General features: G+C 68.7%; 43 protein-coding genes and 2 tRNA genes. 24 read left to right on the top strand and 21 right to left on the bottom strand.

From position 1 onward, the window contains the following. The 3 genes from ACXJLU_RS19975 to ACXJLU_RS19965 all read right to left on the bottom strand — a co-directional run. The coding region (locus ACXJLU_RS19975) for an efflux RND transporter permease subunit (RefSeq protein ID WP_457333943.1) at positions 1-750 on the bottom strand (750 nt) is incomplete at its 3' end. Beyond that, positions 747-1,934, bottom strand: coding sequence for an efflux RND transporter periplasmic adaptor subunit (locus ACXJLU_RS19970; protein ID WP_457333941.1), 1,188 nt, complete (start codon positions 1,932-1,934; stop codon positions 747-749). The genes ACXJLU_RS19975 and ACXJLU_RS19970, both read right to left, overlap by 4 nt. Further along, complete coding sequence (locus ACXJLU_RS19965; protein ID WP_457333939.1) at positions 1,931-3,388, bottom strand: efflux transporter outer membrane subunit; 1,458 nt, start codon at positions 3,386-3,388, stop codon at positions 1,931-1,933. Before ACXJLU_RS19965 ends, ACXJLU_RS19970 begins: the two co-directional genes overlap by 4 nt. Before the next feature lie 213 nt (positions 3,389-3,601). On the opposite strand from ACXJLU_RS19965, the gene ACXJLU_RS19960 reads away from it, so the two are divergent. Genes ACXJLU_RS19960 through ACXJLU_RS19950 form a run of 3 tightly spaced genes read left to right on the top strand, consistent with a single transcriptional unit; the run spans position 3,602 to position 6,532 of the window. Next, positions 3,602-4,459 (top strand): MipA/OmpV family protein, encoded by an 858-nt coding sequence (locus ACXJLU_RS19960; RefSeq protein ID WP_457333937.1) that lies wholly within the window; start codon positions 3,602-3,604, stop codon positions 4,457-4,459. Continuing rightward, a complete protein-coding gene (locus ACXJLU_RS19955; RefSeq protein WP_457333935.1) occupies positions 4,459-5,145 on the top strand; it encodes a response regulator transcription factor in 687 nt (228 codons plus the stop codon). The genes ACXJLU_RS19960 and ACXJLU_RS19955 overlap by 1 nt, the downstream gene beginning before the upstream one ends. Continuing rightward, positions 5,114-6,532 (top strand): sensor histidine kinase, encoded by a 1,419-nt coding sequence (locus ACXJLU_RS19950; protein ID WP_457333933.1) that lies wholly within the window; start codon positions 5,114-5,116, stop codon positions 6,530-6,532. Before ACXJLU_RS19955 ends, ACXJLU_RS19950 begins: the two co-directional genes overlap by 32 nt. Before the next feature lie 20 nt (positions 6,533-6,552). Here ACXJLU_RS19950 and ACXJLU_RS19945 read toward each other — a convergent pair whose 3' ends face one another. Further along, complete coding sequence (locus tag ACXJLU_RS19945) at positions 6,553-7,416, bottom strand: class I SAM-dependent methyltransferase (protein ID WP_457333931.1); 864 nt, start codon at positions 7,414-7,416, stop codon at positions 6,553-6,555. Between the two features lie 75 nt (positions 7,417-7,491). Between ACXJLU_RS19945 and ACXJLU_RS19940 the strand changes: the two genes are divergently transcribed. From ACXJLU_RS19940 to ACXJLU_RS19920, 5 genes are all read left to right on the top strand, one after another. Further along, on the top strand, positions 7,492-8,406 hold the full coding sequence (locus tag ACXJLU_RS19940; protein WP_457333929.1) for a hypothetical protein: 915 nt from the start codon (positions 7,492-7,494) through the stop codon (positions 8,404-8,406). 119 nt (positions 8,407-8,525) lie between these two features. Next, a complete protein-coding gene (locus ACXJLU_RS19935; RefSeq protein WP_457333927.1) occupies positions 8,526-8,870 on the top strand; it encodes an ArnT family glycosyltransferase in 345 nt (114 codons plus the stop codon). Continuing rightward, complete coding sequence (locus ACXJLU_RS19930; RefSeq protein WP_457333925.1) at positions 8,870-9,925, top strand: phospholipid carrier-dependent glycosyltransferase; 1,056 nt, start codon at positions 8,870-8,872, stop codon at positions 9,923-9,925. Before ACXJLU_RS19935 ends, ACXJLU_RS19930 begins: the two co-directional genes overlap by 1 nt. A 19-nt stretch (positions 9,926-9,944) precedes the next feature. Beyond that, positions 9,945-10,220: a PepSY domain-containing protein gene (locus ACXJLU_RS19925; protein ID WP_073465283.1), complete on the top strand. Its 276-nt coding sequence runs from the start codon at positions 9,945-9,947 to the stop codon at positions 10,218-10,220. A 4-nt stretch (positions 10,221-10,224) separates the two neighbouring features. Continuing rightward, positions 10,225-10,806: a cytochrome b/b6 domain-containing protein gene (locus ACXJLU_RS19920; RefSeq protein ID WP_457333922.1), complete on the top strand. Its 582-nt coding sequence runs from the start codon at positions 10,225-10,227 to the stop codon at positions 10,804-10,806. Between the two features lie 22 nt (positions 10,807-10,828). Here ACXJLU_RS19920 and ACXJLU_RS19915 read toward each other — a convergent pair whose 3' ends face one another. Then, on the bottom strand, positions 10,829-11,248 hold the full coding sequence (locus ACXJLU_RS19915) for a VOC family protein (protein WP_457333920.1): 420 nt from the start codon (positions 11,246-11,248) through the stop codon (positions 10,829-10,831). A 339-nt stretch (positions 11,249-11,587) separates the two neighbouring features. On the opposite strand from ACXJLU_RS19915, the gene ACXJLU_RS19910 reads away from it, so the two are divergent. The 3 genes from ACXJLU_RS19910 (at position 11,588) to ACXJLU_RS19900 (ending at position 15,061) form a co-directional block, all read left to right on the top strand. Beyond that, positions 11,588-13,156, top strand: coding sequence for a BamA/TamA family outer membrane protein (locus tag ACXJLU_RS19910; RefSeq protein ID WP_457333918.1), 1,569 nt, complete (start codon positions 11,588-11,590; stop codon positions 13,154-13,156). 113 nt (positions 13,157-13,269) lie between these two features. Continuing rightward, entirely contained in the window at positions 13,270-14,625 is a 1,356-nt protein-coding gene (locus ACXJLU_RS19905; RefSeq protein WP_457333916.1) for a sensor histidine kinase, read from the top strand. A 1-nt stretch (position 14,626) separates the two neighbouring features. Further along, positions 14,627-15,061: an EamA family transporter gene (locus tag ACXJLU_RS19900; protein WP_457333914.1), complete on the top strand. Its 435-nt coding sequence runs from the start codon at positions 14,627-14,629 to the stop codon at positions 15,059-15,061. Between the two features lie 49 nt (positions 15,062-15,110). Here ACXJLU_RS19900 and ACXJLU_RS19895 read toward each other — a convergent pair whose 3' ends face one another. Beyond that, entirely contained in the window at positions 15,111-16,454 is a 1,344-nt protein-coding gene (locus ACXJLU_RS19895; RefSeq protein WP_457333912.1) for a TolB family protein, read from the bottom strand. Further along, positions 16,451-17,368: a LysR family transcriptional regulator gene (locus tag ACXJLU_RS19890; protein ID WP_457333910.1), complete on the bottom strand. Its 918-nt coding sequence runs from the start codon at positions 17,366-17,368 to the stop codon at positions 16,451-16,453. The genes ACXJLU_RS19895 and ACXJLU_RS19890 overlap by 4 nt, the downstream gene beginning before the upstream one ends. Before the next feature lie 100 nt (positions 17,369-17,468). Here ACXJLU_RS19890 and ACXJLU_RS19885 point away from each other — a divergent pair, with 100 nt between their 5' ends. Further along, on the top strand, positions 17,469-18,632 hold the full coding sequence (locus tag ACXJLU_RS19885) for an epoxide hydrolase family protein (RefSeq protein ID WP_457333909.1): 1,164 nt from the start codon (positions 17,469-17,471) through the stop codon (positions 18,630-18,632). A gap of 42 nt (positions 18,633-18,674) precedes the next feature. On the opposite strand, the gene ACXJLU_RS19880 is transcribed toward ACXJLU_RS19885, so the two are convergent. After that, positions 18,675-19,691, bottom strand: coding sequence for a phage tail tip lysozyme (locus ACXJLU_RS19880; protein ID WP_457333907.1), 1,017 nt, complete (start codon positions 19,689-19,691; stop codon positions 18,675-18,677). Between the two features lie 131 nt (positions 19,692-19,822). Further along, positions 19,823-20,479, bottom strand: coding sequence for a TetR/AcrR family transcriptional regulator (locus tag ACXJLU_RS19875; RefSeq protein ID WP_073465276.1), 657 nt, complete (start codon positions 20,477-20,479; stop codon positions 19,823-19,825). A gap of 77 nt (positions 20,480-20,556) precedes the next feature. Here ACXJLU_RS19875 and ACXJLU_RS19870 point away from each other — a divergent pair, with 77 nt between their 5' ends. The 7 genes from ACXJLU_RS19870 to ACXJLU_RS19840 all read left to right on the top strand — a co-directional run bounded on the left by ACXJLU_RS19870 (position 20,557) and on the right by ACXJLU_RS19840 (position 30,794). Beyond that, positions 20,557-22,038, top strand: a complete 1,482-nt coding sequence (locus ACXJLU_RS19870; RefSeq protein WP_457333905.1) for an efflux transporter outer membrane subunit — start codon at positions 20,557-20,559, stop codon at positions 22,036-22,038. Beyond that, positions 22,035-23,192, top strand: coding sequence for an efflux RND transporter periplasmic adaptor subunit (locus tag ACXJLU_RS19865; RefSeq protein ID WP_457333903.1), 1,158 nt, complete (start codon positions 22,035-22,037; stop codon positions 23,190-23,192). Before ACXJLU_RS19870 ends, ACXJLU_RS19865 begins: the two co-directional genes overlap by 4 nt. Further along, entirely contained in the window at positions 23,189-26,275 is a 3,087-nt protein-coding gene (locus ACXJLU_RS19860; protein WP_457333901.1) for an efflux RND transporter permease subunit, read from the top strand. The genes ACXJLU_RS19865 and ACXJLU_RS19860 overlap by 4 nt, the downstream gene beginning before the upstream one ends. Continuing rightward, positions 26,276-27,103, top strand: coding sequence for an oxidoreductase (locus tag ACXJLU_RS19855; protein WP_457333899.1), 828 nt, complete (start codon positions 26,276-26,278; stop codon positions 27,101-27,103). A gap of 78 nt (positions 27,104-27,181) precedes the next feature. Beyond that, positions 27,182-28,507: an outer membrane protein transport protein gene (locus tag ACXJLU_RS19850; RefSeq protein WP_457333897.1), complete on the top strand. Its 1,326-nt coding sequence runs from the start codon at positions 27,182-27,184 to the stop codon at positions 28,505-28,507. Between the two features lie 619 nt (positions 28,508-29,126). Beyond that, on the top strand, positions 29,127-29,828 hold the full coding sequence (locus ACXJLU_RS19845; protein WP_457333895.1) for a DUF1579 family protein: 702 nt from the start codon (positions 29,127-29,129) through the stop codon (positions 29,826-29,828). A gap of 21 nt (positions 29,829-29,849) precedes the next feature. Next, positions 29,850-30,794: an AraC family transcriptional regulator gene (locus tag ACXJLU_RS19840; RefSeq protein WP_457333893.1), complete on the top strand. Its 945-nt coding sequence runs from the start codon at positions 29,850-29,852 to the stop codon at positions 30,792-30,794. A gap of 477 nt (positions 30,795-31,271) precedes the next feature. Here ACXJLU_RS19840 and ACXJLU_RS19835 read toward each other — a convergent pair whose 3' ends face one another. The 8 genes from ACXJLU_RS19835 to ACXJLU_RS19800 all read right to left on the bottom strand — a co-directional run bounded on the left by ACXJLU_RS19835 (position 31,272) and on the right by ACXJLU_RS19800 (position 38,861). After that, positions 31,272-32,816, bottom strand: coding sequence for a sensor histidine kinase (locus ACXJLU_RS19835; RefSeq protein WP_457333891.1), 1,545 nt, complete (start codon positions 32,814-32,816; stop codon positions 31,272-31,274). A 482-nt stretch (positions 32,817-33,298) separates the two neighbouring features. Then, entirely contained in the window at positions 33,299-33,790 is a 492-nt protein-coding gene (locus tag ACXJLU_RS19830) for a 2'-5' RNA ligase family protein (RefSeq protein ID WP_457333889.1), read from the bottom strand. A gap of 213 nt (positions 33,791-34,003) precedes the next feature. Beyond that, a tRNA-His gene (locus ACXJLU_RS19825) sits at positions 34,004-34,079 on the bottom strand. Between the two features lie 54 nt (positions 34,080-34,133). Then, positions 34,134-36,071 carry a peptidylprolyl isomerase gene (locus tag ACXJLU_RS19820; protein WP_457333887.1) on the bottom strand — a complete coding sequence of 646 codons (1,938 nt, stop codon included), beginning with the start codon at positions 36,069-36,071 and terminating at the stop codon, positions 34,134-34,136. Positions 36,072-36,242: 171 nt separating this feature from the next. After that, positions 36,243-36,318 (bottom strand) — tRNA-Val (locus ACXJLU_RS19815). 10 nt (positions 36,319-36,328) lie between these two features. Next, positions 36,329-36,601, bottom strand: coding sequence for an HU family DNA-binding protein (locus tag ACXJLU_RS19810; protein ID WP_047485758.1), 273 nt, complete (start codon positions 36,599-36,601; stop codon positions 36,329-36,331). A 267-nt stretch (positions 36,602-36,868) separates the two neighbouring features. After that, a complete protein-coding gene (locus ACXJLU_RS19805) occupies positions 36,869-37,969 on the bottom strand; it encodes a tartrate dehydrogenase (protein WP_457333885.1) in 1,101 nt (366 codons plus the stop codon). A gap of 4 nt (positions 37,970-37,973) precedes the next feature. Further along, entirely contained in the window at positions 37,974-38,861 is an 888-nt protein-coding gene (locus tag ACXJLU_RS19800) for an alpha/beta fold hydrolase (RefSeq protein WP_457333883.1), read from the bottom strand. Between the two features lie 75 nt (positions 38,862-38,936). Here ACXJLU_RS19800 and ACXJLU_RS19795 point away from each other — a divergent pair, with 75 nt between their 5' ends. Beyond that, positions 38,937-39,908 (top strand): LysR family transcriptional regulator, encoded by a 972-nt coding sequence (locus ACXJLU_RS19795; RefSeq protein WP_457333881.1) that lies wholly within the window; start codon positions 38,937-38,939, stop codon positions 39,906-39,908. Here the strand turns inward: ACXJLU_RS19795 and ACXJLU_RS19790 are convergent. Genes ACXJLU_RS19790 through uvrC form a run of 4 tightly spaced genes read right to left on the bottom strand, consistent with a single transcriptional unit; the run spans position 39,820 to position 43,859 of the window. Next, on the bottom strand, positions 39,820-40,761 hold the full coding sequence (locus ACXJLU_RS19790; protein WP_457333879.1) for a DMT family transporter: 942 nt from the start codon (positions 40,759-40,761) through the stop codon (positions 39,820-39,822). The two genes, ACXJLU_RS19795 and ACXJLU_RS19790, sit on opposite strands and share 89 nt — an antisense overlap. Further along, on the bottom strand, positions 40,758-41,324 hold the full coding sequence (gene pgsA / locus ACXJLU_RS19785; RefSeq protein WP_457333877.1) for a CDP-diacylglycerol--glycerol-3-phosphate 3-phosphatidyltransferase: 567 nt from the start codon (positions 41,322-41,324) through the stop codon (positions 40,758-40,760). Before pgsA ends, ACXJLU_RS19790 begins: the two co-directional genes overlap by 4 nt. Before the next feature lie 23 nt (positions 41,325-41,347). Further along, on the bottom strand, positions 41,348-41,884 hold the full coding sequence (locus ACXJLU_RS19780) for a hypothetical protein (protein ID WP_457333875.1): 537 nt from the start codon (positions 41,882-41,884) through the stop codon (positions 41,348-41,350). Then, positions 41,871-43,859 (bottom strand): excinuclease ABC subunit UvrC, encoded by a 1,989-nt coding sequence (gene uvrC / locus ACXJLU_RS19775; RefSeq protein ID WP_457333873.1) that lies wholly within the window; start codon positions 43,857-43,859, stop codon positions 41,871-41,873. The genes ACXJLU_RS19780 and uvrC overlap by 14 nt, the downstream gene beginning before the upstream one ends. A gap of 47 nt (positions 43,860-43,906) precedes the next feature. Between uvrC and earP the strand changes: the two genes are divergently transcribed. The 4 genes from earP to mnmC2 all read left to right on the top strand — a co-directional run. Next, positions 43,907-44,935 carry an elongation factor P maturation arginine rhamnosyltransferase EarP gene (gene earP, locus ACXJLU_RS19770; protein WP_457333871.1) on the top strand — a complete coding sequence of 343 codons (1,029 nt, stop codon included), beginning with the start codon at positions 43,907-43,909 and terminating at the stop codon, positions 44,933-44,935. 107 nt (positions 44,936-45,042) lie between these two features. Beyond that, positions 45,043-45,597, top strand: a complete 555-nt coding sequence (gene efp, locus ACXJLU_RS19765; RefSeq protein WP_073465257.1) for an elongation factor P — start codon at positions 45,043-45,045, stop codon at positions 45,595-45,597. Positions 45,598-45,661: 64 nt separating this feature from the next. Further along, positions 45,662-46,606 (top strand): heme-dependent oxidative N-demethylase subunit alpha family protein, encoded by a 945-nt coding sequence (locus tag ACXJLU_RS19760; protein WP_457333869.1) that lies wholly within the window; start codon positions 45,662-45,664, stop codon positions 46,604-46,606. After that, positions 46,603-47,244: tRNA (5-methylaminomethyl-2-thiouridine)(34)-methyltransferase MnmC2 (mnmC2, locus tag ACXJLU_RS19755; protein ID WP_457333867.1), on the top strand; the 642-nt coding region annotated here is incomplete at its 3' end. The genes ACXJLU_RS19760 and mnmC2, both read left to right, overlap by 4 nt.

Genomic DNA, 47,244 nt, shown 5'->3' with positions numbered 1-47,244 from the left:
GATCAACACGAGTTCGACGGCGGCCAGTTCCTCGGCCGACTGCACCGTGGCCACGGTGCGCACCTGCTGCTGCGAGCCGCCCAGGTCGGCGCGGCCGGCCGCAGCGTCCTGCTGGACCTGCCGCAGCTGCCGCGAGATGTCCACCGCCGAGGCGTTCAGTGCCAGCAGCCGTGCCGGGTCGAGTTCCACCCGGACTTCGCGCGTGACGCCGCCGACGCGGCGGACCGCCCCGACGCCCGGCACGGCCAGCAGCGTCTTGCCGACCTGGTGGTCCACGAACCACGACAGCGCCTCTTCATCCATGCGCGCCGAGGCCACCGTGTAGGTGAGGATGGGCGAGCCGGCGGTCGTGGTCTTCTGGATCACCGGGTCGCGCAGGTCGGCCGGCAGGTCGCCCCGAACGCGCGCCACCGCGTCGCGGACATCGTCCACCGCCTCCTGCGACGGCGTCTCGAGCTGGAAGTCGACCGCGATGATCACCGTGCCGTCGGTCAGCGTGGTGTTGATGTGCTTGACGCCTTGCACGGTGGCCAGCGAGTCCTCGATCCGGCGCGCGACATCGGTCTCGAGTTGCGATGGCGATGCGCCCGGCAACGAGGCGGTGACCGTCACCGTGGACAAGTCGATGTCCGGGAAGTTCTGGACACGCATCGCCGCGAAGCCCATCAGGCCGGCGAACGTCAGGAGCACGAACAGCAGGATGCCGGGGGTCGGGTTGCGGATCGACCAGGATGAAACATTGAGGCTCATGGCCTGCCCTCCGCCGCCCGCCGGGGAACGGCCGGGCTCTCGACCACCTTGACCAGGTCCCCGTCTCCCAGGAAGACCCCTCCCGCGGCGACGACCCGACTCCCAGCATCGATGCCGCCGAGGATTTCCACCCGATCACCCGCGCGCCGGCCGAGCTTCACCCGGGTGTGCAGCACCCTGGAATCCGGCCCGACGCGCAGCACATGGTCGAAGCCATCCCTTTGCAGCACCGCCGATTGCGGCAGCGTCAGTTCCTGCCGGCCCGGGCCGACCTCGATCTCGCCGCGTGCAAACATGCCGGCGCGCGCCGTGCTGCCCGAGGGCAGGTCCACGTAGACAAGACCGTTGCGCGTCTGCGTGTCGACGACCGGCGCCACCCTGCGCACGGTGCCGCGAATGGCTTCGCCGCCCACCGGCGTGACGGTCGCGGCCTGGCCCGGATCGAGCTGCGCGAGCCGGGGCGCAGCCACCTCGGCACGCCACTCGAGCCGGCCGCGCCGGATGAGCCGGAACAGCTCCTGCCCCGTGGGCAGCACCGCGCCGACCGTGGCGTTGCGCGCGGAGATCACGCCCTCGTCGGGCGCCAGCACCTCGGTCTGCGCGAGGCGCAGCTCCTGCGTCCGGGCAAGGGCCGTGGCGGCGTCACGGCGGGCCTGGGCGATGCGTTCGGCCGTCAGGTACTGGTTGATCTGCTGCGCGGACAGCGCCCCGCTGGCCTGCAGGTCGCGCGTGCGCTGTGCATTGGCGGCGGCCTCTGCCAGGGCCGCTTCGGATTCGGCCAGCGTGGCCCGGCTGTGCGCGAGCTCGGTGGCGACCGCGCTGGGTTCGAACCGCGCAAGCACCTGCCCGCGCCGCACCCGGTCGCCGACATTGACCATGACCTCGGTCAGGCGCAAGCCGTCGGCCTGCGTCCCGACACTGGCTTCCTGCCAGGCCGCGATGCTCCCGTTGGCAGGGATGCGGACGGGCAGCGTCGCCAGCTGGGCCTGGACGACCGTCACCGCCAGCACGGGCTTGGCCGCCGGCTCGGGGGTCGTCGCCCACGCGCCGGCCACCTGCACCGCGGTGCCGGCGACCGCAACAGCGACCGCGAGGAGAGTCGGCGCAAAGCGCCAGGGCGTGCGAGGCCGGTTGGTCATGTCGTGGTGGATGTCAAAAGGATTCGGTGAGCGCGGCGTCTTCATTGCGGCTCGTCGGCAGTCGTCTGCGATGCGGTCCAGCCTCCGCCGATGGCGCGGTAGGTGTCGACCCAGGCCAGCACGGACTCGCGTTGCTGCTCCACGAGTGCGCTGCGCGCGGCGATCGCGCTGCGGCGGGCGTCCTCGAGCTCGAACAGGCTGGCGAGCCCGCCTCGGTAGCGGGCCTCGGTGGCCTGGTACGAACGATCGAAACCGGCAACGGCCGTGCGCACGTCCTCGCCGCGCGCGGCCGCGCTGTGCAACGTGACCAGTGCGGTCTCCACCTCCCGCACGGCGGCGCGCAGGCTCGCGGCGTACACCACGCGCGCCGATTCGTAGCGCACCCGGGCAGCGTCGGCATTGGTGCGGCGCACGCCGGCGTCGAAGAGCGGCAGCGTCACGGCAACCGGGCCGATGCTCCACACGGTGCCATCGGTGCTGACGCCGCCGCTGCGGCTGCGGGTTGAGCCGATGCTGCCGGCCAGCGAGATGCGTGGCCAGCGCAGGGCCTTCGCCCGATCGGCATCGGCACTGGCGGCGACGAGCTCCCGCGCGGCCGCGGCGATGTCGGGCCGCTGGGCCAGCGCCGCGGCCGGCACCGAAAGGACGTGCAGCGCGGCGGGCCGCGGAAGCCGTGCCGTGGACGCGGCGAGGTCACGGCGCAGTGCCGGTTCGTCGATGGCCGTCAGCGCGACCAGGGCCTTGACGGCCAGCGCGCACTCGGCCCGCTGCTGCGTGAGTACGGCGTTGCCCTGTGCAGCGCTGGCGCGTGCCAGGTCGGCTGCGGCGGGTGCCTGCAAGCCGGCGCTCGCGGCCAGCGCGGCCAGGCGCGACGTCTCGGTGCGCGAGCGCACGTCGACTTCGGTTTGTGCAGACCGAGCCTCGCAGGCGCGCAGATCCACGTAGGCATGGGCCACCTCGGCGGCGAGCGAGACGCGTGCGTCGTGCCAGGCGGCGCGGCTGGACGCCAGGCGCGCCTGGGCGGCCGTGGCGCCGGCACGATGGGCGCCGAAGAAGTCCAGCTCCCAGCCGGCCTGCAGTCCCGACGATGCGGTGGTGCCGATGGGTTCGCCCGGACTCTGGATGCCCCGATCGGCGCTTGCGACGAGGTCCACCCTGGGCAGCAGTGCGGCATCGCCCGCGGTGCGGGCCGCGCGGGCGTCGGCGATGCGCGCGCCGGCCTGCGCCAGCGTGGCGCTCACCTGCTGGGCGGCCTCGATCAGGCGCAGCAGCAGGGGATCATCGAACTGGGCCCACCAGCGGCTCAGGTCGGCCAGGTCACCACCCTGTGCGCCGCTCGGCGGCAACGGCGCATGCCACTGCATGGGCAGCGCTGGCGACGTGTCATCCGCCGGCGCGTCCTGTGGTGGCGTCGCACAGCCGGCCGTCAACACCGCGGCGGCGAAGCACACGGCCAGGCGCGAGCGGCCGCCGATGATCGCGGATTGCTGGCTGCTCATCGAGAGGGTCATCTGTCGTGACAAGCCGTTTCCATTCCTGGATCGCTTGCGGTTGCCTGGCCACGCACGGCCACCGCCATCGTTGCGCCACTTGTCTTTCCAACTCCTTTCCTGCTTCCTTGCTGACCGCTGCCGCAGCGGGGCGTTTGGAAAGTGCGCCGTAAGAGTCCGCCGGAAATGATCCGGGCCACTCAACGACCTTCCAAGGCGACCATGTCATTTCCTCACCGGCCGGGCTGCGGCTCTTCAACTCCGATGGCGCGCACGGCGGGCCTCGGTGCACTGGCCATCGTTCTGTGCGGCATCGTTTCGAACGCCACGGCCCAGCAGGCGGGCGCTGGTGGACCGGACGGCCCCGGGCCCGGCACCGGAGGTCCGCAGGGCAGCAAGTGGGGCCTGGGCATCGCCGCAGTCAACTCGCAGAAGCCGTACAAGGGCATCGACCGCGAGACCAAGGCGCTGCCGATGATCCGTTTCGAGAACGAGTACGTGAAAGTGGGCGGCCTGGGCCTGGAGGTGAAGCTTCCGAGTCTCGAACTCGCAGAGTCGAGCCGCATCAAGTTCGGCATCGTCGGCAAGATGGAACTCGGCGGCTACGAGGCCGACGACGCACCGATCCTGGCCGGCATGGCCGAGCGCAAAGCCGGGTTCTGGGCCGGCGCCAAGGTCGAATGGGAGAATGACCTGGCCGATGTCAGCGCGCAGTGGCTCGCCGACACCGCCGGATACAGCAACGGCCAACGCTTCAGCCTGGGCCTTGAAAAGAACTGGCGGCTGGGCAGGCAGGTGATGGTTGCACCGCACATCACCGCCCATTGGCTCGATAGGAAATACATCGGCTACTACTACGGTGTCCGGCCCGACGAAGCGACGGCCGGGCGTGCGGCCCATGCCGGCACGGCGGGCGTGAACATGGAGATCGGCGTGCGCACCATGTACCTGATCGACGGCAACCACTCGGTGATGCTGGATGTCTCGGTGACCAGCCTCGCGAAGAGCATCAAGAGCAGTCCGATCGTGGACCGCTCCAGCACCAACCGCGTGATCGTGGGCTACCTGTACAGCTTCTGATGAGCAGGATCCTGCTGGTCGAGGACCACGAGCGGCTTGCGCAACTGGTGAGCAACGGCCTGGGCGCGGCCGGCATCGCCGTCGACACCGTGCAGCGCATCGATGCCGCCTGGTCTGCGCTGCGGCAGATGACCTACGGCGCCCTGGTCCTCGACCGGGGCCTGCCCGACGGCGATGGCCTGGCCTTGCTGAAGCGACTGCGCGACTCCGAGCTGGGCATCCCCTGCCTGGTGCTGACGGCGCGCGATTCGCTGAGCGATCGCGTCGAGGGCCTGGATGCAGGTGCCGACGACTATCTTCCCAAGCCCTTCGCCATGGACGAACTGGTCGCTCGCGTTCGCGCGCTGCTGCGCCGTCCGGTCGAGTGCCTGCCGGCCGAGCCGGGACACGGCGACCTGCAACTGCGACCCGCCGACGGCATGCTCCACTGCGGTGAAGAGTGCGTGTCGCTGGCCACGTCGGAAATGCAGATCATGCTGCTGCTGGCACGCAGGGCCGGAGACACGGTGCGGCGGTCGGCGCTGGAAGCCGTGGCGTGGGGCTTGAGCGAGCCCGTCACGCCCAATGCGCTGGACGTGGCCCTGCACCGGATCCGCCGCAAGCTGCGCGCCATCGGTTCGCGCCAGAAGATCGTCAACGTGAGAAGCCTTGGCTATGCACTTCGTGAAAATGACCTGGCTGAGTAGCCTCAGCGTCAAGATCCTGCTCGCCTATGTCATCGGTGCGGTGCTGAGCGTGCTGCTGATCGTGGTGACCGCCGGCGCGATCGTGCGATCGCAAGGCGACGCGCTGTCCGGATTCGATGTGGCCGACACCACCAGGGACCTGGCCGAGGAACTGAGGTTCGACAGCGAGGGCATCCCGGTCGGCATCGGCGACGGGCGGTTCGACCGGCATGGCGGCTTCGACCTCGACGACGACTTCAAGCTCGAATGGATCTTCGAAAGCCTGAAACACGAGGCTGCCTACCGCGTGCTGGATGCATCGGGCCATGTCGTGCTGTTCTCCGCGGCCGGCCAGGCGTTCTGGCCCGAGGCCGGGGCCGTCCGACGGCTGGAGCGGGGCCGCTTCGAATTCGAGCGCGAGGGGGTTGCCATGCGTGGTGCCACCGAGTCGGTGGAGCGCAACGGAAAGGTCTGGTACGTGCAGTTCGCGGTCAGCAGGCGATTCCTGCACCTCATCTACCAGGCATTCGCCCTGCCATTCACGGGCGCCGGCATCACCTTGTTCAGCCTCGTGCTGCTCTTCGTCTTCGGCCCCTGCGTCTACATCACGCTGCGCTACGCTCTGAAGCCGGTGCGGCGCATTTCGGATTCCGCCGCCGAGATCTCCCCACGCTCGATTCACGCGCGGCTGGGGGGGACCGGTGCGGTGCCCAGCGAGATCGCCCCCCTGGTGGACAGCTTCAATCGGGTTCTCGAGCGCCTGGAGCAGGGGTACCGCATACAGCAGGAGTTCCTGGCGACCGCGGCCCATGAACTCAAGACACCGCTGGCCCTGGTGCGTGCACAGGTCGAACTCGGTGCACCTTCGGCCGAACGCAGCATGCTGCTTGGCGACGTCGAGCACATGAGCAGGCAGGTTCAGCAGCTGCTTCACCTGGCTGAAGCGAGCGAACCGCAGAACTATCGCCCCGTCGTGGTCGACATGCACGTGGTGGTGCAAGAAGTGGCCAGCTACCTGCAGCGCATGGCGGACGCCGGCGGCGTGCGCCTGGAACTCCCGAAACAGTCGAGCGGCGTCTGCTGGACCGCCGACCGCGGGGCGCTGTTCACGCTGTTGAAGAACCTGCTGGAGAACGCCATCCAGCACACCCCTGCGGGAACGCTCGTGAGCGTGGAAGTCGACGACACGACGCTGTCGGTACGCGATTGGGGACCGGGTGTCCCGCAGGATCAACTGCCGAAGATCTTCACCCGCTTCTGGCGTGGCCATCATCGCCGTGATCAGGGTGCCGGTCTCGGCATGGCCATCTGCCAGGAGATCGCGGTGGCGCACGGATGGTCGCTCTGCGCGTACAGAGCGGATCCGGGACTTCGTGCCGTGGTGTCGAGGCTGCAACCCGCCGCATGAGCGCCGAGCGCGCCGGGGCCTCAAGGGCGCCGCGCCGCCGTGATCAGCAGTTCGTTCGGGCCGCCCCAGCCGGTCGGCGTGGTGAAGGCCTGCAGTTGCGCCCGGATGTCGTCCCACGCGGCCTTGGCGGCCGCCTCGCCGAGGCCTGCGAGGATCTGGAGAATCGGGCTCGCCGAGCTGCGCACGAAGGCGATGTAGTGCTCGACGGACGGCATGCGGAAAACGGCCTCCACGGCCGTCGTCGCGACATCGCGGAAGCCTGCCGTGCGGAAGAGGTCGTCGATGTGGCCGGGGCGCCCGAGGCTGAACAAGCTGCCGGGTGCAAAGGGGTCGCGCGCCGGCAGCCCTGCGTGCCTGAGCGCCGTGGCCGTGAGGATCGAGATGCAGGGGTTCTTCTGCGGCACCGAGAACACCACGGTGCAGACACCGCCGCCCGGCCGCAGCGCGCGATGCATTTCGCGCAGGCCCTGCAGAGGATTCGGGAACAGCATCAGACCGAGCCGGCAGACCGCGGCATCGAACGAGGCCTCGTCGACGCGCAGATCCTCGCCGTCGGCCACCCGGCATTGGACCTGCGGGAACCCGGCCCGCGCGGCGCGGTCCTGGACGATCGCGACGAACGCCGGCGCCAGATCGGTCGCCACGACAGCGCCGGATCGGCCGACCTGCTCGGCGAGGTCGAGCGTCTGATCGCCTGCGCCGGCCGCGACATCGAGCACTCGCGAGCCGGGCACGACACCAGCCCTGGCGATCATCGCGTCGGTCGCGCCGCGCAACCAGGCGCGGATGTCGGGCGAATGCGCGTCCCAGCTGCCGGCCGCGGCGTCCCAGTGGGCCTGCACGGCTGCCTTGAAGGTGTCGCTGTCTGCTGCGGGTGTGGTCATGCCTTCAGCTTTCGTGAAGAGGTGAAGGATAGTCTCGCAACTCGGGAGCACTTGTTCGGCGGCAATAATCGCTGCATGACATTCCCCAGATTCATCAGCGCCGCCTGCCTGGCGCTGGCAGCTGCCGTGCACGCCGAACCGGTTGAAATGTCCGCAAGAGGCGGCCACTTCAAGCTCTGCGACATCAAGACGGAGGACGACAAGACCTTCCTGCTCGGATCGATGCAGATGCTCAAGGCCACTCCGGAGGGCCAGTGGACCGCGATGATCGCGATCACGCTGCGCGATGCGAACGATGAGCCCATCTACCGGGCCTCGTTGCTGGGCGATCGCGATCCGGACCGTCTCGACCTCGCCCAGACCTTCTTGTTCGGTCGCAGCAACAGTGCAACCGAGCTCCTCCAGACGCTGCGCATGGGCGACGCGGTGAAACTCTCCCTGGGCTGGGACAAGGACGGGCTGCTTTCGTTGGACGCAGGCCCCGCAGGCCGGCGCGAGACTCGCTTGCAGCGCAAACCCATCCACGCCACGGTGGCCGTTTCAGGTGCGACCGCGCGCGTGGACTTCGGCAGCTCGGTCGCCGTGGACTGCAGCGACGACGTGATGAGGCGCGACGATGCTTCATACAGGCGCAAGCTGATGGGCACCTGGGCCGGGCTCGACGAGGCAGGCAAGCTGCTCTCCGTTCGCCTGCTCGAGGATGGCCATGCATTCCTGGAGTTCAAGGGGCAGACGATCGGCGGCGGTGACGACGTGTCCGGACGCTCGCTGCGGTACGAGCTCGACACCAATGTCTGGCCGATGGGCCTGGATTTCGTGGTCCGCGACGCGGCCGGCCAGGAGCTGGCCCGCTTCAAGATGACAGCCGAAACGGCTGACGATGGGTCGTTGCTGGTGACCGTGCCGGAGAAGACGCCGGGCCCGTCGGACGCGCAAGGCCCGACCGCTGCATCGAGGACCCTGCGGCTGACGAAGCTGCTCAGCGGTTGAGCCTCACTCGCCATCGTAGCCGCTCACGGCGTTCCTTCGTGTGCGTCGGCAGCGCTGCCTAAGGCTCACCTAAGCAGCCGCTAAGACCTGGCTAAGGCGCATCGAACCCAATCGGTTCGATGAACGCGTCGCTGAACCCCGAGTTGCCGAGTGCCTCGACAGGCCACTCGCTAGCGCCTGCGTCGGAACTCGGTCGCAGCACCATCGCGCGGGCGACCGCGGCCCTGGTGCTGCTGATCGCTGCGATGGTGCTGCTGCGCCTGTGCGGCATGGCGTGGCTGCCGTTGATGGACACGACCGAGGCGCGCTATGCCGAGGTCGGGCGCAAGATGCTCGAGCTCGGCGACTGGATCACGCCATGGCACGACTACGGCGTGCCGTTCTGGGCCAAGCCGCCGCTGTCGTTCTGGCTGACGGCCCTCAGCATGAAGTGCTTCGGCGTCAACGAGTGGGCGGCGCGGTGATGACGGACGAGGCCCTCACCGTCGGCACCACGCTGGCGATGGCGGGCCTGTGGCTTGCACTGCACGGACCGAGGCGTCGCCTGGGCAGCGCGCTGCTGTTCGCCGGGTTGTCGATCGGCCTGCTGGCCAAGGGGCCACTGGTGCTGGTGCTCGTGGCGCTGCCGGCGGCGGCCTGGGCGCTGGCCACGCGGCAGCTCGGCCGTTTGTGGCGCGAACTGCCCTGGGCCGTGGGCCTGGCCTTCACCACCGTGGCCGCAGGCTGGTGGTACGTGGCCGCGGAGGTGAAGACGCCGGGCTTCATCGACTACTTCATCGTCGGCGAACACTGGCACCGCTTCGTCACGCCCGGCTGGTCGGGCGACCGCTACGGCTTCGCGCATGCCTTTCCGCCCGGCACGATCTGGCTCTTCGCGCTGGCGTCCACACTGCCCTGGCCGCTGGTGCTGCTGGCCGCCGCCCTCAGGCACCGCCAGGCAGCGCCCGACGGGCTCAAGGGCCGAGCCGGACCCACCGACCAGCGCTCGTGGCGCCTGTACCTCGTGTGCTGGTCGCTCGCGCCGCTGGTGTTCTTCACCGCGGCGCGCAACATCATCCTGCCGTATGCGCTGCCTGCCCTGCCGGCGATGGCGCTGCTGGCCAGCCACTGGTTGCAACGGCGCGTCGGCGCGCGGCGCGTGAATGCATGGATCGCCTCCGGCCTCGCGCTGTCGATGGCCGGCGCACTGGCATTCGCCATGCTCGCCGGGCACGGCGGCACGTTCGCGGACAACTCCACCAAGGAGGTGGTCGGCGCCTGGGAAGCCCGGCGCCACCGCGGCGGCGAATCGCTGGTGTTCGTGACCGAGCGGCTGCACTCGGCCTCGTTCTACAGCGCCGGCCGGGCCGGGTTCGCCGACACCCCCGCCGAGGCGCTGGACCACCTCGGCCCGCGCGGCGGCTTCATCGCGCTGCGCCGCGACGACACCGCCGGCCTCGCGCACTTCCGCAGCGTCACCGAGCGCACCCTGGTCGGCGGCTTCGTGCTGCTGCACGTGCATACTTCGAGCCCATCCTGATTTCGTCGAAAGGCCCACCATGAAGCCACTCGCCCTCGCCGCCCTGATCGGCATCGCCGCGGCCGCGCCGCTCAGCGCCTTCGCCAAGGCCGACTGCAAGGCCTACCCGAAGGCCGAATGGATGAAGGAGGCCGATGCCAAGGCCAAGCTCGAAGGCCAGGGCTACGCGATCAAGAAGTTCAAGGTCGACGGCAACTGCTACGAGATCTACGGCAAGAACAAGGAAGGCAAGAAGGTCGAGATCTACTTCGATGCCAAGACGCTGGAACCGGTGAAGTCCGAGATCGAGAAGTAGGCCGATGCCGGCCTCGGGACCCGAGGCGCCGTCGCCCGCAGCCGATGACCGGGCCCGCGTCTGGGACCTGGTCGTCCGCCTGTGCCACTGGGGCCTCGCGGCGCTGGTGGTGCTGAACCTGGTGCGCGACGACGGCGACCGGTGGCACCGGCTCGCCGGCTACGTGGCGGTCGGCGTGGTCGCGCTGCGCTGCCTGTGGGCGGCACGGCACCACGGCCCCGGCGGCTGGCGCGCACTGAAGCCCTCGCTGCGCGACACCCTCGGCTACCTGCGCGGCGGCGCGCCGCGCACGCTGGAACACAACCCGCTGGGCCTGTGGATGGTCTGGCTGCTGTGGCTGCTGGTGCTGCTGCTCGGGCTGACCGGCTGGATGAGCCGGCTCGATGCCTTCTGGGGCGATGAACGGGTGCAGGACCTGCACGTCTGGCTCGCGAACATCCTGATGGTCTCCGTCGCGATGCACCTGGCCGGCGTGGCCGTGATGAGCTGGCGCTGGCGCGAGAACCTGCCCGCGGCGATGCTCAGCGGGCGCAAGCGCCCTCGTGCCGCAGCGCGACCCGCGAGACGCCGAGACGGTGACGCCTGATCCATCGAATGATCCATCGAAGCTAGGCAGCCTGATGGTCCGAAGCCATCGCCGCCGGGTCCATCCAGATCGCTCCCCACATGTGCTCATCGGGATCGGCCAAGTCCCGGCCGTACATGAAGCCGAGGTCTTGCACGGGGTTCGCATCGGCCTGGCCACCGTGCTCGGCAGCGGCCTTGTTCATCCGATCGACGGCCTCGCGGCTGTCCACGGTGAGGCCCAGCATGACCTTGCTGGTGCCGGCGGGCGACATCGGCCGCTCGGTGAAGGTGCGCCACTTGGCGTGGGTGAGCAGCATCGCGTGGATCGTCTCGCTCCAGACCATGCAGGCCGCGGTGTCGTCGCTGAATTGCGGGTTCTGCTCGAATCCCAGCGCCTTGTAGAAAGCGATCGAGGCGGCGAGGTCGGTCACGGGAAGGCTCACGAAGATCATCTTGGTCACGGGGGGCTCCTGGTGATGTGGAAAGGGCGGAAGCGTCCTGCTTCGCAGGCTCCACCCGTACGACGTTCGACCTCCGCGCGAATCGACAAGTTCGTGATCGCGGCCACATCAGCCCCGCGCCACTTGGTTGCGACTTGGCGCGGGCCGCATTCCGTGCGATCCCCCACGACCCGGGGGACTGGCCGCTGCGTCTTAAGGATCGACTAACCCTCGGCTTTGCACAGTGCATGCATGCCGAGCCAGACACACCGCCTTTCGACCCTTCCCGCCAGCCTTCTCGCCGGGCTGATCGCCTGCGGCGCACTGTGCCCGTCGACCTCACGCGCCGATGACGAGCCCGTGGCGCCCGCCACCGCCGAGCTGCCTTCCGACGAAAGCCTGGAGCAATCCGGCGCGGTCATCGGCGAGATCCGCATCGACAACCTCGACATCTTCGACACCCGGCTCGACGAAGAAGACAACGCCGTGTTCCGCCTCGCGAACTGGCTGCACATCCAGACGCGGCGCGAGACCATCGAGCAGCAGCTGCTGTTCAAGCCCGGCGAGCGCTACAGCCCACGGCTGCTGCGCGAATCGGAACGCACGCTGCGCGCCAACGGCTACCTGCGCGACGCGGCGATCCGCGTCGAAGCGGTGCATGACGGCGTGGTCGACATCGTGGTGGCCACGCAGGACGTGTGGACGCTGAAGCCCGGCGTGTCGTTCGGCCGCAAGGGCGGGCGCAACAGCAGCAGTGTCGGCATCCAGGAGACCAACCTGCTGGGCCGCGGCAAGCAGCTCGGGCTGGACATCCACTCCGGCGTCGACCGCAGGTCGAAAGCGCTGACCTACCAGGACAACCAGTTGCTCGGCAGCCGCTGGACGCTGACGGGCRAATACGACGACAACAGCGACGGGCGAGCGCAGAAGCTGGCGCTGGAGAAACCGTTCTATGCGCTGGACACACGCAGCGCCGGCGGACTGTCGCTCAGCAACGAGCGCCGCATCGACTCGGTGTATTCGCAAGGCCAGGTCGTCAACCAGTACGACGTGTCCGCCCGTCACGCGACGGCCTACACCGGCTGGTCCGACGGACTGCACGACGGTGCCGCACTGCGCTGGACCGCCGGCCTGAGCTTCGACGAGCAGCGCTACGCCGCGCTGCCGGCGCTGGGCAGCGCGAGCGTCGCGCCGGACGGGCGGCGCCTGCTGTACCCGTGGATCGGCTTCGGCTGGATCGAGGACCAGTTCATCGCCACGCACAACCAGGACCAGATCGGCAAGACCGAGGACATCGCATTGGGCTGGAACGTGCGCGGCCGGCTCGGCGCGGCCTCCAGCCGGCTCGGCTCCGACCGCACGGCCGGTGTGTTCGACACGGGCTTCTCGAAGGGCTGGATGCCGAGCCCGTCGCAGACCTGGCTGCTGGCCGGCACGGCCGAAGGCCGCGTCGAGCGCGAGGGCCTGAGCGGCAGCCTGTTCAAGCTGTCGGGCCGCTGGTACCTGCGGCAGTCGGCGCAGCGCTCGCTGTTCGCCGGMATCGGCATCGACCGCGGCGTGCGGCTCGACCCCGACCAGCAGATCACGCTCGGCGGCGACACCGGGCTGCGCGGCTACCCGCTGCGCTACCAGAGCGGCAGCGGCCGCTGGCTGGCGACCATCGAGCAGCGGGCCTACTCCGACTGGTTCCCGTTCCGGCTGTTCCACGTCGGCGGCGCGGTGTTCTACGACATGGGCCGCACCTGGGACGGTGTGCGGCCGGGCGATTCGGCCCAGGGGCTGCTGCGCGACGCGGGCTTCGGGCTGCGCCTGGGCAACAGCCGCTCGGGCCTGGGCACCGTGGTGCACGTGGACGCGGCCTTCGCGATGGACGGCGACAAGTCGATCAAGAAGGTGCAGTTCATCGTCGAGGCCAAGCGCAGCTTCTGAAGTCCGCAGCTTCTGACGCCGCACGCATCCGTGCCGCTTAAGTCACCACTAAGGCCGGCAAGCGCAGCATGGCGGCCCTCCATGGACAACTCCCACCTCTTGACGGAAGGCTGATGCGCTCGATCGAACGCACCCTGCTGGCCTGGCTGATGGGCGCGCTCGCGCTCGGCGGCCTGCTGGTCGCCGTCGTCACCTACGTGGTCACGCTGGACGAGATGAACGAGGTGTTCGACGCCGACCTGAAGAACGTCGCGCAGTCGGTGGCGCGCTACCACCGCGCCGCCTACGACGCGCGCCGCCACGACGCGCTGCAGCTGCCCGAGCGCGACGACACGCCCGAGGACGTCGAGATCGTCACGCTGACCTGGACCGCCGCCGGCGAGCGCGTCTACGCCTCGGACCCGCGCGTGAAGCTGCCGTTCTCGCGCACCGAGGGCCTCGCGCGGCTCGATGTCGATGGCGAGGCCTGGATCGTCTACTCGAGCGTGGGCGCCGACGGTGTCGCGCAGGCAGCGCAGCGCGTCTCGCAGCGGCATCAGATGGCGGCCGAGTCGGGGGCCAAGGTGCTCCCGCCGATGCTGGTGCTGGTCGTCGTGGTCGGCGGGCTGTTGCTGTTCGGCCTGCGGCGCGGGCTGCAGCCGCTCAGCGATACGGCGCGCGACGTGGCGGCGCGCAGCGCGCGCTCGATGCTGCCGATCGCCACCGACGGCGTGCCGCGCGAGATCAAGCCGCTGGTGCTGTCGATCAACGACCTGCTCGGGCGGCTGTCGGAAGCGTTCGCGGCGCAGCGGCGCTTCCTGGCCGATGCGGCCCACGAGTTGCGCACGCCGGTGACGGCGCTGCGCTTGCAGGTGCACCTGCTGCGACGCTCGGACAGCCCGGCCGCGCGCGAGGACGCGCTCGATGAACTCGAGCAGGGCGTGATCCGCTCGGAGCGGATGGTGCAGCAGCTGCTGGCGGTGGCGCGCTCGGAGCCTGATGGCGAGACGATGCGCGTCGAACGGGTCAGCCTGGACGACCTGGTGCGCTCGGTGGTGTCGGATTTCGCGCTGAAGGCCGAGCACCGCCGCATCGACCTCGGCGCGCGCGTCGGTGCCGGCATCGAGGTACAGGCCGATGCCCATCAGCTGCGCGTGCTGCTGGACAACCTGGTCGAGAACGCGCTGCGCTACACGCCGGCCGGCGGCGTGGTCGACGTCGAGGCGGACCTGCAGGACGGGCGGCCGCGCCTGCGCGTGGTCGACAACGGCCCCGGCATCCCGGTGGCTGAACGCGAGCGCGTGTTCGACCGCTTCTACCGCGGCGAGGACGCGCAGTCGCTGGCCCCGGAGAGCGGCGGCAGCGGCCTGGGCCTGGCGATCGTGCGCGCGATCGCCGAGCGCCATCACGCGAGCGTCAGCCTGCACACGCCGCAGGCGCATGGCGGGCTGGAGGTGCGGGTGGTGTTCTCTCAACTGCAAGGAGCCTGACATGGGCATGCCCACCAGCTGGTTTCAATGGGCCCTGCTGTCGGCCGCGTTCGCCGCGCTGACGGCGATCTTCGCGAAGATCGGCATCCGGGGCGTCGACTCCGACCTCGCGACGCTGGTGCGCACCAGCGTGATCCTGGTCGTGCTGGCGGCCTTCGTCGTCGGGACCGGCAAGTGGTCGAACCCGCTCGACCTGCCGGGCAGGACCTGGCTGTTCCTGGTGCTCTCGGGCCTCGCCACGGGAGCGTCGTGGGTCTGCTACTTCCGGGCGCTGCAGATCGGCGATGCGTCGCAGGTGGCGCCGGTCGACAAGCTGAGCCTGGTGCTGGTCGCGGTGTTCGCCTTTGCCTTCCTTGGCGAACGGCCGAGCCTGCGCGAATGGGCCGGCATCGCGATGGTGGCGGGCGGGGTGCTGGTGCTGTCGAAAACGAGGTAGCGCCGGCAACCTATGCTTTCTCGACTGCGCCTCTGGCGCAGCGCTGAGTTCAGCCCAGGCAGTCGCCGCTGCGCCGCGTGCGCGGTGCGGGCGCCTGCCCCGGCAGCTCCAGCGCGTAGTGCAGGGACAGCAGCTGCCAGCCCTGCGAGCCCAGCTGCCACTGGCTGCTGTTGACGCCGGTGAAAGCGGCGGGCCCTTCGGCGCTGTCGTAACGGGTCTCGACCACGCTGTACACCTGAGCGTGGGCGCCATGGCGACGCAGCTCGCGATGGACCTCGCATTCGAACACCGCCTTGGGCGTCGGCTCTTTCAGCGTGGCCAGGAACTCGGTGCCCGACCAACTGGCCACGTCGAGGCTGGCATCGCGCAGGCGCTGGCCCCAGATCCGCGCTTGCGGATGCAGCAGCGGGCGCAGCAGCTCGGCGTCGGGCGCGCCGCCGGCCTTGCTGTTGAAGCTGCGCCACAGATCGCCGAGGCGCTGCTCCAGCTGGGCCTGGCTTTGGGCCTCGGCCCGCGAGCCCAGCTCGGCCAGCAGCGCCGGCCAGCTGACGCGATAGAGCTGCGACAGACCCGCGGCATGCTGGCCCGGGCGGGTGGAGGCGAATATCAGCCACTGACCATCGCTGCTGACCGAAGGCGTGAACTCGAAGCTCGGGCTGTTGACCGGTGCTGGCAGGCGTATCGCCGGGCCGAACCCGGCGCCGACCCGCTCCGCCAGGAACAGGTCGCCGTCCTGTTTGGCCTGGGTCTCGCTGCGGTCGCTCCACCACAGCGCGTAGCGGCCATCCGGCGAGAGCGTGAAGTCGCTGTTGGACAGTCCCACATTGATCGGTGCCTGAAGCGCGACCGGCGCGCTGTGCGTGCCATCGGCCAGGCGCTCGCTCTGGTAGACAGCCAGCTGGCCCGGCCCGCCGGGACGGTCGGAGCCGAAGTAGAGGCGGTCGCCGTAGCGCTCCGGCCCGAGCTCGTAGCCGGGGCTCTGCACGGCCTCGGCCAGGCGCTGCGGTGCACTCCATTGGCCGTTCGTCCAGCGGGACTCATGGATGTCCAGCTGTCCCAGCGCCTTCTCGCCCTCGCGGGGGCGGTCGGAGACGAAGGTCAGCGTCTTGCCATCGCCGCTCAGGTGCGGGTCGGAGTCTCGCCAGCGCGGGTCGCTGAAAGGCATCGCCTGCGGGGCCAACCACTCGCCGTTGACGCGGCGCTGCCAGACGATCTGCGAACGCTTGAACCCGGCGGCAGAGCGTGCGAACACGCGCAGCTCGCGCTGCTCCTGCAGGTTGTAGCTTTGCAGGCTTGGATCGGCGGGGCCTGCCTGGACAGGCTCGACGAGAAGGTCGGCGGCGTGGGCCGATGCGCTCAGCGCGAGCAGCAGGAAACGAACGACATGTCTCATTGGCTTGCGCAGGGTGCCTGTTTCCACGTTCGCTGCAGTTCGGACAGGTGACCAGCAACGGCATCGATGAAGACCTGCGCCTTCGTCGAAAGCGTCTTCCGGTTCGTGTAGACGGCGTGCAATTCGACGACTTCCGACGCGTGGTCTGGCAGCAATCGCGACAGTGAGCCGTCCCGGATGGCTGGCGCCGCGAGGAAGTCTGGCAGTCGGCCGATGCCACAGCCGCCGACGAGGATCGGCAACAGCGCGGCGACATCGGGGATGACGGTGCGGGGAGGCACGCTTACTTCGATGTGCTCGCCCTTTGCCGAGGTATAGCGCCAGCGCGCGGGCTGGTTGATGCGTGACAGCAGGCGATGGGCACTCAGCTGCGACGGTTCGTGGGGCGTTCCGTGCGCCACCAGATAAGCAGGACTGGCGCACGTCCACAGCGCCATCTCCGTGAGGTGGCGTGCGACGAGCTCCGAGCTGGGCAGCGGGCCGATACGCAAGGCGACGTCAACCTCTTCGGCGGCGAGATCGACCTTGCGGTTATCGACTTCCAGCACCAGGTCGAGGTCTGGATACCGCTTCAGGAAGTCCGCGAGCATGGGCGAAAGCAAGATGGCGGCGAGTGCAAACGGGGCATTCACCTTGAGCGTGCCGCGCAACAGCCCGGCGGTGCTGTCGATGGACGCCTGAGCCTCTTCGGCAGCGCTCAGCAGAGACACTGCGTGCGGCTGCAACGCGCTACCTGCGTCAGTGACCTTCACGCGCCGTCCCGAGCGGTCGAGCAGAGCCGCGCCCACGTCGGTCTCCAGGCGATTCAGCGCGCGGCTGATCGACGATTTGGGTAGGCCGGTGGCACGCGCCGCCCCTGAAAGCGAGCCGCTGTCGAGCACGCGAAGAAAGATCCTCAGATCGGAGAGTTGCATGCCCCAATCGTTCCATATCTGGAACAACACGTCCACACCTTGTGGCTATGACGGCACGACTCGGCTTCTTAGGATGCATGAACCGGAAAAGAAGCCACCCATGAACACAGCCCTCATCTCCCCCTTCCAGTTGAAAGTACCTGAAGCGCAACTCCTCGATCTGCGCGAACGACTGGCGCGCACCCGATTCCCCGACAAGGAGACCGTCGAAGACACGACGCAGGGTGTCCGTCTCGGAACCATGCGCGCCTTGTGCGAGCACTGGCGCACCGCCTACGACTGGCGCCAGACGGAAGATTTGCTGAATCGGGTTGGACAATACACCACCGAGATCGACGGCCTCACGGTGCACTTCCTCCATGCGCGGTCGCCGCATCCGGATGCGCTCCCTCTCGTCCTGTGCCATGGCTGGCCGGGCTCGGTGCTGGAGTTCAAGAAAGTGATCGAGCCGCTGACCCATCCGCCGTCGCGCGACGGAGCACGGCCGCAGGCCTTCCATGTCATTGCCCCGTCGATGCCGGGCTTCGGATTTTCGGGCAAGCCCACTGCCACCGGCTGGGGCTTGCCGCGCATTGCCGACGCCTGGATTGAGCTCGTTCGGCGTCTTGGCCATGAGGATCGCTGGGCGCTCCAGGGGGGCGACTTGGGCGCCGGGGTGTGCGACGCAATCGCCCGAAAGCGACCCAAGGGTCTGGTGGGCATGCACCTGAACTTCGCAATGTTCATGACCACGCCTGCCGAAGCCGCCGAAGCGACGCCTGCCGAAAAGGAGATGCTGAAGGACGCCGGCCAGTTCTGGGATCAACTCTCAGGCTACGCCAAGGTGCAATCGACACGACCACAGACCCTCGGCTACTCGTTGGCGGACTCGCCCGCGGGACTGGCCGCGTGGATTTACGCGATGTTCCAGGACACAGGAGGCACGCCTGGCAATGCGGAGGAGACGTTCACCAAGGACGAGATACTCGACCACGTCATGATGTACTGGCTGAACGATTCCGGGGCTTCCGCGGCCCGGCTCTACTGGGAGCTGGCCAAGGCGGGTGGCCCTGCGGGAGGGCAGCCGCCCGGCCCGATCACGGTTCCCACGGGCTTCACGATGCTGCCGAAGGAGCATGTGCGCAAGTCACGTCGTTGGCTCGAGCGGCGATACCGCCAGGTGGTGTATTTCAATGAGGGCGCGGCCGGCGGGCACTTCGCGGCCATGGAGCAACCGGATGTTCTCGTGAACGACATTCGAAAGACGTTCGAGCAAATGCATTGACCTGGGGAGAGGCAGGCGCCATCGAACTGGACTGATGCCCGCTCAGCCCAGCTTCATTGCGTACTCCACCCGCGATGCCATCTGCGGATCGCTCGGCTTCTCGAAGCTGTTGCAGAAGGCCGCGGTGGCGCCGGCCACGTCGTTCGTGCCCTTCACCGCGTCGATCGCGCCCTTGTACTCGCCCTGCAGCTCCTGYTTCAGGTAGCCGTAGTTGGCCGCCTGGCTCGACGGGTCGACGTTGTTGGCCTTGGCGAAGTCGATCAGGCCCTGCTTGCGCACCCCGCCCCAYTGGGCGATGCCATAGCCGTTGCCGTTGTCGTCGGCCATGTTGCCGTTCGGCCCGCCGATGCCGCCGCCCTGCGTGATGCCGGAATTCATGCCGCCGCTCTCGTGCCACAGGTTGCCGACGATGCCGGCGGCCTGCGCGTCGTTGAGGCCGAAGTCCTTCTTCAGGTTGTCCTTCCACTGTTGCGCGACCTGCAGGCTTTCGCCCGGCTGCAACGCCTGGGTCTGGGCCGCGCCGCTCAGCGGACCGGCATCGCCGCCGGTGGCCGGCTGGGCCGGCGCCTCGGTCACCACCGCGGTGCCTTGCTCGGGCTGCGGCATCGCCGGCGCGCCGGGATTCGCACCTTCTACCGGTGCGGCGGCCAGGGCCTCGCCGCCGCCCCACCCCCCGCCACCGCCTCCGCCGCCACCACCCACGCCGCCAAGGCCCGAGAGACCGCCGCCACTCCCTGCTCCACCGCCTCCGTCCGACGAGGGATTCTGCTGGAAGGCAGCCATGAACTGCATCATCATGTACGCCAGCATCTCCAGCAGCTGCGGGTTCATCGTGGTGGCGTTCGGGTCCATCTCGCCGTCCTGGCCTTCGGCGCCGCAGGCGCCTTCGACCGAGGCATCCTCGCTCGGCAGCTCGGTGCTCAATTGCGCCTCGGCCGACTCGTCGACCGGGTGGCAGCCACCGGCATGCGTGGCGTCCTGGGATCCCATGTGGCCCATCGAGCCGTAGTGACCCATGGGTCCGAAGTGGGACATCGGCGACATGACGCCTACGCTCATGGGGTTCTCCTTCAGGCTGGCCAGCGGTGTTGTGGTGTCCGCCATGCTCGGCCCGTCACGTCCCTCGCGAGGGTGGCCGGCGCGAAACGCCGTGCGGCAGTGCGAAGCCCATTGCGCGGGTTGCTGCCGCGTCATCCACCTTCCGCGTAGGCCGCCATGAACACCCTGACCGCCTCGCGCAACAGGGCCCGGTTCTCCCGGGCATCCGGCATGTCGAGCATGAGCAGCCCCCGGATGTGGCCATCGCCCAGGAACATCGACAGGAACAGGTCCGCCGCCTGCCGCGGGTGCCGCACCTTCAGCGCGCCGGCCGCGTCGGCGCGGCGCAGGTACGCGGCCAGGTCGCCGATCAAGCGGTCGGCTCCCTGCCGGTAGAAAGCCCGGCAGGCCTCGGGTTGTACCCCCGCGGCGCCGTAGAGCGAGCGGAACTGCGACAGCGCCTCGTCCTCGCGCGCCAGCGTCAGGAACTGTTCGCCGATGGCCAGCAGCGCCTTCTGCGGCTGCTTCGCGTCCAGTGCTTCGGCGCCCGCGAGGCCGCCCACCACGCGCTCCGTGCGGTCGCGCACCTCCGCCTCGAACAGCCCCTCCTTGGACCCGAAGTGGCTGTAGATGGTCATCTTCGAGACGCCGGCGTCGGCGGCGATCGCGTCCACGCTGGATCGCGCCAGGCCGTGCGCATAGAAGTGCCTGCGCGCCGCATCCAGGATGCGGCGGTCTCGCTCGGGGTCCCGCGGCCTGCCGCGGCGCGGCGTCGGCGCGGCATCGTTCTCGGTTTCGTTCCTGGGCATCTATTTAATGTACTTGAAAGTCCATTATTGGTCGAGTACATTTAATGGACTCAATCGTCCAGTATATGAATCACTTCATGACGCCCCCTCTGCATCGCAGCCTCGCCCCCGGCGCCCGGGCGATCCGCCCCGTGGCGTTGGCCACGCTGGTGTTCTTGTCGGCCTGCTCGGTGGCGCCCGTGCAGCCCCCGTCGCCGTCGGTGCCACTGACCGCCGCCTTTGCGCACGGCACGCCGGCGCCCGTGGCCGGCCAAGCTTTCGACGGCGCCTGGTGGGCCGGCTACGGCGACCCGGCGCTGACGGCGCTGGTCGACGAAGCCCTGGCCGCCAACCAGGATGTGGCCATCGCCCTGCAACGCGTCGCCCAGGCCCGTGCGGGCCGCGATGCCCAGGGCTCGCGCCTGTGGCCCACGGTGGGCCTGCAGGCGTCGGCCTCGCGCAGCGAAAGCGGCCTGCCCGATCCGGTCAAGCAGGGGCAGCCCGACACGCGCGCGTTTCGCGCCGGCGTCGACGTGGCGTGGGAGATCGACCTGGCCGGCGGCGTGCGCGCTGCGCGCGATGCGGCGCAAGCCGACGCCGCGGCCGCCACCGCGGGCGTCGACGGCGCGCGCTTGCTGGTGGCCAGCGAGGTGGCGCGGCAGTACTTCGTGCTGCGCAGCGCTGAAGAGCAGCTGCGCATCGTGCAGGCACTGGCCGCGGCCCAGCGCGAGACGGCCACCCGCGTGGCGAGCCGCCAGCGCGAAGGCGAGGCCAGCGCCTTCGATCTCGACCGCGCAGGCGCCGAAGCCGAGGCGCTCGACGCACAGGTGCCTCCGCTGCGGGTGCTGGCCGGCGTCTCGCAGACCCGGCTGGCCGTGCTGCTGGGCCGCAACCCATCGGCACGCGTCGTCGACGACGGCGCAGCGTTCGCGTGGCCCGCGGTGCGCGACATCGGGACCGGCCAGCCCAGCGAACTGCTGAGGCGTCGCCCCGACCTGATCGCCGCCGAGGCGCGCGTCGCGGCCGAGACGCTGCGCGGCGCCGAGGCACGCGCGCAGTGGTGGCCCAAGCTGTTCCTGAGCGCCCTGTTCGGCCGCGAGGACCTGCGGCTGAACGCACTGGATCTCGCGCCGGTGCATTTTTCGAACGTCGCGCTGGCGTTTGCCGCGCCGATCTTCAATGGCGGGCGCATCGACGCCGGCATCCGCATGCAGTCGGCGCGGGCCGACGAGGCGCTGCTGGCCTGGCAGAAGGCGGTGCTGGTGGCCGTGCAGGAAGTCGAGGACAGCCTGCTGGTGCGCACCGAAGAAGCCGAGCGCGCCGCCGCGCTGAGCCGCACCGTCGACCACCGCCGCCGCTCGCTGCAGCGCGCCCAGTCGCTGCAGCGCGAAGGCCAGATCGACCTGCTGGTGCTGCTGGACGTCCAGCGCTCCGTGCTGGCCAGCGAACTCGCCCTGTCGGGCAGCCGCCTTCAGCAGGTGCTGGCCGACGTTCAACTCTACAAGGCACTGGGCGGGGGCTTCGCGCCACCTCGGGCCGCTGTCGTCACGACTTCTCTTGCCGCAAGGACACCCCGATGAACAGGATCTCCCCCGCGATGACCCTCACGGTCATGGCCGCTGCCAGCGCGCTGCTGGCCGCCTGCAGCGAGCCCGGCGCGCCTGCCGCCATGGTCAAGCCGGTCTTCGTGACCACGGTGACCCAGACGGCATCCGCGCAGACGCGCGCCTTCACCTCCGTGGTTCGAGCCCGTGTCGAGACGGACCTGGGTTTTCGCGCCGGCGGCAAAGTGGTCGAGCGGCTGGTCGAGGTCGGGGATGTCGTGAAGGCCGGTCAGGCACTCGCCCGCCTCGACCCAGCCGACTATCAGCTGGGCGCGAGGGCCGCTGCCGACCAGGTGCAGGCGGCTTCCGTGGATGCCCAACAGGCCGCGGCTGACGAGGCGCGCATGCGCCGCCTGCTCGCCGACGGTTCGGTGGGCGCCGCCGACCATGAGCGCCAGAAGGCGCGTGCCGACGCGGCTGCGGCCCGCCTGGACCAGGCCCGCCGCCAGCTCGACCTGGCGCGCAACCGCGAAGGCTATGCGACGCTGGTGGCGCCCTATGCCGGCGTGGTGACGGCGCTGCGCTTCGAGCGCGGCCAGGTGGTCGCCGAGGGCCAAGCCGTGCTGTCGCTGGCCCGTGACGGGGAGCGCGAGATCGTCGCCGACCTGCCGGAGGAATGGGTGGGCCGGGCGCGCACCCTCGCCGCCGTGGCCACGCCCTGGCAGGGCGCGGCGCAAGACGCCAAAGCGCCGCTGCGGCTGGTGTTGCGCGAACTCTCGCCACTGGCCAACGCGCAGGGCCGGACCTTCCGCGTGCGCTATGCCGCGACCCCCGAATCGCGCGCGCAGGTGGCGGCGCTGCCGCTGGGCAGCACCATGCAGCTGAACCTGTCCGACCCGACCGTGGGTGCAGCGACGGCCGCCCTGCCGGTCACTGCGCTGGTGAAGGCCAGCGGCTCTGCGGGCGTCTGGGTGCTGGATGCCCAGGGCTCGGGCCTGACGTTCCAGCCCGTGCAGGTGGTCGGCATGGACGACGCGTCGGTGCGCGTCACCGGCCTGGCCACCGGCAGCCGGGTGGTCAGCGTCGGTGCCCAGAAGCTCGATGCCGGCATCAAGGTGCGGGCCGTCGAACGTTCGCCCGAAGCCGGGCCCGCCCCCGTCGCCAAGAGCGGCTCGCAAGGGCAGTCATGAAGCGCTTCAATCTCTCGGAATGGGCCGTCACGCACCAGCCGATGGTGCTGTTCCTGATCATCGCGACGCTCATCGTCGGCGTCCTGTCCTTCAGCCGGCTGGGCCGCCTGGAGGACCCCAACTTCGACGTGCCGCAAATGACGGCCATCGTCGTGTGGCCCGGCGCCACCGCGCAGGACGTGCAAGACCAGGTGCTCAACCGCATCGAGCGCCGGCTGCAGGAGCTGGATCACTTCGAATCCGTGCGCAGCTTCTCGCGCCAGGGTTATGGCGGTGTCACGCTGTACATGAAGGGCGGCTCCAGCAAGGCGGAGCTGGACAACGCCTGGTACCAGGTGCGCAAGAAGATCGGCGATGTGCGCCAGGAGTTTCCCGACGGCGTGCGCGGGCCCTTCTTCAACGACGAGTACAACGACCGCTACAGCGTGCTCTACGCGTTGAGCGCGCCCGAGCTGTCGATGGCCGAGCTGTTGACCGTCACCGAAGACGTGAAGCGGCGCATCCAGGGCGTGGACGGTGTCGGCAAGGTCGACATCCTGGGCAAGCAGGCCGAGCGCGTGTACGTGGAGCTGTCGACCCGGCGGCTGGCCGCGCTCGGCATCGCGCCGACCACCGTGTTCGACGCGCTGGCGCGCCAGAACCTGGTGGCCCCGGCTGGTTCGGCCGATGCCACGCACGACCGCGTGCAGGTGCGCGTGGACGGCGGATTGCACAGCAGCGCTGACGTTGCCAACGTGACGCTGGAAGTGGGCGGCCAGCTGCTGAGGCTGGCCGACATCGCGACCGTTCGCACCGGCTACGAGGATCCGCCGAGCCTGACCATCCGCCACAACGGCGTGCCGGTGCTGGCCATCGGCGTGACGATGCAGGCCAACGGCAACGTGCTGGACTTCGGGCGCGCGCTGGAACAGCGGCTGGCGCAGGTGCGGCAGGAACTGCCGGCGGGCGTGCAGATCCAGCAGTACGCCGACCAGCCGCGCGTGGTGGAGGAATCGGTCTGGGAATTCGAGCGCTCGTTCCTGGAGGCGCTGGCCATCGTGCTGGCCGTGTCCTTCCTGTTCCTCGGCTGGCGCACCGGCATCGTGGTGGCCGCGTCGGTGCCGCTGGTGCTCGGGCTGGTGGCGGCCGTCATGCACGCCGCCGGCTGGGCCCTGGACCGCATCTCGCTGGGCGCGCTGATCATCGCGCTGGGCCTGTTGGTCGACGACGCCATCATCGCCGTGGAGATGATGGTGGTGAAGCTGGAGGAAGGCTGGGACCGCCTGCGCGCTGCCACTTACGCCTACACGACCACGGCGCTTCCGATGCTGACCGGCACGTTGATCACGGCCGCCGGGTTCATGCCGGTGGGTTTCGCCAAGTCGATCGCCGGCCAGTACGCGGGCGGCATCTTCTGGGTCGTCGGGGTGGCGCTGATCCTGTCGTGGCTGGTGGCCGTGATCTTCACGCCGTACCTGGGCGTGTTGCTGTTGCCGAAGAACTTGGCCGCCGGCATACACCACGACGTCTACGACCGGCCCGTCTACCACCGGCTGCGCGCCGTCATCGATGGGGCGGTGCAGCACCGGGCCTGGGTGCTCGGCGCCACGGTGCTGGTCTTCGCCATCGCCGGTGCCGGCATGCTGACGGTGCAGCAGCAGTTCTTCCCCACCGCATCGCGGCCGGAACTGCTGGTGGACCTGAGGCTGCGCGAAGGGGCCTCTTTCGCCGCGACGCAGCGCCAGGTGAAGCTGCTCGAAGCGCGACTGGCGAAAGACCCGGACATCGAATTCTTCACCGCGTACACCGGTGCCGGCACGCCGCGCTTCTATCTGTCGATCCTGCCGGAGTTGCCGAACCCGGGGTTCGCACAGTTCGTCGTCAAGACGGCGGGCATTGAACAGCGCGAACGGGTGCGCGCCCGGCTGATGGACCTGTTCGCCAAGGGCGAGGCCTTGCCGGACGTCAATGCGCGCGTCACGCGCCTGGAGTTCGGCCCGCCGGTGGGGTTCCCGGTCCAGTTCCGTGTCATCGGCCCCGACAAGGCGCAGGTGCGGGAGATCGCCTACAAGGTGCGCGACGCGGTGCGCCAGAGCCCGCTGGTTCGCGACACGCAGTTGGACTGGAACGAGCAGGTCCGCTCGATGAAGGTCCACGTCGACCAGGACAAGGCACGGCTGCTGGGCCTGTCCACTGCCGACATCCAGGGTTTGGTGCAGACCGCGCTGGACGGCGCACCGGTGACGCAGATCCGCCGCGGCGAAGAGCTCATCGACGTGGTCGTGCGAGCGACACCCGAGGAGCGCAAGCGCATCGGTCAACTGGGCGACCTGCCAGTGTTCACGCGCAGCGGCGTGACCGTTCCGCTGTCGCAGCTGGCCCGCGTGGAGCCGGGCTTCGAAGAGCCGGTGCTGTGGCGGCGCAACCGCGACATGGTGCTCACCGTGCGCAGCGACGTCGTCGACGGCGTGCAGGGTCCGGACGCGACCGCGAAGATCCGGCCRTCGCTGCAGCCCATCGTCGACAGCCTGCCCACGGGCTACCGCATCGAGGACGGCGGCGCCATCGAGGAGAGCGACAAGGCCAACAAGGCACTGTTCGCGGTGTTCCCGGCGATGTTCGCGGTGATGCTGACGCTGCTGATGATCCAGTTGCAGAGCTTTTCACGCCTGTTCATGGTGTTCATGACGGCGCCGCTGGCGCTGATCGGCGTGGTGCCGGCGCTGCTGCTGTTCCAGGCGCCGTTCGGCTTCGTCGCGCTGCTGGGCGTGATTGCGCTGAGCGGCATGATCATGCGCAACTCGATCATCCTGGTCGACCAGATCGACCAGGACATCGCGCGCGGCGTGGCGCCCTGGACCGCCATCGTCGACGCCACGGTACGGCGCTCGCGCCCCGTGGTGCTGACCGCCGCCGCCGCGGTGCTGGCGATGATCCCGCTCACGCACAGCGTCTTCTGGGGACCGATGGCCATCTCGATCATGGGCGGCCTGGTCGTGGCCACGGCGCTCACCCTCGTCTTCGTGCCGGCGCTGTACGCCGCCTGGTTCCGCGTGCGGCGTGACAGCCCCGGCACCAACCACCTTTCAACCAAGGAGCAATGAATGTCCAACGACCACACGCAGCAAGAGGGGCGCGTCGCGATCATCACCGGCGCATCGGGCGGCATTGGAGAGGCCACCGCGCAGGCACTGGCGCGGGCCGGATACCGAGTCTTCGGCACCTGTCGCAAACCGCCGCCATCGAAGTCCGCGGGTGTCGAGTACCTGGTTTGCGATGTCACCAGCGATGCGTCCGTCGAAGCCGCGTTCAGCGAAGTGCTTGCCAAGGCCGGCCGCATCGATCTGCTGGTCAACAACGCAGGCGTCGGGCTGATGGGCGGGGCGGAGGAGTCATCCCTCGAGCAGGCGAAGTCACTCTTCGACGTCAATGTGTTCGGCGTGATGCGAACCACCAAGGCCGTGCTTCCCGTCATGCGCCGGCAGGGTCGGGGCCGGATCGTCAACATCAGCTCCGTCATGGGACTGATCCCGGCCCCTTACATGGCGCTGTATGCGTCGAGCAAGCACGCCGTGGAAGGCTATTCCGAGTCGCTGGACCACGAGATCAGGGACGCGGGTGTCCGGGTGGTGCTCGTCGAACCCGCGTACACACGGACTTCGTTCGAGAGCAATCTCATCCAGGCTGACCAACCGCTCGACAACTACAGGTCCGCGCGCTCGAACGCGGAGGCCGTCATGCGCGACGTGATGAAAAACGCCGACTCGCCGGAGTCGGTCGCCCAGACCGTCCTGAAGGCCTGCACCGCGGCCAACCCGCGCCGCCGCTACGCCGCCGGTGGCTTCGCGCGGCAAGTGAGCCTGCTTCGCCGGTTCGTCCCGGCCTCCGCGTTTGACAAGAGCCTACGCAAGCAGCTGCGGATGCCGGCGTAGGTCGGCCCCACCTTCGTTCGCCGACGCGCAAGGAAACATCAGATGAACACACGACACCACCCTGAGGCCGACACCCCCATGAACTCCACCAAGCTACGACATCAGACGCTGCTCGCCATCGCGGCCAGCCTCGCCTGCGTCGGCACGGCCAATGCCGCTGCCTTCCAGCTCAAGGAGCAGAGCGCCACCGGCCAGGGGCGCGCCTTCGCGGGCTCCATCAGCGAAGGCGCAGACGCCACCGTGATCGCGAACAACCCCGCCGCCATGACGCTGCTGAACGGCCGGTTGATCCAGGCCGACCTCGCGGTCATCGACTACTCCGTCAAGTTCGCCGGCACGGGCACTGACGCGCTGGGCCGCCCGCTGTCCGGAGGCCATGGCGGCAACGCCGGCGACACCGCCGCGGTGCCGTCGTTGTACTTCCACACGCCTGTGACGGATCGAATCCACCTGGGCTTTTCCATCACGGCGCCGTTCGGCTTCAAGACCGACTACGACGATGGCTGGGTCGGCCGCTACCAAGGCGTGAGAACAGAGCTCAAGGCCATCGACGCCGGCGTGGCGGGGTCTTACACGGTGAACGAGGTCCTGTCACTCGGTGCCTCGGTGTTCGCCGAGCGCATGGAGGTGAAGTTGCGCGACGCGATCGACTTCGGTGCCCTGCTGGCCGGCTCCAGCGTCCCCGGCTTCTCCCCGACAAGCGCAGACGGGTACATCGACATCGACGGTCACGACACCGCGGTCGGCTACACGCTCGGCGCCCTGCTGCGCCCGGCTGAGGGGACGACGATCGGATTGGCCTACCGCTCGGCGGTCAAGCACAAGCCGAAGAGCGCCCAGGTCGACTTCTCGATCCCGACGGCCGCCAACGCCGTGCTGTCCGCGGCCAGGCCCAATACCTTCGTGAGCACGACCGCGAGCACCGAGCTGACGATGCCGTCGTCCTGGACGCTCAGTGTCAGCCAGCGACTCGACGACCAGTGGACGGTGATGGCGGACTACTCGCGCACGTCATGGGAAAAGTTCGGCAGCGTGGTGCTGGACTTCGCCTCCAACCTGCCCGACGAGACGCTGCACTTCGGCTACCGGAACACGTCGTTCTACTCGATCGGCACGGAATACCGGGCCAACGACAGCTGGACCTTCCGGGGCGGCGTCGCCTATGACCAAACCCCCGTCACCGATGCGGTGCGCGACGTCCGCGTCCCTGACGTCAGCCGAAGGTGGCTGTCCCTCGGGGCGACGTGGCAAGTGAGCAAGCCGCTGACCTACAGCGTCGGCTACACGCACCTGTTCATCAAGGACACGAGCGTGAACCTGACGTCGTCCAGCGCCAGCAGGCTGCAAGGCTCGTACAAGCTGAGCAGCGACATCGTCGCGGTGTCTGCGCAATACCGCTTCTGACAACGCCTTCGAGGGCTGGCTCGACAGGGCCCAGGGCTCGTGGCTTCGACCACCCTGCTCCGACAGCTCATCGCCGTACGGTGTTGGACCGTTCGAAGAGCTTCGCGTCGATCATCTGCCGAGCCATGGTCATCGCGCCCTCTGATGCGCGAGCAAAGGTGTCGAACTCCGCCGTCGGGAACTGTTGCCACGACTCATCGCAAGCGACGCTCGCTTCGACTGAAAAACTGGCTGTGAATCGCTTCGCCGACCCGTGAAGCACGGCGTCTCGCTCCGCCCATTCCGGTCGAGGTGTGACCTCTGTCCAGCGCGTGGTAATGGCGCACCCGCGATAGTGGCTGTGCCGTTGGTTTGGCATGTTGACCCCCTGAAATCATGCTCCGTGGCCTCCAGGGTGCGCTTCGGCGCCAGATTCCGGTGTCAGCGGTACGCTGTGATGCCTAGTCGGCAACACGCTGTCTCCTTGTAGGCCAGGGCGCTGTCCGAGGCGGCCTGGGCAGCCCGGTCCTTCAGCTCTTCGCGCGCCTTGCCATCGACACGTCCTTCGCCAGGAACTCCTGGAGCACCGGACGAACGGCCAAGCAAACCGGTCGCAGGGCCATGGTCCGACAATGCGTCGGTGAGCAAACTGAATGCTTGTGTTCACGAAAGGCACCCTGTGAAAATCTGCTGGAAGCGCATGCGCACCACGGTCATCGGTATCGCGACGCTCGGCTTGGCGCTCGGAGCCGCGCACGCCCAGGACAAGGAGAACGCCACCACGCCGTCCGTCGCGGCGTCCACCGACTTGCCGGCATGGGTGCGCCGCGGATTGCCGGGCCCAGGCCACGCCACGCTCGCGCCTCTGGCGGGCAGCTGGCGCGTGCAGATGGGCATCTACGCGACCCTCGGCCGGAGTGCCGATGCACCGCCGATCATCTCCGACGACATCGTCACACGTCGCCAATGGGTGGCCGGCGGCCGCTACCTCGAGGACACGACCGAGGGCACGCTTGCAAAGTCGCACTACTGGCGTCGCGGCTGGCTGGGCTACGACAACATGGCCGCGCGCTACGAGTGGGTCACGATCGACGAAACGAACGCCGGGATGATGCGTTACGCCAGCAGCACCGGATCGGGGCCGCAGACACGCATTGACCTGTTCGGCACCTTCGTCGACCAAGGCGTCGCGGGTGAAGCCTTCGTCGGCAAGACGATCCCGATGCGCACGCTGATACGCATCGAAGGCCCGGACCGCCACGTCATCGAGCTCTACTTCACGCCACCAGGAAAGGGAGAGGCGCTCGCCACCCGCGCGGTCTACACGCGAACCGGGCCGTGACCCGGGGCAAACTCCCCAGCCATGAGCGCCTTCCAACCCGACCTCGATCTGCTGAGCCCCGTTCTTCAGGATCTGCGGCTGGTGCGCGCGTCGTACTGCCGCACCGACATGACAGCGCCGTGGGGCATCCAGATCCCGCGTCAGGACGGCGTGTGTTTCCACTTCGTGGTCGACGGCGAGTGCTGGCTGAGGCTGCCGTCGCATGAGCCCTTCCGGATCGGCCCGGGCGACGTGGCACTGCTGCCGCGAGGCACGGGCCACGCGATTGCCGACGCGCCCACCACGCACGCCCGGCCGCTCGAGGAGTTCGACCAGGATTCGATCGGCCCGACCACGCACAACATGCGCGCCGGTGGTGGCGGTGCGCGCTCGCTGATTGTCTGCTGCGCGCTCGAATTCGACGAGCCGGCCGTGCATCCGCTCACTCAACTGATGCCCGAGGTGCTGGTGCTGCGGCGTGCCGATGCGAACGAGCGGGCGCTGCCCACGCTGCTGTCCCTGATGGCGGACGAGGTGGCCGCACAGCGTGTTGGCGCCGCGACCATGATGGCGCGGCTCGCCGATGCGGTGGTGACGGCCATGGTGCGCGGCTGGGCCGAGACTCACGCCGCAGAGCTGAAGGGATGGCTGGCGGGTGCGCGGGACGCACCGATCGGCCGGGCGCTGGCGGCGATCCATCGACAGCCGGGTCATTTCTGGTCGGTGGTCGCGTTGGCGAAGATCGCAGGCCTGTCGCGTTCGGTCTTCACGGAACGCTTCACCACCGCCGTGGGCCTGTCGCCGGCACGCTATCTCGCGCACTGGCGCATGCACGTGGCCGGTGCATGGCTGCGTCATGGCAGATCGACTGTCGCAGACATCGCCCAGCGCCTGGGTTACGAATCCGAAGCCTCTTTCAGCCGCGCCTTCAAGCGCCTGTTCGGCGTGCCGCCGGGAACACTGCGCTCGCCAGTCGACCGGCCATGACGGGCCCCCCACCGTGGGAAACAAGGCGCATCTGCCGGTCACTTGTGTGAGTAGGCGCCCCAAAGAAAAAGCCCGCTGCAAGCGGGCTTCATGTGGGGTGGCTGATGGGACTCGAACCCACGACGACAGGAATCACAATCTTCGGTGAGAAGCGAGCGTTGGCGCGGCCGCCCAGCGCAATCGCGGGAAAAACTCTAGCCCACTAGATCGCTCCAGCATTCGCTTAGAGCGACGCGATTCCCACGCCAAACTGGGTCGCACCATGCCTTCGTTCGGGTGTAACCCGGAGGCGCGTCGCCGGAGCTGGCCTGGATCAAGCTCGCTCGCTGAGGCGCATAGCTGCCTAGAAGTTGGTCGTCGATCGAGCGCCACGGCGGATGGCCGATATCCTCAAGCAAATGGCGCAACGGCTCGGATGTTGAGCGCGTCAGGCACGTTGCAGTAGAGATGAGCCCGACAAACGCTGGTCCCGTCGATTCAATTCAAGGGGGAGGCACTTGCAGCAGGACTCCGGTGCTGTTTGGGTAGCGAGAAGTGGAACGTCGCGCCTTCCCCAACCTTGCCTTCGGCATGGACGCGCCCACCGTGTCGGTCGACTACCGCCGCCACAGTGGCCAAGCCGATGCCATGCCCTACGAAATCACGCTCAAGGTGCATACGCTGAAACGGCGTGAACATGCGCCCGGCGAAGGCCATGTCGAAACCAGCCCCGTTATCCGCAACCTTGAAATTGACCATGCCGTCGGCCTCGTCGGCGCTGACCCGGATCTCGGGGTGCTCTACTTTCGACGTGAATTTGAGGGCGTTGCCCAACAGATTGACCCATAGCTGCTGGATGAGCCCCTCGTCACCCTCCAGATCGGGCAAGGCTTCGACGACGATGCATCCAGCAGCGGTGTCTTCCTCGGCCAGCCCGGCCACCACCTGACGCAGCATCGCGTTGCTGTCCAGCGGTGTCACCTTGAGCGGGCCCTGCCGCAGGCCTGCCAGCCGGATGAAGTCATCAATCATCCGCGTCATCTGCAAGCTCTTGCTCTGAATGAGCTCCAAAAAGCGCTTGCCCTCGACGTCCAGCACATGGGCGTAGCGTTCACAAAGCATGGTGCTGAAGCCGCTGACCGCACGCAGCGGTGCCCGTAGATCATGTGACACTGAACCGGAAAATGCCGCCAGCGCCTCGTTGGCGGCTTCCAGTTCCGCCGTACGTTCGAGGACGCGATGTTCCAGCTGCTGGTTGAGCATCTCGATCGCCTGATCGGCGAGCCTGCGCTCGGTACCGTCGCGGAAAACGATCACAACGCCCGTCACCTCATTGGCGTCGTTGCGGATGGGGGCAATGCTGTCATCGATCAAAAGCTCTTCCCCCTGGCGCGGTTGCAGGAACACGTTCTCGTCCATGCCGATGCTGAAGCCCTGCAGCGAAGCCCGCTCTATGAGATCGAGAATGGGCTCGCGGCTTTCGCCGTCGATCACACAAAACACGTCGATGAACTGCCGGCCGATGGCCTCTCGTTCCGTCCACCCTGTCAGCCGCTGCGCCAATGGGTTGATGAGCGTGACAATGCCGTGCCTGTCGGTGGCGATGACCGCATCGCCCAGGCTGGACAGCGTAGAGGACATCCATCGCTCCACCTTGCGCAGCTTCGCATCGTTGCGATGTCGGTAGAGCGCGAACTCGATGGCGGAGTGCAACTCGCGATCGTTGAATGTCTTCAGAATCTGGCCGAAGGGCTCGGGACCGCGAGCGCTCGGCACCGTGGGGGAGTCATCGTCGGTCACCAGGATCACGGGTATGTTGCGCGTCTTGCGCAGGCGTCGCGCAGTCTCCTCGATGGTCAATGGGCCCTCGGGTTGCCCGTTGATGATCACCAGATCCGGCAGCGATCGCAACGCCGCGTCCAGCGCCGCTTCGCCTTCAGATGCGGTTGCCGCAACCGTATGGCCCATCCGCTGCAGGCGTCGCCCCAGGTCTGCAGCGACACCTCTCTCGGGTTCTACGACGAGAATTCGGGTTGAGTCCACGTGTCCTTCTCCCTTGGCGCCTGGCGGTGGCGTTCTGTGCGCCTCTTATAGGCCGTACTTGATGGCGGCACAAGATTTAACTGATGCCGGGATGCGACCGTCATTGGCGAGCAGGAGCCCGGAGATCCCGTAGGCCGTCGCAGATCTATCGACAGTGCATGGCTTCACCGCGCGCAGCGGCGGCGGGCAGGTCGCGGGAGCAGGCATAAATCGGCATCGCGGGTGACGCGCCGTGACGCCCCCGATGTCAGCGTTCAGTCCCGCAGTGGTTCAGGTCGGCAACGGATCGGCTGGTTGCTCTCACGAACGGCCGCTTCCAGGTTGGAACACCGACTGCTTTGGGTCGATCTGAGCCAGTCGCCGAACGAGATTGAAGGCCCGCACCTGGCGCGAACCAGTCGCTCGGCCCAGCGCAGTGCTGCAGTGGCGGTCGACCGCTCACTCGGCTCAACGGATTTGCAATCCTCGGGCACCCTTTTCAATCAACGCGATAGCAAGGAACCGCGCCAGGCACGTGGATCGCAGGCGACCCGTGCCTGCAGTCCGAAAATGGCGACCTGGACGACATCACTGCCGCCGCCCGTTTCCTCAGCCCGTGACCGTCGGCCAGGCTCGCACCACCTCGTAGCCCGCGGCGTCACGCCGCGACCAGACCAGAGACACTTCGCGCGGCGCCCAGATGATCGGATCGATCGGTGCCGGCGCCGGTGCCGCGCCTGCGTGCCTGCCAGCGTCATGTGCGGCGTCCATCGCGGTTCGCTCTCCAGGCCGGCGGCGGCCACCGCAACGCCGGTGTCGCGCCGCAGGTCGTCTAGCGCCGGCGTGCCCTCGGCCAGCAGCACCACGACGCCGTCGTGCCAAATCGCGGTCGACCGAATCGAGAGCTGCAGCTCGGGCACCGGCACGGCGGCCAGCGCCTCGACCAGACTCGCCTCATCGATCAAGTCGACGTCCCCGAGGAAGTGCAGCGTCAAGGCGACGGCTAGACATCAGATCCGGCGCCGTGCGGAGGCGTGATCTCGGCGGGTGTTCATCTTCACGAGTATGCGCCGTCAGGGAGTGCCAGCGCTGTTGCGGCAGGCTGCGGGTCGGCCCTCATTTCCCACCGTGGGAAATAACGAACCTCTGCAGCTCGTGCTCGTTAGCGGGCGCTACAAAGAAAAAGCCCGCTGCAAGCGGGCTTCATGTGGGGTGGCTGATGGGACTCGAACCCACGACAACAGGAATCACAATCCTGGACTCTACCAACTGAGCTACAGCCACCACCGGAACCGCGAATTATAGCCTCAGTTGGAGGCCTGTCTCGAGCGCTGGCTGTCAGTTGGAAGCGTTGCTCGCCGCAGCTTCTTCGGCAGCACCGGCCGCCGGATGCACGTCGACCTTGAAGCGGCTCTTCAACGCAACATAGTAGGCCTGCGCCTCGGCCGCCGCCCACGCTTGCGCGTACTGGCTTTGCGAGCGCACGGGATCAGCCGCCACCGGGTCGCGGCCCAGCACCTTGGTGACCTTCACGACGACGTAGCCCTGGTCGCCCAGGTCGACGCCGTCGACCGCCGGCAGCTTGGCGGCCGAGGCCTTCAGCACCGCATCGATCAAGGGCTTCGGCAGGTCGCGCGATTGCGCGCGCGACACCAGTTGCGCCGGATCGGCCAGCGGCGTCTCGGGCGCCTTGCGCAACTCGGCCAGGCGGGCCTCGCCTTCCTTGCGGGCGAGTGCAGCGGCCTGCTTCGCCACCAGCTTCTCCTTCACGCTCGCGGTGACCTCGGCCAGCGGCTTCATCGCCGCCGGGCTGTAGGTCACGATGCGGCCCGAAATCAGCTGGCTCGAACCGGCATCGACCGCTTCGGTGTTCTTCTTGTTGCGCAGCGCGTCGTTGCCGAACAGCGCCTCGAGGAACTTCGGCGACGCGAGCGGGCCCTTGGCCGCCGGGCCGGCCGTGCGGGCCACGCCCTGCGCGGTCTGCACCGTCAGCTTCAGCTTGTCGGCCACCGGCTTCAGGCTGTCAGGCTGCTCGTAGACCAGGTTCGTGAACTCGACCGCGGATTCGGAGAACTTCGTCTGCGCGAGCTGCTTCTTGACCTCGTCCTCGATCTCGGGGCGCACCTGCTCGAAGCTCTTCTTGTCGCCGCCACGGGCCTGCGTCACCTGGATGATGTGGTAGCCGAAATCGCTCTCGACCACATCGCTGATGCCGCCCGGCTTCAGCGCGAACGCCGCGTCCTCGAAGGGCTTGACCATCGCGCCGCGGCCGAAGAAGTCGAGGTCGCCGCCGTTCAGCGCCGAGCCGGTGTCCTGCGAGTTCTTGCGGGCCACGTCGGCGAAGCTCGCCGGGTTCTTCTTGACCTCGGCCAGCAGTGCTTCCGCCTTCGCCTTGGCCTGCGCGCGCTCGGCGGCCGGCGCCGACTTGTCGGCCTTGATCAGGATGTGACTCGCACGGCGCTCTTCGGCGACGGCGTAGCGGCTCTTGTTTGCCTCGTAGTACTCGCGCAGCTTGTCTTCGGGCACCGTCAGCGTCTTCTTGATCGCGTCGACGTCGAGCACCACGTACTCGATGTTCGCCTGCTCCGGCGACATGAACTGCGAGGTGTTCGCCGGGTCCTTGTAGTAAGCCTGGATGTCCGCATCGCTCGGCGACACCTTCGCGAGGTAGTCCTTGGTGTCGAAGCGCTGCTGCTGGAACTCGCGCTGCTGGAACATCGCATCGATCGCGCCCGAAGCCGCCGCGGCCGGTGCGAACACCGTGCCGCCGATGCCGAACATCACCTGGCGCATCTCGAGCTGCTGGCGCAGCGTCTGCTCGAAGCCCGCCACCGTCATGCCCTGGGCCGACAGCGCGACCGTCAGCGCTTCCTTGTCGAAGCCGCCGCCCGCGCCGCGGAACTGCGCGAACTGCGGATCGTTCATGTAGACGTTCAGCACGCGATCCGGCGTCGCGGTGAAGTTCGACTTCAGCGCCGCGGTCTGCAGCACGCGTTCGCGCACCAGGTTGTCCAGCGTCTGCAGGCGCATCGCCGGCGTGTCGAACATGCGGACGTCGACGTTCGGGGCCTGGCGGCGGATGCGGTCGACCTGCTCGCGTTGCGCCGCATCCCACTCGACCTGCGTGATCTTGTGGCCGTCGACGGTGGCGACGCCACCGCTGCCCGACATCGAGCGGTAGCCCTGGTAGGCCCCGGTCAACACGAAGGCGGGAACGATCAGCACCAGCAGCAGGAACTGGAACAGGCGATTGTGGGTGCGAACAAATTCAAACATCGATGGCCTCGAAGGGTGATCGCTGTGCAGCCGGACGGCGCTGCTTCAAATGCAACAAAGGCGAACCTGGGTTCGCCTTTGATTGGGTATCGTGGGGAGGATACCGGTGGGTGGACTCGGCGCGGATTCTAGCCGCCTCTGCCGCAGTGGTGTCCTCGGACCGGTAACACCTGGTGGGTGCTGAGGGGCTCGAACCCCCGACCTACGCCTTGTAAGGGCGCCGCTCTACCAACTGAGCTAAGCACCCGGATCCGTTCTCAGTTGACCGCGTCCTTCAGGGCCTTGCCCGGACGGAACTTCGGCACCTTGGCGGCCTTGATCTTGATGGTGGCGCCGGTGCGCGGGTTGCGGCCGGCACGGGCGGCACGCTTGCTGACGCTGAAGGTGCCGAAGCCAACGAGCGACACGCTGTTGTTCTTCTTCAGCGTGGATTTCACGCCGCCGATCAGAGCTTCGAGCGCGCGGGTCGCTGCTGCTTTGGAGATGTCGGCCTGCTTGGCGATGTGCTCAATCAGTTCGGATTTGTTCACGAAGGTACCCCCTCAAAAAAAAGGTGTCTTGAAAAGAATCTGGATGGGTGTGGAGCCTGGATCCGGGCCGCGCGGTACGGGGCAATCGGCTCGAACGATTACAGCCTCAGGCACCCACAGTGTCAAGCGCGGAAGCGGATTCTATGCGTAATCAGCTGCATCCGAAGGCGGCACGCGCGCGCGTGCTTCCTCGCTTGACAATAGGCTGTCCGCGTCATATTCGGCGCGGGTTGCAGCCGTTTCAGCCACCCCGCCTGTCATGTGGTGTCACATGCATTCGGCGATGGCGCGGCCCAGGTCTGCAGTGCGGGCCGCACCACCCAGGTCGGGGGTGCGCGGTGCACCCGACGACGGATCGAGCACCGTCTCGATCGCGCGCAGCACCGCATCATGCGCGTCGCGGTGGCCCAGGTGGTCGAGCATCATCGCGCCCGACCAGATCTGCCCGATCGGGTTCGCGATGCCGCGCCCGGCGATGTCGGGTGCCGAGCCGTGCACCGGTTCGAACAGCGACGGATGCGTGCCGGCCGGGTTCAGGTTGGCCGACGGCGCGATGCCGATCGTGCCGGTACAGGCCGGCCCGAGGTCGGACAGGATGTCGCCGAACAGGTTGCTCGCGACCACCACGTCGAACACCTCGGGGCGCTGCACGAAGTGCGCCGTGAGGATGTCGATGTGGAAGCGATCGACGCTCACGCCGGGATAGGCGCGGGCCATCGCCTCGACGCGCTCGTCCCAGTAGGGCATCGTGATCGAGATGCCGTTCGACTTGGTGGCCGAGGTCAGCTTGCGCCGCGGGCGCGACTGCGCCAGCTCGAATGCGAACTTCAGCACCCGGTCGACGCCGACGCGCGACATCACCGTCTCCTGGATCACGATCTCGCGCTCGCTGCCCTCGTACATGCGCCCGCCGATGCTGGAGTACTCGCCCTCGGTGTTCTCGCGCACGATCATCATGTCGATCTCGCCGGGCGCGCGCGGCCGGCCGTCGCGGCCCACCAGCGGCGAGCGGATGCCGGGCATCAGGCGCGCCGGCCGCAGGTTCACGTACTGGTCGAACTCGCGCCGGAACTTCAGCAGCGAGCCCCACAGCGAGACGTGGTCGGGGATCTTCTGCGGCCAGCCGACCGCGCCGAAGAAGATCGCATCGTGGCCGCCGATCTGCTGCTTCCAGTCGTCGGGCAGCATCTGGCCGTGGCGCTCGTACCAGTCCCAGCTCGCGAAATCGAAATGGTCGAACTGCAGCCCGATGCCGAAGCGGCCAGCCACCGCCTCGAGCACGCGCAGGCCCTCGGGCACGGTCTCCTTGCCGATGCCGTCGCCGGCGATCACGGCGATGCGGTGGGTCTTCTTCACGGGCGTGCTCATCTCTTCAATCCTTCAGGAAGTCGTTCATCTCGGCAAGCAGCAGCTCGGGCAATTCTTCGGCGATGTAGTGGCCGCAGGGCACGGCGCGGCCGCTGACGTCATTCACGTCGCGCGCCGCATCGCGCCACAGCGCGAGCACATCGAAGCAGCGGCCGACGGCGCCGTGCTCGGCCCACAGCACGCGCAACGGCAGCTCGACGCGGCGTCCGGCCGCGCGATCGGCGCGGTCATGGTCGAGGTCGATGGTGGCGGAGGCCCGGTAGTCCTCGCAGATCGACGCGACGCTGCCCGGCAGCGCGATGCAGCGCTCGTACTCCGCGAGCGCGGCCGCATCGAACGCGGCCAGCCCGGCATGGCGCCGCCCCATCACGCTGCGCAGGTAGAACACCGGGTCGTGGCCGATCATCCGCTCGGGCAGCGGCGCCGGCTGGATCAGCGTGAACCAGTGCCAGTAGGCGCGCGCGAACGCGTCGGTCGTGCCCTCGTACATCGCGAGCGTCGGCGCGATGTCGAGCAGCAGCAGCCGCGACACCGCATCGGGATGGTCCAGCGCCAGCCGGTGCGCCACGCGTGCGCCGCGGTCGTGCGCGCACACCGCGAAACGCGCGTGGCCGAGCTGCGCCATCACGCCGACCGCATCGCGCGCCATCGCACGCTTGCTGTGCGATGCATGCGCGTCATCGGGCGCCGGCCGCGACGAGTCGCCGTAGCCGCGCAAGTCCATCGCGACGACGCGAAAGCGCTGCGCCAGTTGCGGCACCACGCGGTGCCACATCGCATGCGTCTGCGGATGGCCGTGCAGCAGCAGCAGCGGCGCGCCCTGCCCGCCCACCCGCGCATGGATATCGGCCCCTTCGACGGCGAAACGCCGGCTCTCGAATCCTTCGAACATGCGCTGCATTCTGGTGCGGTCGAACGGGGCCGGCAAGCAATAATCCGGAAACCCATTCGTTCCCTGGAGGCATCAATGATCGAGCGCTCCGACCTCGTGCTGGTGAGCAGCGCGGCCGAGCTGGGCAGCCTGGCCGCCGCGGCGCGCCAGCTCGACCTGGCGCCGCCGGCGGTGTCGAAGCGGCTGGCGGCGCTGGAGTCGCGGCTCGGGCTGCGCCTGTTCCACCGCAGCACGCGGCGGCTGCAGCTCACGCCGCACGGCGAGGCATTCCTCGCGCAGGCGCGGCCACTGCTGCAGGGCTTCGAGCAATTGCAGGCGCAACTGACCGAGCGCCACGACGAACCGCGCGGCCTGATCCGCCTGTGCAGCTCGTTCGGCTTCGGCCACGCCTGGCTCGGGCCGCTGCTGGCGCAGTTCCACGCCGCGTACCCGCAGGTGCAGGTGCAGCTCCACCTGCGCGAGCAGTTGCCCGACCTGCGGGCCGCCGGCTTCGATGCCGCGGTGTGGCTGTGGGCGCCGCGCGATCCGAACGTCGTCACGCGCCGGCTGGCGTCGAACCGAAGGATCATCGTCGGCGCGCCGGCCTACCTGCAGCGGGCCGGCGTGCCGCAGGCGCTCGATGAGCTCGCGCAGCACGCCTGCCTGATCGTCAGCGAGAACGACGACCAGCCCGCCACCTGGCGCCTGCAGGACCTGGCGCCGCGCGGCGCCGCGGTGACGATGCGGGTGCACGGCCCGCTCGCGAGCAACAGCGGCGAGGTCGTGCGCGACTGGGCCCTGGCGGGCCACGGGCTGATGCTGCGCTCGCTGTGGGATGTGCACGAGCACTTGCGCAGCGGCCGGCTGCAGCAGGTGCTGCCGCGCTACGCGATGCTCGATGCCGACGTGCACTGGGTGCTGCCGCCGCGCGCGCCGAACAGCGTCGTGCCGCGCCGCGTGCGGCTGCTTCAGCAGCAGCTCATTCAGGCCTTGGCGTCGCCGCCGTGGCTGGCGCCGCCGATGCTGGAGCCGGCGAGCGCACCACCAGCGCCACGCCGACGGCGGTGAGCGCCATGCCGAGCACCATCGTCGGCGTGATCGATTCGCCGAACAGCGCCCAGGCCATCAGCGCGGTGGTCGGCGGCACCAGGTAGAGCAGGCTCGTGACGCGGGTGGCCGCGCCGCGCTGGATCAGCAGGTACAGCAGGGAACTGCCGCCCAGCGTCAACCCGATCACCGACCAGGCCAGCGCGCCGATCAGGTGCGGATGGAACACGATGGGTTCGTGCTCGAGCAACGCGATCGGCAGGCTGACCGCCAATGCCGCCAGCAGTTGCACGGTGTTGGCGGTGCGCACGTCGCACGGCGCGACGAAGCGCTTCTGGTAGAGCGTGCCGGCCGTGATGCACAGCAGCGCGAACGCGGCGAGCGAGAGATTCCAGGCCGTCAGCTCGCCGGCGCCGAGCTTGCGCCACACGACCAGCAGCAGCCCCGACAGGCCGAGCGCCAGGCCGAGCCATTGGCGGGACGAAACGCGCGATTCACCATCGGACGCTGTCGACGTGGCACTCACCCACACCGCCGTCAGCACCGGCTGCAGGCCGACCAGCAACGCGATCGTGCCGGCCCCCATGCCCGATTTCACCGCGGCCCACACGCCGCCCAGGTAGCCGGCATGCATCAGCACGCCCGAGACCGCGAGGTGCAGCCACTGCGCGCGCCCACGCGGCCAGGCGGCGCGCGACAGCGCGACCCAGGCACCGAAGCACAGCACCGAGAGCGCATAGCGCAGCGTCAGGAACGAGATCGGCGGCGCATGCGGCATGCCGTAGCGCGCGACGATGAAACCGGTGCTCCAGATCAGCACGAACACCGGCGGCATCGCCTGCACCAGGCGGTCGCGGGTGGAGGTAGCGCTCATCGAACCTTGGCTCGGATCTCCGGCAGCGCCTTCTGCAGGTAGTACACCATCGACCAGATGGTCAGCACCGCCGATGCATAGATCAGCCAGGTGCCCCACAGCTGCGTGTCGACCAGGCCGAACAGCGTGCCGTGGTAGAGCAGGAACGGGATCGCGATCATCTGCACGGTGGTCTTGACCTTGCCGAGCATGTGCACCGCGACGCTGCGCGACGCGCCGATCTGCGCCATCCACTCGCGCAGCGCCGAGATCGCGATCTCGCGGCCGATGATCACCAGCGCGATCAGCGCATGCAGGCGGCCCAGGTGCACCAGCACCAGCAGCGCGGCGCAGACCAGGAACTTGTCGGCCACCGGATCGAGGAAGGCGCCGAACGACGAGGTCATGTTCAGGCGGCGGGCCAGGTAGCCGTCGGCCCAGTCGGTGAGCGCGACGACGATGAACAGCACCGTCGCGATCAGGTTCTGGTGCGGCTCCTTGACGTCGAGGTAGAACACCCCGACGACCAGCGGAATCGAAACGATGCGCGCCCAGGTCAGCAGCGTCGGGAGATTGAAGAACATGGGCGGCATTGTGCCCAAGTTCTTCAGGGATCCAGCGTGCGCGGCTTGAAGCGCTTGTCGTCGTCGAACAGAAAGGTCTCGACGAACTTCCAGGGCTTGGGCAGCCGCGACACGTCGCCGAACGGCGCGGCACGCTTGATCGCGTCGATCGCGATCTGCGTGGTCTCGGGCGCCTGGCCCGGGTAGCGCAGCACGTCGATGCGGCGCACGCTGCCGTCGGAATTCAGCTCGACCTCGAGCACCGGAATGGCCAGCAGGATGTCCGGCGGGCGGCTCATGTAGGTGCCGTTCGGGTTCGACGCCACCAGGCGGCGCGCGGCCTGCAGCCGCACTTCGTTCCAGTTGCGCACCGGGCCCGGCGCGGTCAGCTTGACGAAACCGCCGGCGGATGGGGCCGGCGCGGCGGCCGCGGGTGCCGGGGCGGGCGCGGGCCGTGAAGATGGCGCAGGTGCGGGTGCGGGCGCCGGTGCCGGCGGCGGTGATGAACAGGCGGCCAGCACGGCGAGCATCGCCGCGCCCAGCCAGGCCCGACGCGATGGGTACTTCTCAATGCAACGCACGATAAATCTCCTCCGCCAGTTCTCGTGAGATTCCGTCAACCGTGACGAGATCTTCCACGCTCGCATGGCCCACGCCACGCACGCCTCCGAAGCGCTGCAAAAGTTTCGCACGTTTCTTCGGCCCCACGCCGGGTATGTCTTCGAGCCGGCTGCCGCCGGTGCGCACGCTGGCGCGCCGCGCGCGCATGCCGGTGATCGCGAAGCGGTGCGCTTCGTCGCGGATCTGCGCGACCAGCATCAGCGCCGCCGAATCCTTGCCCAGGTAGACCTTCTCGCGGCCATCGGCGAACACCAGTTCCTCGAGGCCGACCTTGCGGCCCTCGCCCTTCTCGACGCCGACGATCAGCGACAGGTCCAGGCCGAGCTCCACGAACACCTCGCGCGCCATGCTGACCTGGCCGCGCCCGCCGTCGACCAGCACCAGGTCGGGCATGCGCACATGGGTGGGTGCACCGCCGGCGGCTTCTGCGGAGTCCTTGTCGGCCAGCGCCGCGGCCACCTTGCTGTAGCGCCGCGTCAGCACCTGGCGCATCGCGGCGTAGTCGTCGCCGCCGGTCACGCCCTCGATGTTGTAGCGGCGGTACTGCGCGTTCTGCATCTTGTGGGTCTCGAACACCACGCACGATGCCTGCGTCGACTCGCCGGCGGTGTGGCTGATGTCGAAACACTCGATGCGGAATGTGTCGATGTTCTCCGGCGACAGGTCGAGCGCCTCGACCAGCGCCCGCGTGCGCGCCTGCTGCGAGCCTTCTTCCGACAGCAGCCGCGCGAGCTTCAGCTGCGCGCCCTGGATGCACATGTCCAGCCACGCACGGCGCGCGTCGCGCGGCTGGTGCTGCGCGCTCACGCGGGTGCCGCTGTGCTCGGTCAGCGCGTCGATCAGCGTCTTGCTGACCGCGTGGCTCAGCACCAGCAGCGGCGGCACCTCGCTGTCGAGGTAGTGCTGCGCGATGAAGGCCTCCAGCACCTGCACCTCGGGCGATGCGCGCGCGGCGTCGTCGGCCGGGTCGCCATCGGCGGCAGTGCTCGCGATCTCGGTGGCGTCGTCGACATGCGCCGGGAAGTACGGCCGGTCGCCCAGGTGGCGCCCGCCGCGCACCATCGCGAGGTTCACGCAGGCCCGGCCGCCCTGCACCTTCACCGCGAGGATATCGGCGTCCTTGGTCGACACGCCGGTGTTGTCCTCGACCGACTGCTGGTGCAGCACCTTCGACAAGGCTCCCAGCTGGTTGCGGATCTCGGCCGCCTGCTCGAACTGCAGCGCCTCGGCGTGCGCCATCATCTGCGCCTGCAGGCCGTCCATCACCTCCTGCTGCTCGCCGAGCAGGAAGCGTTCGGCATTGGCCACGTCGCGCGCGTAGTCGTCGGCGGCGATGTAGTCGACGCAGGGGCCGGAGCAGCGCTTGATCTGGTACAGCAGGCAGGGCCGCGTGCGGTTGTTGAAGACGGAGTCCTCGCAGGTGCGCAGGTGGAACACCTTCTGCAGCAGCTGGATCGATTCCTTCACCGCCCAGGCGCTCGGGTACGGCCCGAAGTAGCGGTGCCGGCGATCGACCGCGCCGCGGAAGTACGCCATGCGCGGGAACGCGTGCGAGACGATCTTCAGGTAGGGGTAGCTCTTGTCGTCGCGGAACAGGATGTTGTAGCGCGGGTTGAGCGTCTTGATCAGGTTGTTCTCGAGCAGCAGCGCCTCGGCTTCCGAGCGCACCACCGTCGTCTCCATCCGCACGATCTTGCTGACCATGTGGCCGATGCGCGTGCCGCCATGGTTCTTCTGGAAGTAGCTCGAGACGCGCTTCTTCAGGTCGCGCGCCTTGCCGACGTAGAGCACCGCATCCTGCGCGTCGAAGTAGCGGTAGACGCCGGGCAGCGCGGGCAGCGCCAGCACTTCGGCGAGCAGGTGCTCGCGGCCGGGATCGGCGGGCGATCCGGCATCGGCAGGTTCTTCTTCGGGCAACGACGTCGTCTCGTTCATCGCTTGCCATTGTGCCGCTCCGATTGCCGCTGCCGATAATGGCCCGCATGCCGCACCTGCAATGGGATGTCTTCTGCCGCGTCGTCGACAACTTCGGCGACGTCGGCGTGTGCTGGCGCCTTGCCGCCGACCTGGCCGCGCGCGGCGAACGGGTGCGGCTGTGGGTCGACGATGCGCGCGCGCTCGCATGGATGGCGCCGGGCGGCGCGGCCGGCGTCGAGGTGCATGCGTGGCCCGAGGCCGAGGATGAGACCCGGCCGATCGGCGACGTGGTGATCGAGGCGTTCGGCTGCGAGCTGCCGCCGGCCGTGCCGGTGCGGATTGTTGAAGCGCCCCGCCAGCCGGTGTGGATCAACCTCGAGTACCTGAGCGCCGAAGGCTATGTCGAGCGCAGCCACCGCCTGCGCTCGCCGCAGATGCATGGGCCGGCGCGGGGCATGAGCAAGTGGTTCTTCTACCCCGGCTTCACCGCGGCCACCGGCGGGCTGCTGCGCGAACCGGGGCTGATGGCGCAGCACGAGGCCTTCGACCGCGCTGCGTGGCTGGCGGCGCATCGCATCGCGCTGCGGCCGGGCGAGCAGCTCGCCAGTCTGTTCTGCTACCGCGTGCCGTCGGCCGAGGCCTTGCTCGGTTGTCTGGGCGAACAGCCGACGCTGCTGCTGGTGCCCGGCACCGCGCCGCCGCTGCCCGGGCTGCCGGCCCACATCCGTGTGCAGCCCCTGCCCTATCTCGCGCAGCCGGATTTCGACCGCCTGCTGTGGGCCTGCGACCTGAATTTCGTGCGCGGCGAGGATTCGCTGGTGCGCGCGCTCTGGGCCGGCAAGCCCTTCGTCTGGCAGATCTATCCGCAGGACGATGGCGTGCACGACGCCAAGCTGCGGGCCTTCCTGGATCGCTTCGCGGCCTTAGCGGACGTCCGCGCGGCATGGCGCGGCTGGAACGGCCTGCAAGCCCCTGCCGCGGTCGGGCCTGATCGCGCGTCCTGGCAGGCCCAGTGCCTGAATTGGCGCCAAGACCTGCTCAACCAGACCGACCTCGCCACCCAGTTGCTGTCCTTCGCCGCCGAATCACTATAAAATCGCCGGCTTTGCGCGTTCTGGGTGATCGAGATTCCGGCGCGCGCTGATCCAGACGCAAATTCGTCAGACGCAACAACGCGCAACACCGCCCCACGGAAACCGTTATGAAAATCGCACAGGAAATTCGCGCAGGCAACGTGATCATGCACGACAAGAACCCGATGGTCGTGCTGAAAACCGAATACAGCCGCGGTGGCCGCAATGCCGCCACCGTGCGCATGAAGCTCAAGAGCCTCTTGAACAATTCGGGCACCGAAGTCGTCTTCAAGGCCGACGACAAGATGGACCAGGTCATCCTCGACAAGAAGGAGTGCACCTACTCCTACTTCGCCGACCCGATGTACGCGTTCATGGACGCCGAGTACAACCAGTTCGAGGTCGAGTCCGAGAACATGGGCGACGCGGTGCAGTACCTCGAAGAGGCGATGCCGGTCGAAGTGGTGTTCTACGACGGCAAGGCCATCTCGGTCGAACTGCCGACCAGCCTGGTGCGCGAGATCACCTACACCGAGCCGGCCGTCAAGGGCGACACCTCGGGCAAGGTGCTGAAGCCGGCCAAGCTGGCCACCGGCTTCGAGGTCTCGGTCCCGCTGTTCGTCGAAACCGGCGACAAGATCGAAATCGACACCCGCACGCACGAGTACCGCAAGCGCGTCTGATCGCGCCTTGTCTCTCACCGCAAAAGGGCACCCTCGGGTGCCCTTTTTGCTACCGTCCGTGACCATGGGTTCTGCCGCTGGCTTCGACTTCACCGCCGTCACCGCGCCGTTCCGGATGCAGCCCGGCCTGCGCCGGCTCGCGCCGGGCGCGCCGCAGCTGACGCCGCTGCGGCCCGGGCAGCGCGTGCTGCGCGAGAAGCTCGCGGTGCTGGCGGCGTTCGCGCCGCAGGCGCTGCTCGCGGCACCCGGCTTCGACGCCGCACCGGCGCTGGCGGCGTTGTGCGAGCACGCAGCCGCCGAGCACCCCGGCGCGTGGCGCCATCAGGCCGGCACCTGGCAGGCCCCGCTGCTGGGCTGGTCGCTCGTCGGCGACGAGCCCCGGGTCGACGGCGACGCGCTGCCCGAGATCGGCACCTGCCTGTCGGCGCTGCCGAACGCCTGGCGGCTGCCGGCACTGCTGTGCCTCGCGTTCGCCGAAGATTTCGCGGTCATCGATGGCGACAGCGCCCGCATCCCGTGGCTCGCGGTGTGCCTGCCGTCGAACTGGGCACCCGACGAGAAGGTCGGCCGGCACTTCGCCGAGGTGCATGCGCCGGTCGCCGACAACCAGTTGCTCGTCAGCGCCAGCGACCACCTCGCGCGGCTCGTCACGCAGGCCGATCGCTGGGAGCGCTTCGTCTGGACCATCACGCGCCATCCGCGGCTGCATGCGCACCCGGACCGCGTCGACCCGGCGCCGTGGTCGCCGACGGCCAGCGCCGACGAGCTCGCATTCCGCGCCTTCTTCCGCACCGAGCACCAGACCTTCATCCCGGTGCCGGGTGTGCATCAGGCAGTGTTCACGATCCGCGTCGGCCTCGCGCCGCTGGCCCAGGCGCTGGCCGATCCGGCGCAGGCGCGCCAGGTGCACGATGCGCTGTCGACGATGAGCCCCGCGGTGCTGGCCTACCGCGGCCTGACCGACGCCCGCGACCGCCTGCTCGACTGGCTCGCGCGCCGCGCTGCATGAACACCCACCCGCTTGCGGATGCCGCGCAGCGAGCGCTGCAGGTGTTCCTCGGTGGCAACCAGCTGCCGCAGCACTGGCAGGGCCGCGCGCGCTTCGTCGTGCTGGAGACCGGCTTCGGCCTCGGCAACAACTTCCTCGCCACCTGGGATGCCTGGCGGCGTGATCCGCAGCGCTGCGACACGCTGTACTTCATCTCGACCGAGCTGAACCCGCTGCGGCGCGACGACCTGCAGCAGGTGCCGCGCGAGCCGGCGTGGGCCGCGCTCGCGCAGCAGCTCGAAGCCGCCTGGCCGCCGTTGACGCCCAACCTGCACCGCCTGTCGTTCGAGGGCGGCCGGGTGCAGCTGCTGCTGGCGCTCGGCGACGCGCGCGACTGGCTGCCCGAACTGGTGGCCGAGGTCGATGCGTTCTACCTCGACGGCTTCGCGCCGGCGCGCAACCCCGACGCCTGGGACAGCCGCTTGCTGAAGACCCTCGGCCGCCTGGCCGCCCCGGGCGCGACGGTGTCCACCTGGAGCGCCGCGCGCGCGGTGCGCGACGGGCTGGTGACGGCCGGCTTTCAGATGGAAGCGGCACCGGAGCTCGGCGGCCATCACGACATCGCGCGCGGCCGCTACGCGCCGGCCTTCGTGCCGCGC

Source organism: Rhizobacter sp. P5_C2 (genome assembly GCF_054049715.1).
The sequence above is the reverse complement of the archived record's forward strand: the minus strand, read 5'-3'. Positions and strand labels throughout refer to the sequence as shown.

Bases quoted from the DNA above. Each gene is read 5' to 3' on its own strand.
- ACXJLU_RS19950 (WP_457333933.1), top strand. From the start codon at position 5,114: ATGCACTTCGTGAAAATGACCTGGCTGAGTAGCCTCAGCGTCAAGATC.
- ACXJLU_RS19795 (WP_457333881.1), top strand. From the start codon at position 38,937: ATGATCGAGCGCTCCGACCTCGTGCTGGTGAGCAGCGCGGCCGAGCTG.
- ACXJLU_RS19970 (WP_457333941.1), bottom strand. From the start codon at position 1,934: ATGAAGACGCCGCGCTCACCGAATCCTTTTGACATCCACCACGACATG.
- efp (WP_073465257.1), top strand. From the start codon at position 45,043: ATGAAAATCGCACAGGAAATTCGCGCAGGCAACGTGATCATGCACGAC.
- ACXJLU_RS19920 (WP_457333922.1), top strand. From the start codon at position 10,225: ATGCCGGCCTCGGGACCCGAGGCGCCGTCGCCCGCAGCCGATGACCGG.
- uvrC (WP_457333873.1), bottom strand. From the start codon at position 43,859: ATGAACGAGACGACGTCGTTGCCCGAAGAAGAACCTGCCGATGCCGGA.
- ACXJLU_RS19895 (WP_457333912.1), bottom strand. From the start codon at position 16,454: ATGAGACATGTCGTTCGTTTCCTGCTGCTCGCGCTGAGCGCATCGGCC.
- ACXJLU_RS19855 (WP_457333899.1), top strand. From the start codon at position 26,276: ATGTCCAACGACCACACGCAGCAAGAGGGGCGCGTCGCGATCATCACC.
- ACXJLU_RS19790 (WP_457333879.1), bottom strand. From the start codon at position 40,761: ATGAGCGCTACCTCCACCCGCGACCGCCTGGTGCAGGCGATGCCGCCG.
- ACXJLU_RS19955 (WP_457333935.1), top strand. From the start codon at position 4,459: ATGAGCAGGATCCTGCTGGTCGAGGACCACGAGCGGCTTGCGCAACTG.
- ACXJLU_RS19800 (WP_457333883.1), bottom strand. From the start codon at position 38,861: ATGTTCGAAGGATTCGAGAGCCGGCGTTTCGCCGTCGAAGGGGCCGAT.
- ACXJLU_RS19935 (WP_457333927.1), top strand. From the start codon at position 8,526: ATGAACGCGTCGCTGAACCCCGAGTTGCCGAGTGCCTCGACAGGCCAC.
- ACXJLU_RS19850 (WP_457333897.1), top strand. From the start codon at position 27,182: ATGAACTCCACCAAGCTACGACATCAGACGCTGCTCGCCATCGCGGCC.
- ACXJLU_RS19890 (WP_457333910.1), bottom strand. From the start codon at position 17,368: ATGCAACTCTCCGATCTGAGGATCTTTCTTCGCGTGCTCGACAGCGGC.
- ACXJLU_RS19965 (WP_457333939.1), bottom strand. From the start codon at position 3,388: ATGAGCAGCCAGCAATCCGCGATCATCGGCGGCCGCTCGCGCCTGGCC.
- ACXJLU_RS19865 (WP_457333903.1), top strand. From the start codon at position 22,035: ATGAACAGGATCTCCCCCGCGATGACCCTCACGGTCATGGCCGCTGCC.
- ACXJLU_RS19925 (WP_073465283.1), top strand. From the start codon at position 9,945: ATGAAGCCACTCGCCCTCGCCGCCCTGATCGGCATCGCCGCGGCCGCG.
- ACXJLU_RS19760 (WP_457333869.1), top strand. From the start codon at position 45,662: ATGGGTTCTGCCGCTGGCTTCGACTTCACCGCCGTCACCGCGCCGTTC.
- ACXJLU_RS19805 (WP_457333885.1), bottom strand. From the start codon at position 37,969: ATGAGCACGCCCGTGAAGAAGACCCACCGCATCGCCGTGATCGCCGGC.
- ACXJLU_RS19820 (WP_457333887.1), bottom strand. From the start codon at position 36,071: ATGTTTGAATTTGTTCGCACCCACAATCGCCTGTTCCAGTTCCTGCTG.
- ACXJLU_RS19900 (WP_457333914.1), top strand. From the start codon at position 14,627: ATGGGCATGCCCACCAGCTGGTTTCAATGGGCCCTGCTGTCGGCCGCG.
- ACXJLU_RS19875 (WP_073465276.1), bottom strand. From the start codon at position 20,479: ATGCCCAGGAACGAAACCGAGAACGATGCCGCGCCGACGCCGCGCCGC.
- ACXJLU_RS19870 (WP_457333905.1), top strand. From the start codon at position 20,557: ATGACGCCCCCTCTGCATCGCAGCCTCGCCCCCGGCGCCCGGGCGATC.
- earP (WP_457333871.1), top strand. From the start codon at position 43,907: ATGCCGCACCTGCAATGGGATGTCTTCTGCCGCGTCGTCGACAACTTC.
- ACXJLU_RS19885 (WP_457333909.1), top strand. From the start codon at position 17,469: ATGAACACAGCCCTCATCTCCCCCTTCCAGTTGAAAGTACCTGAAGCG.
- ACXJLU_RS19945 (WP_457333931.1), bottom strand. From the start codon at position 7,416: ATGACCACACCCGCAGCAGACAGCGACACCTTCAAGGCAGCCGTGCAG.
- ACXJLU_RS19930 (WP_457333925.1), top strand. From the start codon at position 8,870: ATGACGGACGAGGCCCTCACCGTCGGCACCACGCTGGCGATGGCGGGC.
- ACXJLU_RS19840 (WP_457333893.1), top strand. From the start codon at position 29,850: ATGAGCGCCTTCCAACCCGACCTCGATCTGCTGAGCCCCGTTCTTCAG.
- ACXJLU_RS19940 (WP_457333929.1), top strand. From the start codon at position 7,492: ATGACATTCCCCAGATTCATCAGCGCCGCCTGCCTGGCGCTGGCAGCT.
- pgsA (WP_457333877.1), bottom strand. From the start codon at position 41,324: ATGTTCTTCAATCTCCCGACGCTGCTGACCTGGGCGCGCATCGTTTCG.
- ACXJLU_RS19960 (WP_457333937.1), top strand. From the start codon at position 3,602: ATGTCATTTCCTCACCGGCCGGGCTGCGGCTCTTCAACTCCGATGGCG.
- ACXJLU_RS19905 (WP_457333916.1), top strand. From the start codon at position 13,270: ATGCGCTCGATCGAACGCACCCTGCTGGCCTGGCTGATGGGCGCGCTC.